The following is a 57671-nucleotide window of genomic DNA, read 5'->3' on the forward strand; positions in this document are numbered from 1 at the left end:
TAGGGATGCGACGAAGTCGCATCCCTACTTATTAAAACATCTCGATGAGGGTATAGAAGTTGTTCGATCCAAAGCGATTCAAAGACAACTATACACGCGGTGCCCAGTGTTGGATCAATTACTTAAGGCCACATTTTCATTCTCAGACGCAGAGATTTGTTTATACTCAACAACTTACTTGTATTTATCAGTCACTTCACGCCATGAAAAATAGCCTTCTTCAACAGAGCGAATCAGAAGCTCAGCTGTTGCGATATTTGTAGCGAGTGGAATTCCGTAAACGTCGCACAGACGCAACAATGCACTGACGTCTGGTTCATGAGGCTGTGCAAACAGGGGGTCGCGGAAAAATAAGATTAGATCCAGCTCGCCTGTCGCAACCATTGCGCCGATTTGCTGGTCTCCTCCTAAAGGTCCTGAGTTTAATCGTGTGACAACTAAATCGGTCTCTTCCATAATTCTTTTTCCAGTTGTCCCAGTTGCGAATAAAGTATGTTTCGAAAAGATATGTTCATAAGCAATCGTAAAATTCACCATTTCATTTTTCTTTTCATCATGTGCTATTAATGCGATTTCCATTTTACGCACCTCACTTTTATAGGTTTGAGCAATAAATATTTACTTCTATTATAGAATGACTTCGGCTTAAACCAAATATGATTGCTTCAATCATACGCACATCTAAGAAGTTAAAACTACTTAGAAGTGCTATTTGTCATGAATGGAATAATAGTAACTTACCTGCAGGAGATGCGAGGCGGTGTGTTTTTTCTAAAAGGCTTTTCTCTTCTAGTATTACTTGTCCTTTTTCTTTAGCTTCATCGTCTGTATCAGACATGAATGTTTCTTCAATAATTAATTCCCCTGTTGGTTCGAAAGCTGTCAATTTATATGTCCTCACCTAATTCATCCTTTCCATTCTAATTACCTTCATTATACTACTAAAAAATCGGAAAAGAAATTTGAATTGAACACTTCGTATAGTGAAACTGATTTTTAACAAAAGTAATTAAATTGAAACTTCGGCGTACTAGATACGTATAGTTAACAATAGGGAAGATGAAAGGAGCAATAAGATGTCATTATTACTTGAAAATGTAACAAAACGGTTTGGGGATTTCACTGCAGTAGATGATTTAACACTCTCCGTCGGCAAAGGAACGATGTACGGGTTTCTAGGGGCGAATGGAGCGGGCAAGACGACAACATTTCGGATGATTCTTGGTTTATTGAACGCCAATGAAGGACGGATAACCTGGAACGGGAAACCGATTTCCTATGCAACAAGTCCTGAGATCGGTTATTTGCCTGAAGAACGTGGGCTTTATCCTAAAATGAAAGTGGAAGAACAACTCATTTTTCTAGCCCAATTGCGCGGGATGAAAAAGTCGGATGCCAAAGCAGCAATGAATAAATGGCTGGAGCGAATGGAAATTACGCATTATACCAATAAAAAAGTTGAAGAGTTATCCAAGGGAAATCAGCAAAAGATACAAGTAGTGGCTTCTCTCATGCATAATCCTCAGCTGTTAATCCTTGATGAACCATTTTCAGGTTTGGATCCCGTTAACGTTGAAATGCTGAAAAAAGCAATAATAGAATTTAGAAACGAAGGCGCGACGATTGTTTTCTCGAGTCACCGAATGGATCACGTTGAAGAATTATGTGAGCAACTAAGTATTATTGATAAAGGGAAACAAATTGTAAGTGGCACTCTGCGTGATGTAAAACGATCATTTGGAAAGCAGAATGTACGTATAAATTCAGACAATGACTTATCGCTTTTGGACTCAATTGCAGGTGTAACATCCGTACATAAATCCATAGAAGGCGCGCTTTACCAAGTGGAATCCGAAATGGTTGCGGACAATCTCCTGACAGAGGCTTTGAAATCCGGACCAATTCGCCACTTTGCAATTGAAGAGCCGTCGCTGCAGGACATTTTCATCGAAAAGGTGGGAAAACAACATGCGTGAATTTATGATCATCTTTAAGCAGGCTTTCATGACGAAAGCGAAAACAAAATCATTCGTTATCACAACGACCATCATGATTGCTGCAGTATTTCTTTTTGCAAATATGGGAAAAATCATCGATAAGGTTAATAGCATGACTGGTGGAGACAGTGAATCAACGGAAGTGTTGCAAGTTGTCGATAACAGTGGGGTACTTGCGGATCGACTGAAACTGCAGTTCGATGCGAATGACTCAGATATTAAGATGGAAGTCTCCACAAAGTCGGAAGAGAGTCTGACAGCTCAGGTAAAAGAAGGGGAAATTGATTCTTTTTTGACGCTTGACCTGAACGATAGTAATACGATTCAAGCAAGTTATTCATCGATGAGTGCCATGGAATTTGACCTTCCGATGATGTTGCAAGATGCACTCCAATCAATTCAGACGGAGATGAAAGCGCAAGAGCTCTCATTGTCCGGTGAACAAGTTCAGACGTTGTTTGCCCCTATACAGTTTGAACAGCAATCGGTATCTCCTTCAGCGAAATCTGAAGAAGAGCTAAGCCAGGCGCGCGGTCTCGTCTATGTATTGATGTTTTTAATTTATTTTGCGGTCATTGTCTATGCGAGCATGATTGCTACTGAAGTGGCAACAGAAAAATCGTCACGTGTTATGGAAATACTAATCTCTAGTGTTTCACCGGTTAAACATATGTTTGCAAAAGTTGCAGGGATAGGGTCACTCGGTCTTTTGCAAATGGTGCTGCTTGGATTAGCAGGATTCATTGCTTTGAAAACAACAACTTCTGAAATGGCAGATGGGTTATTTTCTGTTTTCGGCTTTTCAAATATGAATATCGGTACGCTTGTTTATGCAGTTATCTTCTTCCTGTTAGGATACTTCCTCTATGCGACGTTAGCGGCTCTTCTAGGGTCTTTGGTAAGTCGTACGGAAGATGTCCAGCAAATCATCATGCCCATGACACTGTTAATTGTGGCAGGGTTCATGATTGCAGCAACGGGACTTGGGAATCCTGAGATGGCGTATATAAAATATGCTTCCTTCTTCCCATTCTTTGCTCCACTTGTTATGTTCTTACGCGTCGGTATGCTTGAATTACCAGTATGGGAACCGCTATTAGCAATTGGAATTATGCTTGTGACGATTTTCCTTCTTGGCTTCTTCGGCGCACGCGTTTACCGAGGCGGTGTTCTGATGTACGGTCCGTCACGTTCATTGAAGGATATTAAAAAAGCAATCCAACTCGGTAAGGAATAATAGGTTCAATGTAAGTTGTGGGTCATATTGATTTGACCTGCAACTTTTTTGTTAATGAGAGATTTAAGTAGACATGTAGACTTTCATTCACGGATTCTTTTTATATATGGTAAAATTAGAACAAGTATTCGTTGAATTAAGGAGGTGTTTCATTTGTCAACAATTCGATTTATCCACACGGCTGATTTGCATCTCGATAGCCCTTTTAAAGGTATGACAGGACTTGCGGAAAATCATTTGACTCAAGTACGCGAGAGTACTTTTTCCGCATTCAAAAAATTGATTGATCATGCGGTAGAAACGAAACCAGATTTTGTTTTAATCGTGGGTGATATTTATGATGGTGAAAATCGTAGTTTACGAGCACAGATGAAATTTCACGAAGGAATGAAGAAATTGGATGCGGTGGGTATTCCCGTATTTATATCGCACGGGAACCATGATCACCTTGGTGGAAGATGGACTCGATTTGACTTGCCGCCAAATACCCATGTTTTTACTGAGGAGGTTGAATCGGTTCAACTCACGGTGAAAGGACAAGACATTGTAATTCATGGTTTTAGCTATAAAGAAAGGCATATTCGTGATAAGGTGATTGACCGTTATCCCGTTGCTGAAAATCATGAACCATTTCATATCGGTATGCTGCATGGCAGTTTAGCGGGAGATGAAACACATGCAGTCTATGCGCCCTTTACAAAAAGTGATTTACTTGCCAAGCACTATGATTACTGGGCTCTTGGGCACATTCATCTACGGCAACAGTTACATAATGCCCCTCCTATCGTCTACCCTGGAAACTTGCAGGGGCGTCATCGCAACGAACAAGGTAAAAAAGGTTTTTATGAAGTCGAACTTTCGAAAACAGAATCCTCACTTCATTTTATCGAGGCGTCAGCGATTGTATTTGGCAGATTAGAAGTGTCGTGTGCCGGAATGAGTCATGCCAATGAATGGCTGTCAGCTTGTTCGAAAGCGCTTGAGTTATTCCGACAACAGAATGGAGCGGGCATTGTGGAACTATTGATGATTGATATCGATAGTGAGTCCGTAATTCTTTTCGACCAATCACCTGAAGAAGAATGGCTCGAAGTTCTACGCGATTTTGTCGGGGATAACGAACCGTACGTCTGGATACAGAAGATTTCATTTGCCAGACAGTTGAATCTCACAACGGCTTCAAGTGCGCTTGTACAGTCTGTTGTAGGATTAATGGACGACTGGACGGTTGATGACTGGAAGGATGTTTTAAAAGACGTCTATCAGCACGCACGGGGTGTCAAATATCTTGAAATTTTAACTGATGGTGAAATAGAGGAAGTAAAAGCTGGGGCCAATGCATTGCTTGCGGCAGAAATGTCAGAAATGGAATGAGGTGTTTATATGAAAATTGAAAGACTGAACATTTTTGGATTTGGCAAACACGAAAATGTCGTTGTAGATTTTGGTCCAGGCACTACTGTGTTTTATGGATTGAATGAAGCTGGAAAAACGACGATTCAGCAGTTTATCCTTCATATCTTATTTGGGTTCCCACTGAAAAACAATGTGCTCTTACGCTACGAACCGAAATCGGGCGGTAAGTACGGCGGTCAAGTGCATCTATTAGATGATATCTATGGAAAATGCATCGTCGAGCGTATCCGCGGGAAATCTGCTGGTGATGTCACTGTTTATTTTGAAGATGGAACGAAGGGCGGAGACGAGGAGTTGAAAATGCTCCTTCGGCAGTACGACCGAGCTTCATTTGAGTCTATCTTTTCGTTCTCTCTCTTACAGTTGCAGGGATTCGAGAAAATGGATGAAGACGAGTTAAGCCGAACTCTTCTTGCGTCGGGGACAACTGGAGTTGACTCCTTATTGCGGCTTGGTGGCCGAATGGACAAAGAGTTGGGGGAGTTATTTAAAAAGACAGGTAGAATTCCACAAATGAACGTTAAAATTGCGGAACTTCGAGACTTGGAAATCGAACTGAAGAAAGAACAGGAAAAAATAGGTGAGTATGCACCTTCGATTGAACGAATCCAGGAAATTGATGAACGTCTAGCTAAGTTACAAAGTCAGGAAAAAGTACTGTCACAAAATGCACAGAGGCTTGCTGTTATGCGTTTACTGCTCCCCCTCCTTCAAAGAAAACGAGCTATTGAAGCGCGACTTTCACAATTTGGTAACGCAACCTTTCCTTCAGAGGGTATAAGACGTTATGAAACACTGGTCGGAAAGCTGACAGAAGTCGAAGCGTCTATAGAACGATTGGAAGAAGAATTGGCAATCGTGGCGGCACGCATGCCTGAAAAACAGGAGTCTGAATCCATCACTGAACTTGAAGTTTTGCTGGCCAAAGAATCTGAGTGGCATAGATGGCAAACTACGGTTGCTGCTGCAGATGACGAAGTGAGTCAGTTAACCAGTTTAAAAAGACGTCTACTCGACAGACTAGGTGTCAGGGAAGTTGAAGCGGAGCAATCTCTATTCCAGGCAGATGTTTCAATTCAAAAGGAAGAACAGATGCACAAAATTATCCACGGCCTAGCTGATAGTGATCAGCAAATTGGGTATATAAATCGTCAGCTTGTGCAACTAGAAAATGAGTTGTCGGATAAAGAATCTGAAATTAGTGATAGTGAACGTCATGCGCCTTCTGAGGAGGAATTAGGACGTGTACAAAACTGGCCAAGAATACGCCAGCAACTTGCTGAAGCGAAAGCATACATCTTACTAGGAGGGAGACCTGTTGAACAGAAAGTGTTAGTAGTACCTATACTTCTGTTCTTACTTGCTTTCGTTTTCATCATCTTTGGTCTCGTCCAAAAAGAATGGATCATTAGTGTGGCTGGGGTTCTTGTTGCAGGACTAGGATTCTTTTTATATTCAAAAAAAGAAACTCAGACTTCAAACACTTCAAAGCAACAGGAGATGGAAAGTGTAATTGCTGCATATGATGGAAACGAGTGGCAGATGGAAGAACTCACAGAGCGTATCCTTATGTATAAGCGAAAGTCAGTAGAGTTGAAAGAAGCATTAATAGCGCTTAAAAAAAAGCATCATACACTGAAAATCGAACTAGACAATGCATATACCATTAGAAAGCAAATTGAGTTAGAACTTGCAGAATTTTTACAGCTATACGGTTTCAAGGAAATGCCATCAACCGGAATTGTCCCGGAATTATTCCGGATGATACGGGAAGTTCAAGAGGTTAACCGAGATTTGAATGATGCTGACTTACGGCGACAAATGACACGACAACATATGACGGAAAGAGTAGACGCAGTTGAAAGAGCATTGCAGAAAGCAGTACCCCAAGAAGCGATTTATGAGATTTTGAGAAGAGACCTTATTCAACTGAAGGAACGGGCGGAAACAATGAAGTCATTGAAGTCCAACCAGGAACGCAAAGGAACGGAGTTAAAAGATATGTCGGCTCTTGCAGGCTCATTGCAAGGAAAGGTGCAGGATTTGCTGGCTGAAGCAAAAACGGACACGGAAGAAGCGTTTTACAACGCATATGACATGCACCAGGAATCACTTCAGTTACAAGGACAGCTAGAAGATGTAAAGGCGCAATTGGCGACCCACGGACCTCTAGAACTTCCTAGCGAAGTAACTACTGTAGAGGACCTGACAACAAAAGCGGAGTCTAATACGGCAGCACAATCATCTATCGATGAGGAGTTGAGTGTTCTTGTTAATGAGAAGGCTACACTTATCAATAAAACGGAACAGCTTTTAACTGACGAAAACTACAGCCATAAACTGCAACTCTTTGAAATGAAAAAATCGGAACTTACGGACCTTTCTCGAAAGTGGTCTGAACGCAAAGCGATTTCGGAAGCCATCAAACGTACGATGTTCGATTTGAAAGAAAAAAAGCTGCCTAAAGTGCTTGAAGTAGCGGAGCAATTGTTCTGCGAGTTAACGGGAGGGAACTATGAATCGCTAACCGTAACGGAGTCTGGGCATTTTGAAGTTTTATCGAAGGATGGGATGCGCTACCCGATTGTGGAGCTTAGCCAAGCGACAAAAGAGCAGGCATACATATCTCTTCGATTAGCCCTGGCGGAATCAATGCTAGTTACTGCTCCTTTTCCAATAATGATGGACGATCCGTTCGTTCACTTTGACGGAGAGCGACTTTCGCGTATGATTAAACTATTGGACAATCTTCAAAACAAGCATCAGTTCATTTATTTCACATGCCACGAAGCGATGAAGGATAAATGGCGGGATGCAACAATATTAAACGTTTCCGATATCGGGAGCGCACAGGGAGTGAGCGTCTTATGAAGAAAATTGCAGAATATAAAACTGGAGAACCACTGGATCTTTTCTTGCTTATTAAACAATCTACAAAAGGAGTCACAACGCAAGGAAGTCCGTTCATGACACTCATTTTACAAGATAAGAGCGGTGATATCGAAGCAAAATTATGGGATACGACTGAAGAACATGCTAAAACGTATGCCGCAGCGTCAATTGTAAAAGTTGGCGGTGAAGTGCACGAATATCGTGGGAAAAACCAGCTGCGTATCAAAAGTATACGTCCTATTAAAGAAGATGAAGGCGTATCGATTGCAGACTTAGTCCCGTCATCAGAAACAAGTAAAGAAGTACTCTACGAAGAATTGATGCAGTATTTTTTTGAAATGCAAAACCCGCAAATTCAACGAATTACACGACATTTACTGAAAAAGCATCAGACTGCTTTCATGACATATCCTGCCGCAACTAGAAATCATCATGACTATGTTTCCGGTCTAATTGATCATGTCGTCTCCATGCTGAAACTTGGAAAAGCGATGGCAGATTTATATCCAACGCTTAATAAAGATTTATTGTATGCAGGAATTATATTGCATGACATAGGGAAAGTAATTGAACTTTCTGGGCCGATTGCAACACAATATACAATTGAAGGAAATCTTCTTGGCCATATAACAATCATGGTCACTGAAATTTCAAAAGCGGCGGACGAACTTGAAATAGCTGGGGAAGAAGTAATGTTGCTCCAACATATGGTTCTATCCCATCATGGTAAAGAAGAATGGGGAAGCCCGAAACGGCCAATGCTGAAAGAGGCAGAAATTCTTCATTATATTGATAACATTGACGCGAAGATGAATATGTTGAATCGTGCATTAGGCAAGACGGCTCCAGGTGAATTCACTGAAAGAATATTCCCACTCGACAACCGTTCGTTTTATAAACCAACGATTGACTAATGAGTATAGAAAAAAGCTGTCTCCCACATACGGAGACAGCTTTTTTCATTGGGTATGAAATTATGAAAAGTTGCGAATGCCTTTATTTGAAAGCCATCCGAGAGACTTTAACTAACGTATTATTTCTTGTCAGTTTTTGCTTCTTCTTCAGCTGGAAGGTAACCTTCAAGCGCATCTTTAAACTCTTCCGATTTAATATCGATTTCCGAGTCTTTTAACAGCTTGACAAGTTTCTCTTCGAATTTAACTTTCTTGAGACCGTCCGTGACTTCTGCCTTGAGTTCTTCATCTGTTTGCTCAAGTTTAGCTTCACGTGTGTCAACTAGTTCAATGATATGGAAACCGAAGCTTGATTTTACAGGCTCACTGATTTCGCCTTTTTTAAGTGCAAATGCGGCTTCTTCAAATTCAGGTACCATTTTACCAGGTCCGAACCAACCTAAATCGCCACCTGTTTCTTGTGCAACTTCTTCTGTGGAGTATTCTTTCGCAAGTTCCGCGAAATCACCGCCGTCTTTCAATTTAACAAGAACTTCGTCTGCCGTCTTTTTATCTTTTACTAAAATATGACGTGCATTGACTTCTTTTTTCTTGTTAGCAATACCTTCATTGATTTCTTCATCACTTACTTCAATGGATTCAATCATTTTTTGTTGAATCAATTGGGATTTAACATTTTTATCGAAGAACTCTTCTGTCATGCCATTTTGCAATAGGTACATTTCAAAGCTATCACCATATTGTTCTTTCTGTGATGCAATCGCTTCTTTTACTTCTTCATCTGAAACTTTATATTCACTTTCAATCGCTTGTTGGAGAATTAGGTTTTCAACAACTCGGATTCCAATTGCATCTTTCATTTCATCATATAAATCTGCTTTTGTAATATCGCCATTATTAGAAGTAGCAATGATTTCCTCATCAGTATTCTTGTCACTACATGCTGAAAGTACAAGAACGGATGCAGCCATTGTAAGTGCTAAAACAGTTTTTTTCATTTTGAAATCTCCCCTAACTTTTATGTGCAACAGTAGATATTATATCATAAAACGATTCTAAAACAAAAAGGTTCCCCTCGGATAATCTGCCTACAAAGGCTCAATGATTCCGCATAGGATACATAGAGAGAGAGGGGGTGCTCTTATGAGCGGATATAACCAGGGTTCTTCGGGCTTTGCGTTGATTGTTGTATTGTTCATCTTACTAATCATTGTCGGTGCAGCCTTCGTTTACTAAGATGAGAAAAGCGTTAAATCGCTAGTGTCAGAAGCTTCAAAATGAAAAAAGTCCATTCCCGTACAAAAGGGAGTGGACTTTTTTTATACTTGTAACAGAATTTCTAGGTAAAATGACACAATCAGTATTGTTACAAGAACGTTTACGGTCGTGTATATTTTCGGTTGCTTTTCCTCAGGAATCTCTTTGGACTCGCAAAGCGCATATGTCATTTTATTGATCTGAAACAGATAGAATAATGAGAACAGAATTGTGATAAATAGGATCAAATCTATTCCTCCCCTTTAACGTACCAAGGTAATCATAGCAGAAGTGAGTATAAAATGAAATTAATTTTCCTCTGAGGAAAATACTGGGCTTTTAGATTCTTCGGAATCCTTTGTTTGACTAACTGCAATCATTTCGCCTGTGGAATCATCATAAGCATCTTTAATATTTTCAAAACCGCGTTCAAAAATTTCCATGAAATCCTCACCATAAATATTTTTAACCACAGACATGACCTCCAGGAATTCCGGGAATTTGCCGTAAAGATTTTTTATCGGCAGAGAGCCCTCCAAAATACCATGGTTGGTGTTATAGTAGTTTTCGTTCATTTCGAGCATGAGTCTTTCACCTTCATCTGTCACTGCTACATATGTATTACGTCGGTCATCGTCTTTTTTATAAAAGCGTAAATAACCCCGTGTTTCTAACTTCTTCGAAAAGTTGAATGCGGTCGATACATGCATAACTCCAAATTTAGCTATATCGGAAATTGTAGCTCCTTGAAGATGGTAGGAAATCCATAAAATATGATGTTCATTAATATTCAAGTCATAAGGTTTTATCCACTGTTGCCAATCTTTTTCAACAGCTTTCCAAAGTGCTTTTGACATCTGCGCAACCCTTTGACTGAAAATCATTGCTTCTTTTGGTGAATATCTTTGATCTGCCATGGTAACACCTACTTCCTATTTTTTACGCTTCTTTTTATTATAGCAGGAAAGCAAAGAAGAAAAAAGTAAGAATTGCAAAAAAACTTTTAATTTGATAATAATTTAGGTGGGAAATAGAAGTAGAAAGAAAAAAACGCAGTCACAATCACACGAAAAAGACCTGCAAAGCGTAGTCTTCAAGTGAGAATCTGACTGCATTATTGGATTTGAATTTATTTTTGTTGTGCCGCGATAGTCTGTTCGAGTTCTTCAAGAGCGGTTTGGATTGCGGCAATTTCTTTCTCCATCCGTTCTCTATTTGGCTCAGTAGACTGTTGCCATTTTTCAACAGAATCATTTATCCCTTCAATTGCAGAGGGAACAGTTTCACGTGATTCTTTCTTCAAATGTGAAATGGATTCTTTTAAATCAGCAACTTTAACTTTTACGTCTTTAAACATCTCTTTCATGTCGCTGGAAGCGCTTTTTACAGATGTTCGTAGTTGTCTTCCTGATTGCGGTGTTGAATATAATACCGTAACCGCAGCCGCGACTGAACCTGCTGCTAGTCCGGTGAAAAATGTAGATGCTTTCATTCTAAAATGCACTCCTTCCTGTATATGAATAGTATTCCTTGCTATAGTTTAATTAAAACACTTATAAGGTTTCTGAGCAATCAAAAAAAGCTTTCCACTTGTAGACGGAAAGCTTGAGTAGTCATTTTAATTGGATAATGCAGTTTTGAACGAAGATCGTTTTACCAAGTTTGTAACGATTGGATAGATCAAGAAAAAGGCAACTGCGTTCATTGCAACAGCTGGAAGTACAACTGTGAGGAATAAAACTGAAAATGGAAGATTTATGTTGAATATGAAAATTGCGACTGAAAGGAAAATAGTTCCTGATAATAATGTACCGAGCCCTGCAACGACAGTAGCAGCTGCTAGGTTGCTAGCAATCTTTTTGAAGGCGATAATAACCAAATAGACTACAAATGCAGTTACTAATTTATCGATAACATTCGGGATTAGACTTCCTGGAAGGGATGAAAACATTCCAGATAGGATACCATTTGTCATTCCTAGTAAAAATACACTACGTACTTCCGGAAATAACAATATGCCAATAAACATCATTGTTAGCATGAAATCAGGCTTCATTCCACCGGCAATTGGGGGAATGATTAAATATAATGCAGTACCTACAGCAGTCAATAATGACATCAACACAAGATTTTTTGTTTTCATTTCTAATCTCTCCTCGGCTCATCTAGTATTTTAGTTTTTCTTGACGTATCCTCATGATCGGCAACGAAAAACTTATTACAAATATTACACTGTTTTCAGAAACTTTGCAAGCTTAACTTCTCAACTTTGTACGGATACTTTGTGCAATTTCCTGAATGCGTTCTTTGTCTGATTCTGCTTCATTTGTCTCAAATGTCGGTTGGAACCCATCCGTTTCATCGTAACGAGGGATAAGGTGCAAGTGAAAGTGAAACACGGCTTGACCGGCGGGGGCACCATTGTTTTGGAGTAAATTCATTCCTGAAGGTTTGAATTCATCTTTTAGTGCGTTGGCAATTTTCGGAACAACCGAAAACAGCTGGGCCGCTTCTTCCGAAGTTAAATCATAGATGTTTTCGCGATGTGTTTTAGGGATGATTAGGGTATGCCCTTTCGTTACAGGCATAATATCCATGAAAGCGATTACGTGCTCATCTTCATAGATTTTGACGCTAGGGATGGTGCCTTCAATGATTTTACAAAAAATACATGCAGTCATTTCGTCACTCCTTTTCATGAATGGGACAAGTGTAGCATATTTTTAACTAGCAGCTGCATGAAGTAGAAAGCTTTTTGCACAGTATTTTGCTAAAATGAATTGAAGAATGGAGGTTGGGTATGGAAATTCTTGAATTGAAAGACGTATCAGGAGGCTATACACGCAAGCCTGTCCTGCATGATTTATCCTTTAACATCGGACAAGGTGAGCTAGTAGGTCTAATTGGGCTCAATGGGGCGGGTAAAAGTACGACTATTAAACATATTATTGGATTGATGAATCCCCATAGCGGAGAAATCCGAGTGAATGGGGTGACGTTCAGCGAGGATTCCGAGAAGTATAGAAAGGCGTTCACTTATATTCCAGAAACGCCAATTCTTTATGAAGAGTTGACGCTCAAGGAGCATCTGGAGTTAACGGCAATGGCGTACGGTCTTGATAAAGAAGTGTTTGATGCTCGTTCGGGTGAGTTATTGAAAGAATTCCGTATGGAGAAGCGTTTAAACTGGTTTCCTGCACATTTTTCAAAAGGGATGCGCCAAAAAGTAATGATTATGTGTGCATTTCTCGTTAATCCTTCTTTATATATTATTGATGAGCCATTTGTAGGTCTTGATCCGATTGCTATCAAATCTCTGTTGGAACAGATGACGGAAAGAACAGAAAACGGGGCTTCCATCCTCATGTCGACCCATGTTTTGTCGACCGCGGAAAAACATTGCGACAGGATCATTTTGCTGCACGAAGGACGAGTGCGGGCGGAAGGGACGATGGATGACTTGAGAAAAGCATTCGGACGACCAGGAGCATCATTGGATGACTTGTATATTGCGATGACAGAGGATCATGACAATGAACAATTTGCGTGAAATATGGGGTTCTCGGTTCGTCCATTATATAACCGAACTTCAAAAGTATTTGAAGTATGTATTTACGGGACACTTGGCAATTGTTCTTGTTTTTACAATTGGAGCGGGGGGATACACGTATAGTGAGTGGCTAAAAGAAGTGCCAGCAGACTTTCCAGCGGCTCTACTGACGGCTGTCTTACTTGGTGCTGTCCTTGCTATATCGCCACCCGTGACACTCTTGAAACCGGCAGATACAGTATACTTTTTGCCGCTAGAAATTAAACTAGGTTCTTATATAAAACGATCTTTAAGTTGGAGCTTTTTCTCACAATTGCCATTGCCTTTTATTCTTTATATAGTGGCACTCCCGTTACTTTCTGCCACGGGGACTGGAACGAAAACAGAATTCATCGCCATCGCAATCTTCATAGTGCTTATTAAGTGGGCATTCGTTGAGTCGGAATATAATTTTAGACATGTTTTAGAAGGAGATAAGGTCTGGTTGGACAGGGCCGTGCGGTTTTTATTGGCGGGAATACTTATTTATGCTTTCCTTGTGGGAAGTTTCCTTTACATTCCAGTTATTGCAGTCCTTATCGGAATGTACAATTTCTACTGGCGGAAAAAGAGGATGGTAAAGCCTTTCCCATACGATCACTTTATTTCACTTGAACAGAATCGTATGATGCGGTTTTACCGGTTCGCTAACTACTTTACGGACGTTCCGCATCTGAAAGGATCCGTTAGTAGAAGAGGTTGGCTTGGATTTATAACAGGTTCTCCCACTTTCGGCAAGAGTGTTTCACAGACCTACCTGATTAAGCGTACATTTATTCGAACGGATGATATTTTTTGGTTATGGGTGAGGTTGACTGTAATTTCAGCACTTGGTGCAATATTCATTCCATTCCCAATCGTTGTATTCATTTTCTCTGGGGCGCTTGCATTTGCCTCGGCAGTTCAGCTTATTTATGCATTGCGTGCGGGGGATGATTTCCGAATGGATATGCTGTTTCCTGAGAAGGAAGACACGCGACCTGGCTCAATTAGGAAAATCGTTCGTTCGGTTCAATGGATTCAAGCAGCGGTTGTTATAGTTGCTTCCCTATACCTTTATGGAGTCTCGACAATACCATTTCTAGTAGGGGCTGTCATTCTCATTACTTCTGAAGCTACTATTAGATTGACTGGGGAAAAGAAGGAAGACGAATAAGGTCAATTCATCCCGTTTGTAAGTAATTGCAGACGGGATTAATCTTTTGTGAAAGAATAAAAATAGAATATTCAAAAAACCCTTGCAACTTCTCTCTGAAATTAGATATACTATATAAAAGGCATCAGGGGTGAGAGCGATGGAGAACAACTATTCATATGCCGAGTTTTTGAAGGCCGTCGGAAAAAACAGTTCTTCGCTTCAAGCGGAAAAGTTGTTGAATGAAATTTATTTGGATCTTTTCTTAAAACATTTACACAGGGAGCAGACGAAGTATCGACTCGCGGTTTTAATTGATGCAGCACTCGATTGTCGGGATGAAAGCGCCTTCTTATTGTATTCAGAAAGACTTGTTAAAATTGAAGAGAATGATTGAAAAGTGAGTTGACGCTACATGTTGAATAGACATGCAGCGTTTTTTTCGCTTTAATTAGAAAATAAATCCATTGAAAAAACGTATGTTCGCTTTTTGCTCGTCAAAAGATGGGTAAAGTGATAAGATAGAAGTAGTATATATGGGAGTGACTTCGATGAACCAAAAATTTAATTTGCAAGCCCCTTACACTCCGCAAGGCGATCAGCCGTATGCAATTGCGAAGCTTTTGGAGGGTCATGAACGGGGAGAGAAGCACCAGACTTTACTCGGTGCAACTGGAACCGGAAAAACATTCACAGTCTCGAACGTCTTAACAGAAATTAATAAACCAACACTTGTCATTGCCCACAACAAAACACTTGCTGGTCAATTATATAGTGAATTTAAAGAGTTTTTCCCTGATAACGCTGTTGAGTACTTTGTCAGTTTCTATGATTACTATCAGCCGGAAGCATACATCGCTCATACAGATACCTTCATTGAAAAAGACTCAAGTATAAACGATGAAATTGATAAGTTGCGACACTCAGCTACATCTTCCTTATTTGAACGGAATGATGTACTAATCGTCGCTTCCGTCTCATGCATTTATGGTCTCGGTTCCCCGACAGAATATAATGAACATGTAGTATCGCTGCGACCGGGAATGGAGATTGGACGCAATGAATTGCTCCGTAAATTTGTAGATATTCAATACGAACGGAATGATGTAAGTTTTACACGCGGTACATTCAGGGTGCGCGGCGATGTTGTCGAACTTTTGCCAGCTTCACAGGATGAACAATGCCTCCGCATCGAGTTTTTTGGCGATGAAATTGAACGCATTCGTGAAGTGGATTCACTTACTGGTGAAATCCTGGGTGAACGAGAACACGTTGCCATTTTTCCAGCATCCCATTTCGTTACGGGTGATGACAAAATGGTAAAGGCAATTGAAAACATTGAAATAGAACTAGAAGAACGTTTGAAAGAATTCCGTAGTCAAGATAAGCTTTTAGAAGCGCAGCGCCTTGAACAGAGGACGCGATATGACCTTGAAATGATGAGGGAAATGGGCTTCTGTTCTGGTATAGAGAACTATTCCCGCCATTTGACACTTCGTCCGCCGGGGGCAACACCCTACACGCTCCTTGACTATTTCCCAGATGATTTCCTAGTCATTGTAGATGAAAGTCATGTCTCACTTCCTCAAATACGTGGAATGTATAACGGTGACCAGGCAAGGAAGAAAGTACTTGTGGAACATGGTTTTCGTTTACCTTCAGCGCTTGACAACAGGCCGCTGACTTTCCAGGAATTTGAAGGTCATGTACATGAAGCTATTTATGTTTCTGCAACACCCGGTCCTTACGAAATTGAACATACACCCGAAATGATTCAACAAATTATTCGTCCAACAGGTCTACTGGATCCGACGATTGAAGTCCGTCCAATTAATGGACAAATAGATGACTTGATTGGTCAAATTAGAGAACGGACGAAAAATAACGAACGGGTACTAATTACGACATTGACGAAGAAAATGTCAGAGGATTTAACTGACTACCTAAAAGAAATTGGTATAAAAGTACAGTATCTTCATTCTGAGATCAAGACGCTTGAACGAATTGAAATCATTCGGGAACTGAGAATTGGAACATATGACGTGCTAATCGGCATTAACCTTTTGAGAGAAGGAATCGATATTCCGGAAGTATCACTTGTTGTGATTCTAGACGCGGATAAGGAAGGATTCCTTCGTTCCGAGCGTGCACTCATCCAGACGATGGGGCGTGCAGCACGTAATTCGAATGGTCACGTCATCCTGTATGCCGACCGAATGACGGATTCCATGACGAAAGCGATTGATGAAACCCGTCGACGCCGTGATATTCAAAGAGAATATAACGTGAAACATGGCATAACACCGACAACTATCAAGAAAGAAATTCGCGACGTCATCCGTGCAACGCTCGTATCTGAAGAAGCAATTACTTATCTAGAAAAGGTGACACAAGGCAAGAAACTGACGAAGGACGAAAAAATGACACTTTTAGTAACTCTGGAGAAAGAGATGAAAGAAGCTGCAAAAGCACTCGACTTCGAACGTGCTGCTGAAATAAGGGATACGATCTTGGAGTTGAAGTCTGAAAGGTAGGATTTTATGAAAAATAAAGAAATTGTCATACAGGGCGCACGTGCGCATAACTTGAAAAATATAGATGTGAAGATTCCTCGTGATCAACTGGTCGTTATGACCGGCCTTTCCGGTTCCGGGAAATCTTCACTTGCTTTCGATACAATTTACGCTGAAGGGCAAAGAAGGTACGTTGAATCCTTGTCCTCTTATGCCAGACAGTTTTTAGGACAAATGGACAAGCCTGACGTTGATGTTATTGAAGGGCTATCGCCCGCGATTTCAATAGATCAGAAAACGACAAGTCGTAATCCTCGTTCTACTGTCGGAACTGCAACTGAAATATATGATTATCTACGACTTCTCTATGCACGTGTAGGGAAACCAATCTGTCCAATTCATGGAACTGAAATCTCATCGCAGACAATTGAGCAAATGGTCGATCATCTGATGAAACTGCCAGATCGTGCACGAATTCAAGTGCTTGCACCGATTGTTTCGGGTCGAAAGGGAACGCATGTCAAACTGATTGAAGATATAAAGAAACAAGGTTACGTGCGTATACGTGTAAATGGTGAAATCATTGACTTGGATGACAATATCGAATTGAACAAAAACAAGAAGCATACAATAGAAGTCGTCATTGACCGGATTGTCATTAAGGAAGACATAGCACCGCGTCTGAGTGACTCTCTTGAATCGGCTCTTCGGCTCGCTGAAGGAACTGTAATGGTTGACGTTATGGATGGAGAAGAAATCCTGTTTAGTGAACACCATGCTTGTCCATTATGCGGGTTTTCAATTGGTGAATTGGAACCGAGAATGTTTTCGTTCAATAGTCCGTTTGGTGCTTGTCAGGAATGTGACGGGCTAGGGACAAAGCAAGAGGTAGATCCGGAGTTAGTGATACCAGATCTAACACTCACCTTAAAAGATAATGCAATTGTTCCATGGGCTCCGACAAGTTCTCAATACTATCCGGAACTTTTAAAAACTGTCGCAGATCATTTTGGCATAGCCATGAATGTGCCGGTTAGTGAATTAGCACAGGACGACCTTGATAAACTATTAAATGGTTCAGACGATGAAAAGATTCGATTCCGTTATACAAACGAATTCGGGGGAACGCGGGATAACAACATTTATTTTGAAGGTGTTTTAGCAAATGTGGAACGCCGTTTTAAGGAAACATCATCTGATTATATACGTGAACAAATGGAGAAGTACATGTCACAGCGACCATGCCCTACTTGTGCAGGTTATCGATTGAAAAAGGAATCACTCGCGGTCAAAGTAAACGATGTCCATATCGGGAAAGTGACGGAACTCTCCATTGTTGAAGCAGACCGGTTTTTCAAAAACCTTGTACTATCTGAAAAAGATACACAAATCGCGAAACTCATTTTACGAGAAATCGAAGAGCGGCTTGGATTCCTTATTAATGTAGGACTCGACTACTTGTCGCTTTCAAGAGCAGCGGGAACTCTTTCTGGAGGAGAAGCACAACGAATTCGATTGGCAACACAAATTGGGTCGAGACTAACAGGTGTCCTCTACATTTTGGATGAACCATCAATAGGACTTCACCAACGTGATAACGATAGGCTGATTAGTACCCTTAAAAATATGCGTGATATTGGCAACACACTAATCGTCGTTGAACATGATGAGGATACAATGATGGCGGCTGATTATTTGATAGATATAGGACCAGGTGCAGGTGTCGCGGGCGGAGAAATCGTTTCTGCGGGTACGCCTGAACACGTGATGAATGATCCGAAATCACTGACAGGTCAGTATCTAAGTGGCAAAAAATTCATACAGCTTCCTTTGGAACGACGTAAACCTGATGGCCGTGAAGTTGTTATTAAGGGCGCTTCTGAAAATAATTTAAAAAATGTAAATGTAGATATTCCGCTTGGGCAATTTATAGCGGTTACAGGCGTCTCAGGTTCAGGGAAAAGTTCACTAGTCAATGAAGTTCTCTATAAAGTACTTGCCCAGAAACTGAACAGATCAAAGCAGAAGCCGGGACAATATAAAACTGTAACTGGTCTTGAGGAACTTGAAAAAGTTATTGAAATTGATCAATCGCCAATCGGACGTACGCCTAGGTCCAATCCTGCGACCTACACGGGCATGTTCGATGATGTCCGGGATGTTTTTGCATCGACGAATGAGGCAAAAGTTCGTGGATATAAAAAAGGTCGTTTCAGCTTCAACGTTAAGGGTGGCCGCTGTGAAGCATGCCGCGGTGATGGGATTATTAAAATAGAAATGCACTTCTTACCAGACGTTTATGTACCATGTGAGGTTTGCCATGGAAAACGATATAATCGTGAAACACTGGAAGTAACATATAAAGGGAAAAATATTGCGGATGTTCTAGCGATGACGGTGGATGACGCATTATTGTACTTTGAAAACATTCCAAAGATAAACCGTAAACTTCAAACAATTGTAGATGTGGGGCTAGGTTATATAAAGCTTGGACAGCCTGCGACAACATTGTCAGGTGGTGAGGCACAACGTGTGAAACTGGCATCAGAATTGCATAAACGCTCAAACGGAAAGTCGTTCTACATCCTTGATGAGCCGACCACCGGTTTGCATGTCCATGATATTGCCAAATTACTAGTTGTGTTACAGAGACTTGTGGATACAGGCAATACTGTGTTGGTAATTGAACACAATCTTGATGTGATAAAAACCGTTGATTACATTATTGATATAGGTCCTGAGGGCGGTGACAAAGGCGGGAAAGTTATTGCGACAGGTACTCCTGAAAAAGTAGCTGAATCTAGCGTTTCCTATACAGGATACTATTTAAAGCCGATTCTTGAACGGGAAAGAAAAAGGATGGAGATTATGATTGAGGATGCTGAAAAAGTTGTGAAATGAAACTTTTTTCACATCTGTTCGTATATATACTTAGATGTAAATTTACGGAGAAATCCGAATCACCACCATACTAGGAGGAGTAATTATGCAAACTGAACGGAAACGGATTTTAACTATGTTGGAAAACGGTACAATCACGACTGACGAAGCATTGACACTTCTAGAAACATTGGGACAGACGAACCAACCAGCAACTGCACGACCAATAGAAAAGAAAACATATGAGTCTAACGAAGAACCTGTGAGCCAAAAACAGGATAAGGTTGATCCTTTCGAAAAAGTAGAACCAAACGCTGAGAATAAGGAACAGGGACATCCTTCAATGGATGAATTCCTTGAGGATTTACGAAAAGATTTCTCTAATGTCGGGGACAGGTTTATGCAATTCATGCAGACTGCCGTACAAAAAGTGAAAACATTTGAATTCGATTCACCGTTTGGAAATTCTCAAACATTCACCCATACGATGGCCAAGAATGCCAGCGGTATCGATAAAGTAGTGATTGATGTCGACAATGGTAAAGTAACAATTCACACTGGTGAAACGGAAGAAGTTCGCGCAGACTTTACGGTGAAAAGTTATAATAGTGAATCAGAAGAAAAAGCCAAAAAAGATTTTCTTGAAAAATTGTTGTTCGTTAACGATGAAGGGAAAATTAGACTTTCAAGTGATATGAAAATGGCACAAGTGAATGTTGAATTATATATCCCGAAAAAAGACTATGCAAAAATATCCGTCCAATTGATGAACGGTTCGTTTAAGATGAAAGACGTAACAGCGGATAAGGTGCGTGTAAAGACTGCGAATGGGAAAATTGAGATAGCAGAATTGACGTTTAAAAACGGTGAATTTGAAACGGTGAATGGTGCAATCGCATTAAACAGCGTTACGGGTAATACGATTGAAGCGGAAACGCTGAATGGCCGAGTGTATATCGACGGGGCTGTGAAAGATGTAGAAGCACAATCGCTAAACGGACATGTCGTTGTTACAACAACGGATCCTGCCGCAGAAAAAATTGAAGCAAAAACAATGAGCGGATCGGTTGAAATTTATATTCCCGCTGGCTCTGCCTTATCAGGTGAAATCGCGTCCAACATGGGTCGCCTTGACCTTCAGCTGGATGATGTCAATCGGACTGTTGAGCAAGAACAATTGTTGCAACGGACAATTCGCTTTAAGAAAGACGTGGAAGGAAATACATCACCCCTTCATATCTTTGGTGAAGCAAAAACCGGTTCTGTGCTTGTTTGTTATAATGCGAAAAAAGAATAGATCAATAAGAGTTACTAAAGGAACAGTTGTAGCACCGGTTTGTTGGTGCTACAGCTGTTCTTTTTTAGTCTAAAGAGTATTAATAAGTGACTTGAATTTATGGAGCGAATTAGAATTCCTGCTAATCCCGCTACTACCGCTTCGCCGCTTTGTGGATACCTCTCGCGATAAGCCGGAAAGAAGACCACTTTCCGTCTTATCGCTTCGGCTACCACTAAATCGCGCCTACACTGGATTGCCTATTTAGGAAAGCGTATATCGAATTTCATTATCTTTTATGAAAGTACCTGATCTTGTTCAATTAACGGCGGAGGTTAGTGCAAGAAGGATTCTCTGATAAAAGGAGTATTTTGTTTGTTATATTGGATCTAAGAGAGTATATAACGAAGTATTTACTCCATCCTAAATAGGAGCATTAAGCATAGGATGGTGGTAATTTTGAAGTTTTTTAAAAAAACTGCTTGTTTGTTAGTTGTTTTTTTAGTTTTTGCAAATTTGATTGGTCATGAAGGAATCGCTTCAGATGGTGAAATTACGCTAAAAGAAGCAATTGACATTGGATTGCAGCGAGCAAAAGAATGGAATGTAAACGCAACACTTACAAGTGTAAACAGCGTTGATGAAACGAAGGGAGGCTCGAGAGGAGTAAATGGTAAACGCTTTATTTGGACTATGATCTTTATCGTTCCAGGTACGGATGATTTTGTAATTATTGGTATCTCAGAAAAGAAAATTATCGATTTTAGACAGGGAAAGCAAACTCCGGGTCCAACAATACCCTACGATGAAATCAAGTTGGATAGCTCTGATGTTCTCCAACTAGCAAAGGATAAATACGGACTAAAACAAGGAAAAGATTGGGCAACAGGCTATCATTTCACACTTGATAATATCGATGGTGCGCCCATTCTGACGGTAGTTGGAAATGATCAAGATGGCCGTTTTACTCGAATTTCATTCAATGCCAAAAACGGAGATGTGGTCAGTGCCATTCATAAATTACCATACGGCGGAGGATTAATATCCAGACGTAATGGCACCGATAACCTAACAAAAAAAGGGATGGCGATTACAGGCGTTGTCGCTGGAAAGAACAATTTAGTGGTATGGGGCGACAAAAAGCCAACACAATTTAGTACAACCAAACAACCTTTTATTGAATGGAGCCATAACAATGGAGAAACATGGACAGAACTCCAAACTAATGATTATGTAACGCACGCGTGGTTTGATAGGAATGATCAATTATATGTAGCTACGGAAAAAGAATTATGGGCAGGTATTACATCAAAAAGTAAAGGAACGAAAATTCTTTCATTAGATCACACGATTGAAAACATCGATTATTCAATCAACAACCATATAGCTGTGCTATCAAATGGAAAGGTTTACTATACGACCAATAAAGGGGAGAGTTGGGAACAAGCTATTGTACCCAAACCAATTTATGATGTTCAAATTTCGGATAATGGTGATTTGGTGATATTCACAGAAGAAAGAAAAATTCTTCAAAAGACAAATGATGGGTGGAACGAAATAACCATGCCGAATCGTAATGACGTACCTGATGATATGAAAGTGATTAATAATAGGCTATTCATTGCCATAGAAAGTGGAATTTGGACCCGAAATCTTAAAGAGGAAAATTGGAGTAAAATTCAAGTTGATAAAATGGTAGTTAGACTTATAAAAAAAGGAGAGAAATTATTCGGAATCAAACATAGGGGTGAAGCTATCTATTCCATCAACACGAAAGATGAAAGTAAATCTGAAAAAGTGTTTGATGCGGGAGATTTCATCGTTGTTTATGATGTGGATATCAAGGGAGATACCTTATGGATTGCAACTGCACCGGATTATTCGTGGGAAGAAATGCCGATTCCGTAGAGACAATAAAAACTTGAAGTGTATATCCATGAAAAAATAGATTGTGAAACATTTCACTTCAACTGACGGGGCTGTGCGACAAGTTTTGTTATAAGTACAATCCCTAAACGGACATGTCGTTGTTACAACAACTGATTCTGCCGCAGAAAAAATTGAAACAAAAACAATGAGTGGATCGGTCGAAATTTATATTCCCGCTGGCTCTGCCTTGTCAGGTGAGATAGCATCCAACATGGGTCGCCTTGACCTTCAGCTGGATGATGTCAATCGGACTGTTGAGCAAGAACAATTGTTGCAACGGACAATCCGCTTTAAAAAGGATATAGAAGGGAATACATCACCCCTTCATATCTTTGGTGAAGCAAAAACAGGTTCTGTGCTTGTTTGTTATAATGCGAAAAAAGAATAGATCAATAAGAGTTACTAAAGGAACAGTTGTAGCACCGGTTTGTAGGTGCTACAACTGTTCCTTTTTAAATTAAAAGAGTATAAATGGAACGAATCAGAGATCCTGCTAATACCGCTTTGGCGCTTTATGGATGCCTACCGCGATAAGCCGGAAAGGAGACCAGGAAGGGATTGAACTGCATCCCTCCATAAGTCTTATCACTCCGGCTACCACGTAGACGCGCCTGCGCTGGATATTCTATGTATGAAGGCACATTTCGTTGTTGGGGATTAGATTTGCAATCTGTAGTCTGTCATTCTTCAATGTAATTAGAATCAAATAGTACTCACATTATAATTTCATTCCATACATCTCAAATTTACTATCAATAATGGAACAAGCCCAGAGCGCCAAGCGATCTACAATCCACATCTCTACTCACCCTTTATATAGGAAAAAAGTATCTGCTTGTGGACCGTTTTGACACATAATCATTTCATTTGAAAGTGGGCATGGTAAAATGAGGCTTAGACGTTTGGGATATATGAAAAAAGGGGGGCGCATCAATGGCTTATGTAACAGTGAAAGATGTTCAAGAAAGGCTCTTTCTAGAACTGAGAGCAGGCGAACAGGGAATCGAGCGGGAAATACATACAAGTGATATTTCAAGACCAGGTCTTGAAATGGCTGGCTATTTCAATTACTATCTGGCAGATCGCGTTCAACTTCTCGGTAAAACGGAACTATCGTTTTTCGCAAATTTGACGAAGTCCGAACGAATAGATCGAATGAAAAGACTCTGTACAAAAAAAACTCCAGCCATCATAGTGGCACATGATATGGATGTGCCGACTGAATTAATGGTGGCAGCGAACAACAGGGGAATCCCTATTTTGAGTACAGACATTCCGACTACACGATTTTCGGGTATGCTGACGAACTATCTTAGTGGCAGACTCGCACCAATGACTGCAGTTCATGGAGTGTTGGTAGATGTTTATGGAATTGGTATCCTCATTACCGGTAAAAGTGGTGTGGGTAAAAGTGAGACAGCTCTTGAACTCGTTAAAAGGGGACATCGTCTTGTAGCAGACGATCTCGTTGAAATTAGGCAAGTAGCCAAAAATGTTTTGATTGGAAATGCGCCAAAACTTCTAGAACATATGCTGGAAATCCGCGGAGTTGGAATTGTAGATATGATGACGTTATTTGGGGCAAGTGCTGTTAAAAGTGATAAACGGATTTTAATTGTAATCGATCTTGAGATTTGGGATCCTGAGAAGGTATACGAACGTCTGGGTCTCGATGACGAGAAGATGAAAATTGTAGATTCGGAATTGACGAAACTCACTGTACCGGTACGTCCTGGACGTAACTTATCCGTTATTATCGAAGTTGCAGCGATGGATTATCGGATGAAAAAGCTTGGCATCAATGCGGCAGAGGAGTTTTCGAGAAAACTGGATGCTCAAATCGATGGAAATCTAAACTAATGCTTCGTGAGAGAAAGGAATGGTTGATGGATGTTTGAATTACTGGCAATAAACCCGATTGCATTCTCGCTTGGACCATTGGAAGTTAGATGGTATGGCATTCTAATTGCACTGGGCATTATTCTCGCATTTTTTGTTGTTCAAAAAGAAATGGTGAAACGTGGGATGCACCCAGATTTTTTAACTGATTTGTTAATTTGGGCAGTTCCAATTGCGATTATAAGCGCAAGAATCTATTATGTACTATTCTCGTGGGATTACTATAAAGACCATCCCGGCCAAATTATTCAAATCTGGGAGGGAGGCATTGCAATCCATGGTGCATTGATTGGTGCCTTCATCACGACCTATTTTTATACGAAAAAAAGAGGTATTTCATTTTGGAAAACGGTTGATATTGCAGCAGCCGGCCTTTTAATCGGTCAAATTATCGGACGCTGGGGTAATTTCATGAATCAGGAAGCGCACGGAGGTCCTGTTTCGGAAAAGTTCCTCGAAACGACGATTATTCCGGATTGGATCATGAATCAGATGACCATTGAAGGCGTTACGTACCATCCGACATTTTTGTATGAATCCATGTGGAATATCGTAGGGCTAATCATCATTCTTTTATTGCGCAAAGTGAACTTGAAGCGTGGTGAAACGTTCCTCTTTTATCTAGTATGGTATTCAGCAGGACGTTTCTTCATAGAAGGAATGCGAACGGATAGCTTATATGTTATCGGTGAACTACGGGCCGCACAGCTTGTATCTGTTGTTACTATCATCTTAGCACTCATTGTTTTCATCGTAAGAAGGTATATTCAAAAAGTAAATGTAAATTATAAAGATTAGAAAAAGGGGAATGGGGAATGGGGACACTTCAAAATGGACTAAAGGCGGGGCTACGTACAACATGGTCACTTGGGAAAATCATTTTTCCAATAACAGTGCTTGTTGTCATTTTACAGCATACTCCTTTGTTGCCATGGCTAATTAAGTTAATCGCACCGTTTATGGGGATATTTGGCTTGAGTGGTGAAGCTGCAATTCCGTTAGTTCTTGGTAATGCACTCAATTTATATGCGGGAATCGCAGGTGTTTTATCGTTAGAATTGACAGTGAAGGAAGTATTCATCATTGCCGTGATGTTGTCTTTTTCACATAATATATTCATTGAAACAGGCGTGGCGGTAAAGGTTGGGGTAAAAGTATGGATCGTGCTCTTAGTGCGATTTGGACTTGCCTTTATGTCAGGTATTATCATAAACCTGATGTGGAAAGGCGGAGGAGAGACAGCACAGTACGGGATGGCTCCGAAAGTTTCGGAATTGCCGAGTGGGTGGCCTGAGATTATTTTGCTAGGTGTGCAAAAAGCATCATTCGGCGTACTGCAGCTTGCTCTGATTGTTATTCCTCTCATGATTCTCGTACAGTTTTTGAAAGACCGTAATTACTTACAAAAGTTTTCAGAGAAACTGGCACCCTTCACAAGAGTGATCGGTGTACAACCAAATGCTTCAATGACACTTGTTGCAGGTCTAGTCATCGGTCTAGCTTATGGTGCAGGCATAATGATTCAAGCAGTACAAGAGGATGGCGTGAGCAAAAAAGATGCGACACTGGCATTCATATTTCTTGTAGCTTGTCATGCGATCGTCGAAGACACCTTGATCTTTATTCCGCTAGGCATTCCTATTCTGCCATTACTGATAATTAGGGTTATAACAGCCTTTGTGCTGACAATTATTGTCGCATTTGTCTGGAGGCGTGCTGAACAAAAGAAAGAGAAGGGAGTTCCGATTTCAGATGGCTAAACCAATTACAACACTTTTATTCGACTTTGATGGAACGTTACTTGATACAAATGAATTGATTATCCAAACATTCCAGTACGTCCTAGGTAATCATTATCCTGGGAAGTATGAGCGAATTGACATACTGCCGTTTCTTGGGCCGACTTTGAATGAAACATTTGACTCGGTTGACCCTGAAAAAACAGAATTACTGATAGAAGAGTATAGAGCGTGGAATAGGTCAATGCATGATGAGCTGTCAAGCGAATTTGACGGTGTATCAGAAACATTGAGGTTATTGAAAACCGCGGGCATGAAAATGGCGATTGTCTCCACTAAGAAAAAAGATATGGTTATCAGAGGTTTGGGGCTTCTTGACGTGGAAGGTGTATTTGACGAAGTCATCGCAATGGATGATGTCGTGAAAACTAAACCTGATCCAGAACCCATTCTGTTGGCTCTCAATCGCTTGGGTGCCACAGCGGATGAAGCGCTGATGATTGGGGATAACTATCATGATATAGTGGGTGGGCAAAATGCTGGAGTACGTACCGCTGGAGTAGCGTGGTCTGCAAAAGGCGAAGAATTTCTACAGTCATTTAACCCGGACTTTATGCTGCAACATATTTCAGACCTGTTGCACATGGTTAAAGGTATAGAGGCGTGAGACGTACTGAAAGGTACCCCGCAAAAGATGGCGCAAATTCGCTCTGGCATATATATAAGACAGTTCCATTTTTCAAAGTGGCAAAAAACTTTATTGTCATTCAAATTTCAAGGTATACACCGTTCATGCCCATGAAAAACTTTCTGTATCGCAATTTTTTAAAAATGGAAGTTGGACATAAGACGTCATTTGCACTCATGGTGATGCCAGATGTTATGTTCCCTGAACGGATAAAGGTCGGTGATAATTCAATTATCGGTTTTAATACGACGATTCTTGCCCATGAATACTTAATTGATGAGTACCGTATTGGTGACGTTGTCATCGGAAAGAATGTCTTAATCGGAGCGAATACACTGATCCTACCTGGAATCGAAATCGGCGACGGAGCGGTTATATCTGCGGCATCCCTTGTTAACCGTGATATTCCGGCAGGCGTGTTCGCAGGTGGAAATCCGGTAAAAATTATCTTCACTGAAGAGCAGATGAAAGTTCGACAACAAAACTCAATCGTAGAGGAAAATAGTTGAAAGTAGCTAGTGTCCGCGTTAATTATGATATAATGGGGGACAATACGGGAAGGAACGTACTTTGCGTTCCTTCTTATTTTTGTGGGGGAATATGATTGGAAAAACTTAGTAAGAATCATGAAAAAAATGTCATTTCGTTCAATCCGGACGGTGAATTTTATTATAATAAAGCAGTTCAAGCAATGCAGCGCGATCGTTTTGATGATGCACAAAGATATTTAAAAAGAGCGACTGAACTCAGTCCTGAAGATCCAAAGATTCTTATGGAATACGGTGTGCTTGTTATGGAAGAGGGACGTTTTGAAGAAGCTCACGAGCTGCTTATGACGGCGAATACTCTTGACCCGTCTGAAGAGGAAATTATCTTCTACTTGGCAGAAGTACATGCACATTTGGGTATGTTACGTGATGCAAAAATGTATGCCGAAAAGTATATTTCACTTAATCCGGATGGTACTTTTGCTGATGATTCAATGGAGATTATTGATTTTGCAGAACAAGAAGAATCATTTAATGATGATGAAATGCCGGATGGTGAAGTATATTTTCTCCAGGAAAAAGCTCGTCGATTGATGGAATCAGGGGATTTTACGGCAGCTGTAGAATTGCTTGAGCAAATTATAGTCGACTATCCCGAGTTTTGGGCGGCGTATAACAATTTAGCACTTGCCTACTTTTACATTGGGCAAAATGAGCGAGCCAGCGAATTACTCCATGTCGTTTTAGAGGGCAATAAAGGAAATATCCATGCACTCTGTAATCTTGCGGTCTTTTATTATTATGAAAAAAAGGAAGAGGACTTAGAGTCTTTACTTGCTTTACTCGTGAAGATAAAACCGTATCAAATTGAAAATCGCTATAAACTAGGTGCTACGTTTGCGCTGATTGGCCGACATAAAGAAGCATATAACTGGCTCAGAAGTTTACAGAAAAGAGGGTTTGAAGGAGATACGGGCTACTATTTCTGGCTTTCCCATTCTGCTTATTTTTCTGGACACGAAACAGTTGCAAGAGATGCATATGCAAAGTTAGTCGACTTAGATCCAACGAAGGTTGGATATGAGCCTTGGAAAGATGTCCAAGAGATCATAAAATCGGATTCACTTGAACAGGATAGGGGATTTCTTTTAAGTAAAATTACAAATCCCTATAGAAGTGAAAGGATGTTTGGGTTTTATCTTCTTGGAAAGTCAGGACATAAGCAGGAAATTATCTCACATCCGTCATATATCGAAATTGAAAAACTAAGTAATTTTGAACGGCTTTTCCTGGCAAGTGGGCTCGACTATGAGTTCATGCCGGAAAGTAAGTTCGATAAGTCATTTATGAGGGCGCTAGAAACGACGGACTTGCTCTATGCCAAATACTGTCCGTTGGATAAACAAGCGACACATCTTTTCCAAATGTGGTTTACTTTGTGTGAAACGGGGCTTAGCCAATCGTATTCTTTCCGAAATCCAAGAGCGCTTGCAGCAGCGGCAGATTATATGTTTCAATCATCCCGTTATCCGGGTGTGACCAAGACAGCAATTGCAAAGGGATTTGGTATCTCAGTGCCCACCTTGACGAAATACGTTGGTGAGTTGATAGAATATCTTCCGCAATTCGATGTTTAATGTTGTGACGCCGCTTCCCATACACTGTCATTCATAAGCAATAAAGTTGAATAGAAGGCCAAAATCCTATACGATTTATGTTGTAAATGTTGTGGAGGAGGAAGTTCACATGACAACTGAGAAGATTTATGATGTCATCATTATTGGTGCCGGCCCTGCGGGGATGACGGCTGCTGTTTATACATCACGCGGGAACCTTTCAACGCTAATGCTTGAACGTGGAATACCGGGTGGTCAAATGGCAAACACGGAAGAAATTGAGAATTATCCTGGATTCGAACATATACTCGGTCCCGATCTTTCTACAAAAATGTTTGAACATGCCAAAAAGTTTGGCGCGGAATATGCTTATGGTGATGTTACAGATGTTATTGACGGACACAGTTATAAGACGATTGTCGTTGGGGACAAAGAATATAAAGCGCGTGCAATTATAATTACGACTGGTGCCGAATACAAAAAGATGGGTATTCCAGGCGAAACAGAACTCACCGGACGAGGCGTAAGCTATTGTGCGGTTTGTGACGGTGCTTTCTTCCGTAAGAAAGAGCTAGTTGTTGTAGGCGGCGGAGACTCTGCTGTGGAAGAAGGAGCCTATTTGACACGGTTTGCGGATAAAGTGACGATTGTTCACCGACGCGGCGAATTACGAGCACAAAAAATTCTTCAAGATCGTGCATTTGCAAATGATAAGATTGAATTTATCTGGAATTCTTCTGTCAAAGAAGTTAACAGTAATGGAGGAAAAGTCGGTTCCGTAACACTTGTTTCAACGATCGATGGTTCTGAAAAGGAATTTGAAACGGATGGCATGTTTGTCTATATCGGAATGGATCCGTTAACAGCTCCTTTTGCTAAACTTGGAATTCTAGACGAAAATGGTTATATCGCTACGAACGAAATCATGGAGACATCTGTACCAGGCATTTATGCTGCAGGTGATGTCCGTGAGAAGTTATTGAGGCAGGTTGTAACGGCTACAGGAGACGGCAGTATCGCTGCACAGGCTGTACAGAAATATGTCGAGGAATTAATGGAAAAGTTAGGCGCAGAAGCATAACTTTTTAATGAAACCTTAACCTGACTGTAACAGTAATGCAACATCAAAGGGGTATAGTAAAAGTATCAATTGACCCCCCTTTTGATATAGCAAGCTTAAGTTAGGCTGTCTGCCGGTTCAATCCGGTAGTTAGCCTTCTTTTTTTGTCGTTTTCCAATGGTACGTTGTATAATAGTATTATGCAGATTAAAAAAGTGGGGATAGTCAAATGCAGAGAATAGTAAACTTACTTGTCATTAAAGACAATCGTGTATTATTGTTGAAAAAACCGCGCCGTGGCTGGTACGTGGCCCCAGGAGGAAAGATGGATCCCGGTGAGTCGATTTACGAAACGGCAGTCAGGGAATTCACCGAGGAGACGGGTGCAAAGCCGGTTAACCCATACTTAAAAGGCGTTTATACGATGGTGATTACTGATGATACAGGGGAACACGTGAAAAATGAATGGATGCTTCATACATTCATTGCAACTGATTTCAGTGGTCAACCTTTTGAAACAACCACTGAAGGCGTGCTTGAGTGGCATTCTGTTGAAAGCCTTCAGACGCTTCCCATGGCGGAAGGAGACCGCACAAATTTGCTATATGCGGTTTCCAAGCAGGGTATACAATACGGGACGTTCTTTTACACCGAAGAATTTAAACTATTAAAAGAAGTAATCCAGAATTCTGTGGAAGGTGATGGGAAATGACCGAAATTGGGAAGCCAAACAGCGATGTTGAAATAGTTATCATAACGGGAATGTCAGGTGCCGGTAAAACAGTAGCCGTGCAGAGTTTCGAAGATCTGGGGTTCTATTGTATCGATAATTTACCGCCAGAGCTGCTTGTTATGTTTCTGGATTTGATGATGAAATCGGAGAATCGTATGAAACGGATAGCCGCTGTTATGGATACGCGGGGAGGCGATCTCTTTGATTCCCTCATCGGTGCACTGGATAATTTATTGAAGATGAAAGGCGTATCTTCCCGAATCTTATTCCTCGATGCCAACGACGAAACGTTAGTCCGACGTTATAAAGAGTCAAGACGCTCGCATCCGCTATCGGAAGGTGGATTACCACTAACCGGTATTAAAAAGGAACGGCTACTATTGACTGAGATGAAAGGACGTGCTCGTTCAATATTCAATACGACAGGATTAAAGCCTAGAGAATTACGGGGGAAAATCATGTCTGAATTCTCCTCTAAGGAAGACTTAGGTTTTACATTGAATTTCCTGTCATTCGGCTTTAAGCACGGAATGCCGATTGATGCAGATGTCGTGTTTGATGTGCGTTTCCTACCAAATCCCTTTTATATCGAAGACTTAAAACCGAAAACCGGTCTAGAGAAAGAAGTCTACGACTATGTACTGAAGTGGAACGATACACAGATGCTAATTGAAAAATTGACAGATTTATTTAAGTTTCTGATCCCACAATATAAAAATGAAGGAAAATCACAAGTTGTCATTGCGTTCGGTTGTACCGGGGGGCAGCACCGTTCTGTTACACTCGCCGAGTTTTTCGGAACACGGTTCAAAGAGGAGTATCGGACACTCATTACGCATAGGGATATTGAAAAAAGAAAGGGTTGACGCTATGCCGAAATCGAAGCATATAAAAAAAGTGGTGGTCTTCGGTGGCGGAACCGGATTGTCAACGTTATTACGCGGATTGAAATATCATCCTGTCGACTTAACGGCGGTCGTCACTGTGGCTGATGATGGCGGGAGTTCGGGCAGGCTTTTGGATGAATACGATATCCCACCTCCAGGCGATATCCGGAAAGTAATGGCAGCGCTTTCAGATGTTGAACCACTTATTGAGAAGATGTTCGAGTATCGCTTCTCAATATCAGAAGATTTAAAAGGCCATTCCCTTGGGAATCTAATGTTGGCCGCAATGACGGATATCACTGGAGACTTCGCCCGTGCTGTTGAGCAAATGAGTCGGGTACTTAACATAAAAGGGAAAGTATTGCCTGCTGCAAATCAGCGAATCACATTGCATGCAGAACTTGAAGACGGTACAATCGTGACAGGCGAATCGAAAATACCTGTATACGAACGGAAAATTCGAAGGGTATATCTATCACCTCAAGAAGTTGAACCGTTACCTGAAACAATTGAGGCAATTAAAGCGGCTGATCTTATCATTATTGGTCCGGGCAGCTTATATACGAGTATCTTACCGACATTACTTGTTCAGGCGATACGTAAAGCAGTATTGGGGTGTAAAGCGAAAAAGGTATACATTAGTAACTTGGCAACGCAAGCAGGTGAGACCTATCGCTATACAGCCTCAGAGCATGTCCAGGCACTTTATGATCATGCAGGCGAAGCATTTATTGATACAGTATTATTAAATGGCACAGAACTTCCATCGTTGCAACAAGGCAAGAAATTGACTGGACCACCTTGGCCTGTCGAAAATGACATTGAATCGTTGCAACGACTTGTCCCGAATATTGTAGTAAAAGACATCGGCCTACTCTATGAGGGTAATATAATACATGACTCTGAAAAAGTTGCTAAATGGCTTATCGATTATATGGAAAATGGGATAAAAACGGAACAGACCTGATTGTCGCCGAGAAAGGGGAAGAATCATGTCTTTTGCATCAGAAACAAAGAAAGAAATGACACAGATAGAAGCAGATGATTGTTGTACAAAAGCAGAAGTCGCAGCATTCATCAGGATGAATGGGGCACTATCCTTTTCCAATAAGCAGTTGAGTCTAGATGTGCAAACTGAAAATGCCGCTATAGCCAGACGGCTTTATTCAAATTTGAAAAGGTTGTATCCATATAAAGTGGAACTGCTTGTCCGAAAAAAAATGCGTTTGAAAAAGAATAATGTTTATATTTGTCGAATTCGAAACGGTGCGAAAGATCTTCTTGAAGATCTTTACATCTTGACGGGTACGTTTCAATTCAAAAATGAGGTTGCAAAGGAATTGGTGAAAAAGAGATGCTGTCAACGCGCTTATTTACGAGGTGCTTTTCTAGCAGGTGGTTCCGTTAATAATCCGGAAACGTCTTCCTATCATCTTGAAATCTTTTCAATCTATAAAGAACACAGTGAAGACCTAGTCGATCTGATGAACAAATACCATTTGAATGCAAAATCCATTGAACGTAAAAAAGGATATATCGCGTATTTAAAGGAAGCCGAAAAAATATCGGATTTTCTAAGTATTGTCGGTGCGCATGTTTCCTTAATGAAGTTTGAAGATGTACGGATTATACGGGATATGCGGAACAGTGTGAATCGTCTTGTGAATTGTGAAACAGCGAATATGAACAAAACGATAGGAGCTGCACAGCGCCAAGTTGAAAATATAAAGTTCATCGAAAGAACAATCGGCCTTGCGGAACTACCTGAAAGACTACAAGAAATCGCAAGACTTCGGGTGGACAATCAGGACATCACTTTAAAAGAGCTCGGAGAATTAGTTACGGGCGGAATGGTAAGTAAGTCAGGTGTAAACCATCGTTTAAGAAAAATAGAAGAAATTGCGGAAAACCTTCGCAGTGGTGGACTCGGCAGTCGGTGAATCCGATGTCGGACCAAGAGAGGAGTAGATACTGTCATGGCAGAAAGAACAGTTGAAGTGAAGATGAAAACGGGGTTACAAGCACGGCAAGCAGCCCTTTTTGTTCAAGAGGCAAATCGATTTATGGCGGATATATTTTTGAAAAAAGACGAACGCCAAGTGAATGCGAAAAGTATAATGGGGATTATGAGTCTTGCCATTGCACGAGGAACAAGCGTAACACTGATTGCAGAAGGAAATGACGAAGAACAAGCTTTAGAATCACTTGTCAATCTGGTTGGAAACGAAAATTGATATAACTCGCCGTTACTGCTGTCTGAAGACATGTAGAAGCGGTTTTTTTCTTTTCAGAAAAAAGCTTTGGTATCGGGAAGAAGATTCGTGTCTCACCGTGAAATCACCAGTTAAGTAAATAAAAAAGCCGATTCTCCAAAAATGGAAAATCGGCTTTCTAACTAATTATTTTGTTTTAGGTGCGTCTTTCATATCACTGCGTGTGATGATATGGTCAATTAAGCCATATTCTTTTGCACGTTCAGCTGTCATGAAGTTGTCGCGATCCGTATCCTTCGCGATAACTTCGACCGGTTGCCCAGTACGCTCTGAAAGAATCAAGTTCAGTTTTTCGCGAATGAATAAGATATGCTTAGCAGCAATTTCAATTTCTGTTGCTTGTCCTTGTGCTCCTCCAAGTGGTTGGTGGATCATAACTTCAGCATTAGGAAGCGCATAGCGTTTACCTTTAGTACCGGCAGCGAGTAGGAACGAGCCCATTGATGCAGCCATTCCTATGCAGATTGTTTGAATGTCAGGTTTGATGAATTGCATCGTATCAAAGATTGCCATTCCAGCTGTAACGCTTCCTCCAGGACTGTTGATATAAATGGAAATGTCCTTATCTGGATCTTCAGCTTCTAGGAATAGAAGTTGAGCAACGATAGAGTTCGCAACGTTGTCATCGATTCCACTTCCGAGCATGATAATACGGTCTTTCAATAGACGGGAATAGATGTCGTAAGCACGTTCACCACGGCTAGTCTGTTCAATTACTGTAGGTATTAGATTCATTCCATTTCCTCCTTCAAGGTGGATAGATTGTAGGTCTATTGAAACTAGATATCGTTTCAACTGTAACTTTATCATACATAGTATGGTCAACGAAGGTCAAATATAACGCTTTAAAATAAGCATTGCAATCGTGTTGCCGCACTAGTATACTTAGTCTTGTCTGTTACAACAGAACATTATATAATAAGGCAACGCCCTCGTGGTGCAACGGATAGCACGTGAGCCTCCGAAGCTTAAGATGTGAGTTCGATTCTCGCCGAGGGCATTTAAAGTGACGTTGCAACAACGTTATTGGTCGCGAGCACTACGCGACCTCCGATAACCTCCTTTCATTTACGTAGAAAATACGTATTTTGAATGGGGGTTTTTTCGTTGTCTGAAAACAGTGAATGCATCGCTATTAGCGGAAGTCAATAAAGCGATTGGGCGAGCAGTCGAAAACCCGAAAACCCGGCCGCCCAAATCCCCTATAAATACAGTTTTTTCGCTATAGCGGAAGTATTTGGGAGTGTGTATAATCAGAATAGTGCCAAAATAAAATTTCATTGGGGGTTATTTTATTGAAAATGTGGTACAAGCGTTGGGTAGTGGTATGGGGTGGCACGTTTGGCGTATTATTTGTCATATGGCTATTTACACCGGAAGTAGAGCCGGAAGTCGAAGTGGATGTGGTGGTAGAGTATTACGACACGCACGCAAAAAAGTTAGCGAAAGAATAAGGTACGACATTAAATGGATTCATATATAAGGAGCGGAAAGCCTAGTGCAATCAAGTACAGGCTTTTTTCGTTTAGTCATGCGGATATCGCACGACATAAAAAGAGCCGCGCCATCAAGCGTAGCTCTTTTCGGTTTTCCTTATTATTCAATCGTCAGAATATCGTTTATTCCGTACAGCTTACCGTTGCGTTCGAGCGTCTTCATGGCGTTTACAATCCGTTCTAGTGTTTCGAAGTTTAAGGACTTGCTGCCACCTTTGCAATGTAAAGTACCTAATAAAGGAAACGTAATCAGTTGTGAAATTAAAAGCCCAGACGGTGTGCGATCACTTGGAACACGAAGAAATAGATCGTACGAGAAAAGTTTATCGTTAAAAGTTAAATTATGATAAAAGCAAATTCATCAGCTATCGCTGATTTTGCAAATACAGATGGTCATGGAGTTTTTAATCTTTTCGACTATTTCCATTCTGAGTACTTTCAGCAATTGTGGAAGTTGCTTTCTTAAAATCATTATTAATAGTAGGTGAAGAGGCCTTTACAGGATCTCCATAGGCTGTAAAAGTAGTTGGATCTTTCTTTTTCTTGTCAGCACTTGCATTCATGTTCATATTTTGATTAGTCATTATTTTAGAACCTCCTATTGTAATTTCAAATGTCGTCAAGCGTGAAGTGAAACCATTTAGTCATTAATTAACTTTAGAATCTCCAATAACGCGCTTACTATGCATCTCAAATAGAGTTCTTATCTTTTTGGAGCGAAGAACAAGCGGCGCATATTTGAAATAGAAAAAGGAAGGCGATTTTTGCCTAACTTTTTTGTTTTGATCAAAGTTTTAGATTCTCATAGTTACTTCAATTCCTTTTTAACAATATTCGTTTACCTACATATACTAAGTGTCACTGGGCGTATTTCCTGAAGACAAAGGAGTGTTTATTTGGATTGGCTAATAATCACTTTGTTCGGAGTTATTTTCTGCTTACTTATTTTAATCATTACATTAGCATTACCTTTAGCTAAACAAAAGCAATGGTAGCAAAATAACGTTCCCGTCATACAATATTTCGAGGAGTGATGAAATTGGAACGTCCTATGTTCCGGGGAAGTTTTAAACCGTTCGTTTCCCCGCTAGATCCATGTCCGCCTATACTGGAAAAGACATTTGTTTTACCTCCGCAGATTTTTACGAATTTTCAGCAGCCTGGCCTTCCACAGTATTCACCTGCAGAAGCACTGCGCCGCGGAACGCTTTGGCCAGCGTTTGATGATGGGTACTCACGGGAAGAGGGGATTTCATGAACGCGTTTGAAGAAGAACGCCATATGATGTTGAAGGTGCAACAGGCAGACTTTGTAGTTGTCGAGCTAACGTTGTACACTAATACCCATCCCGATGACGCTGAAGCGCTAGATCAGTGGCGGGAAGCAATTAAAGAAGCTGCTAATGTACGGCGCCAATATGAAAATAAATACGGGCCCTTATCTCTGACATCTATACCATCAAAACAGGCCATTGAAATCGGCTGGCGCTGGAATCAAGAACCATGGCCATGGCAACGATGAGAAGGGAGATTAGCTATGTGGGTCTATGAGAAAAAACTGTTGTATCCGGTTGAGGTAAGTACATGTAATCCAACGCTTGCGAAATACCTGAGGGAACAATACGGAGGTGCAGACGGGGAACTTGCGGCTGCGCTCCGTTATATGAACCAACGTTATACGGTTCCGGGTAAGGTGATTGGGCTATTGAATGACATCGCAACGGAAGAGTTTTCACATCTAGAAATGCTTGCGACAATGATTTATAAATTAACGAAAGATGCGACACCTGAACAACTTGTCGAAGCTGGACTAGGCGATCATTTTGTCAACCACGGACATGATCTCTTCTACGAAAATGCGGCTGGAGTACCGTTTACTGCGACGTATATCCAAGCGAAAGGCGATCCGATTGCCGATTTGTATGAAGATATTGCAGCGGAAGAAAAAGCCCGAGCAACCTATCAATGGCTGATTGACGTTTCAGATGATCCACTCATCAATGATTCATTGGCCTTTTTAAGGGAGAGAGAAAACATTCACTCCTTACGATTCAGAGAAGCTGTTGAAATGTTAAAAGATGAACGCGATCGTAAAAAGGTTTTTTAAAACGGAGAAATGCGTGTAAGTTTATCACTTATTGATTAACAAATAACTAGAAAATAATTTGATCAAACACTAGGTGCTACTTGTATAGTTGCTTTTAGATCGCATTAATTAACTTATATACGCTTATCGGGAGGTCTAAGTAAGTAGGGATACGACTTTTTCGCATCCCTACTTACTCATTTCGGGACGATAGAATAAGTCGCTACTTATAGGAGAGAGGCGGTAAAAGATACAATTTTGACCGCTCAAGCCTTCTACTATCGTGTCTCTATTTATTATAAGGAAGTCTTACTTTCTTATAAAGCGTCACATATTCTTTGCTAAATGTAAGCAGAGAATACAATGTACGATGTGCTAGAGTGCCCGAAATTGCATCTTCGGGCACTTACAATCTTCATAGAAGCTCATCTACTCCTTTTTTTCAAAGCAACTGCATTTTTCACTTAAATATTGTAGGTACGCGACAGGCATTTATTTACAAAAGGATCTCCGAAAAGAGGATGTCTAGAAGTGACGAAGTCACTTCTAGACATCCTTGCCCCTCGGTAAACCTGTCGTAATTAATTCGCCGAAAGCGGACCGGAAATAACCCAGTGAAAAGGGCGGTTTTTAAGCCCTTCTCACCAGACGTATAAATGTATAACAAAAAGGCAATGGTCCAATGACCATCGCCTTTTTGAATATGGAAATCATTTATTCAGCTTTACTTTTATGAAGGGGTGGATAGACAAGCCAACCCTTCTCCTTATTGAGACGCAGCATCTTTGCACCGAAAAAAGCTCTTTCTGTATGGTATTTACCAAACATTACTGCGATATCCTCTCGAAGGCATTGCCCCATAACTTCACTGCATGATACAAGTCCTTGTCCAACATTAATGGAAACGGCCGCACTGATTTCTAAATCCGAAAACTTTGCGCCCACTGGAATTTCCTCAGCACTTGCATTAGGACGTTCAGGTAACGAAGGGGGTGGCGTGACTCCATTGACTTTCAATAACTTTAACAGATCATCGTTTTCATTTTTCATCATTTTGATAGCCTCATGTAGAAGCTTAATGAGATCCTTATCACCTGCGTGATTAATAAATAATTCATAACCACTAATTAATCCATTATTTGCGCCGAGATAGGCCCACGTTCCAACTACTTCTCCATAATGCATCGGCTCATTTTTCGGGTTTCCATCCATTATTCCCACAAAAGCACTCCCTTTATTTTTATTTCCTACTTTTATTATGTGTTACTAAAGAAAAATTATTCAAAATGACAAGGTTCTTTTGAGTTATCTCAAGAGCGATATGGTGAATTGGAATTAGTTTTGTGGTTTTCATAATAAAACCTACTGCCTCATACAAATGAAAGTAGAGATAAATGGAGGGGATTTTTTGCCGAGAACAATTGAAGAAGAAGCAGTGTTTGAACTTCACTTTTGGCTTCAAATATTGGGAGATCACGCTCGTTTCATTCACGATTCATTGGCACCAACTGAAATTGAGAAAATTAAGACAGCCAGTCACTTTATTACACAATTTGACGAACTGCTTAACAATTCAAGACAGTCTTTAGATGTACGATTACTACAAGCAGTCTTAATACAATCAAAGATAGCCAGTGAAGAGATTCGTACATTTAAGTTGTTTTTGATTCAAGAACATTTAATTGGGAATATAAAAATTTCATTATCTCCATCCTTTATCAACCATATGGTCAATGAAGTAGAGGAAGCCATTCGATTGTTTTCATGTCTTGAAAAAGGACAGATGCCACCAGCTGTTCACCCGCTCCATCACGATCTCTTATGGTTACTGGATGCTGCGGGTCACGCAGGGGCGCTAGACTCAAATTTGGACACGGTTGAGGCGCAGCTCAAAAATAAAAGTCGTAATTTCAAAAAAGACTGGGATGCCTTTTATTTGAAAGCAATTGAAATGGCTGGTTTCTTGCGCGCAAATGTGATGAAGTTCCCTGCGTTAGAAAAGTTTCACAATGACGTTAACTTAGAAATGAAGATATTTAAAAACTTCCTTAAAGAATTAGAAGAGATGGAGCTTAAAAAGGAAACGCTCGGAACGCTCACGCCTTTAATGGCCGATCATATGGCGCGTGAAGAAACGTATTATTTACTGAAATTAGCTGAGTTAACCAGTGTTCCACCGCCGAAAGAAGATCCCACGAAACCGCGGCCAGAATCGTAATGTAGATTTAACTTTTTTTAAAAATGAGAGATGGCTTCAACCTCATTGAGAGGTCTTGTTAATCTCTCTTTTATGCAATGAGAGATGCAGAAGTTTCCTTTACATAGTTGATAAAAACTGTACACAATTATAATATCCAAAAAAAGTATACGTATGCTTGGTAAAAGCGAACGTATATTTTTTTGCGGCCTTACAAAGTTAGATGAATCTTTTCGTAGGGAGATGGAGTATATAGGAGTGTAGGAAAAAGTTTCAATACGTTATGGAACAGGGTAAATAAGAGTAAATAACGAATAGGAGTGAAAAAATGAAGAAGATTTTAGGTCCGATTGTGGTAATTGGAATTATACTTGCAATACTCGCTATGATACTGGTTCCAAGTTACAACAAATTCGTCAATCTTGAAGAAGATGTGGACTCGGCATATGCACAAGTCGATAACCAATTACAACGGAGACTTGATTTGATTCCGAACTTGGTCAATACGGTTAAAGGATTCGCAAGCCATGAAAAAGAAATTATCAGTGATATAGCCGAATCTCGTGAAAAACTTGCAGGTGCACGAGGGCCGGAAGACCAGGCAGCAGCCGACACAGAATTATCCGGTGCCATCAGCCGTCTTCTAGTAGTCGTGGAAAACTATCCTGACTTGAAAGCCAATGAAAACTTCAGACAACTGATGGATGAACTAGCTGGAACTGAAAACAGACTTGGCGTGGCACGTAAAGATTACAATGATGTAGTATCCAATTACAATAGACAGGTAAAAAGGTTCCCCGGAAAAATTGTCGCATCCATCTTTGGATATGATGAAAAAGAATACTTTAAAGCCGATGCAGCTGCAAATGAAGCACCTGAAGTCGATTTTGGAGATGACTCGGAATGATTCATAAAGCTGTCCGCTTACTGGCGACGGCATGTCTAATTGTATTCACATCGCTAAACTTTGCGGCATTATCGGCTGATGCCGCTGTTCCCGTCATACAAGATTCAGCGAATGTGCTATCTGCTGATCAGGCAGCGGAGCTTGAGCAATTAGGCATCCAATTATATAATGCGACAACAGCGGAACTCGCAGTATTAATCCTCCCGAGCATTGGGGATGAACCTGTCGAAGAGTATGCAGTAGAGAAGCTAAGAGAATTTCAATTAGGCGATAGTGAAAAAGATAATGGGGCTTTGCTCGTTGTTACAACTGAAAAAAATTCAGACGGTAAACGCCATTTTTACCTATCAGTGGGATATGGATTGGAAGGCGCGCTTCCAGATGGGAAAGTTGGACGTATCATGGACGAAGTGGCGGTTCCCTATTTGAATGAACAGCAACCCGACTTAGCAATCATGGAGGCTTATAAATCCTATTATAATGAAATAGCAGCTGAGTATGGATGGGACGGGGCAGTTGCACCAGTTTCAACTCTAAGTGCAGGTTCGGGTGATTCAGGTTTTGGTGTCCCGTTTCCCATATTGCTTTTCATAGTGATTTATATCATTTTCCGTATCATGAGGAATAAGGGAGGTCGCGGTGGAGGTGGCTCAGGCGGTCGTCGAGGTGGAGGACCAATCTTCTTCCCTGGTTCATTTGGGGGAGGCGGCGGAGGCGGTTCGGGCGGCGGTTTTGGAGGCTTCGGCGGCGGTGGTTCCGGCGGTGGCGGAGGAGCAGGTCGAAGTTGGTAATAGGAGTGAAGGGTTTCAAGCGCAGACAACAATTTGTGCATGAAGCCCTTTTTCACTTATACTGTATAGACTATAGAAGTAATGAGGTGTTTTGGATGCATGTGAAGTTTTATACCAAACCAGGGTGTCATCTTTGCGATGAGACGGAAATGATGATGAGGCTTGTCAGTGAGGATTATCCATTAACATGGACGACCATCGATATTGAACAAGACGATGAAAGCCATGAATTGTATATGTTAATGATTCCGGTCATTGAAATAGATGGCGTACCCGTTCTACACGGTTCAATTGGATATGTAGATATCATAAATCTATTCTAAAATAATGTGAAATATTTGATGTAGCGAAGTAAAAAAGCTATAATACAGACAGAAGTATTTTTTTGCCCATTGTGGGACGTTTTATGACTACGTGGGACAAATAATGACCAACACTGTTGGAAGGAGTTTGATCATTGGATTTATTTACGGAAGCGCAAAGAAAGCTCGTCCCAGAAATGATGGAGCTAATGCAGGAAAGATACCGCATATTAAAATTTGTGAAGATGGCCGGTCCAATTGGCAGACGAGCTCTCGGACAAGTGGTTGGTTTATCAGAACGGGAAATACGAACAATGCTGGATATTCTTAGAGGACAAAATCTAATTGTAATTGCGAAAGACGGCGCGGCAATCACAACAGAAGGTGTAGATATTCTACAAGCACTTGAATTGTCTATGGAAGACTGGTCGGGATCTGCTTTGCTTGCGAAAAAGTTAGTAGAAGCATTAGGCATCCAATCAGTCAAAGTTGTTTCGGGTAATTCTGATATAGATACTTCATCGAAAAATTTACTCGGTATGGAAGCGGCGAAGCTATTTTCCACAAAGATTGGTAAGGGCAAAATAGTTGCTGTTACTGGAGGAAGTACGATTGCGTCGATCCCTCCTTATATAGAAAAGCTCGACAATGCCGCTGATTTGTTGTTTATAGCTGCTCGGGGCGGCGTGGGGGATGACATTGGCATGCAGGCAAATGTCATTGCGGCATCTTTCGCCTCAGCATCTGGGGGTACATACAGTACATTTTATTACCCCGAGTCGTTAAGTGAGGAAGCGCATGAAGTGTTCAGAAAAGAACCTTCTGTTTTGAAAATGCTTGAACTTTATGAAACAACAGACTGTGTAATGCATGGAATCGGTGACGCGCAAACAATGGCAACTATGCGAAAATCGCCAGAGGAAGAACAACAAACAATGCTGAACCTTGGCGCTAAAGGAGAAGCATTCGGTTATTATTTCGACAAGGATGGGAACGCTGTTCATAGACTAAGGACTGTTGGTATTCAGACTAAACATCTAACGAAGGTTCCACTTCTTATTTCGGTTGCAGGCGGTAGCAGTAAAGCAGAAGCTATCCTAGCTTATATGGCCAGTGCTCCGAAGCAGACAAATTTAGTTACAGATGAAGGCGCAGCAACTGAAATGCTGAAGATACTTGCTGATAAATAAAACGGTACATGACTAAGTTGGTTCTATTCAGGGAACAGGTTTAAACAGGGTTTTTGTAGTTAAAGTTAACAGTTAAATACATTAAATATACTGGAGGAATATCCTATGACATTGAAAATTGCAATTAATGGATTTGGAAGAATTGGACGGGTTGTATTTCGTGAGGCCATGAAACAAAAAGATATTGAAATCGTAGCAGTAAACGATTTGACTGACGCAGCAATGCTAGCACATCTATTGAAATATGACTCCGTGCATGGCATTTTCGACGCTGAAGTCAGTTCAGAAGAGAATACGCTTGTTGTAAACGGTAAAAAAGTTAGAGTCTACGAAGAGAGAGACCCAGCACTACTGCCATGGGGAGAGCTTGGAGTCGATGTTGTTATTGATGCGACTGGCGTCTTCCGCGACAAGGAAAAATTGAGCAAACACTTAGAAGCAGGAGCGAAAAAAGTCATTCTTTCTGCCCCAGCTAAAGGTGAACTAACAACACTCGTTATGGGTGTTAACCATGAAACATACAATCCAGAATTAGACGATATCGTATCAAATGCATCTTGTACGACAAATTGTCTAGCTCCAGTCGTGAAAGTTCTAAATGATCAATTCGTCGTAAAACGCGGTTTGATGACTACAATTCATTCTTATACGAATGATCAGCGCATTCTAGACCTACCACATGAGGATTTCAGACGTGCTCGTGCAGCTGCCGAATCAATGATTCCGACAACAACTGGTGCAGCATCTGCAGTGACAATCGTAATTCCAGAGTTAAAAGGAAAACTTGATGGCATGGCTGTGCGTGTACCAACGCCGAACGTTTCACTTGTCGATTTCGTTGCAGAACTCGGGACAGATGTGACAGTGGAAGATGTGAACAATGCCTTCAAACATGCAGCTGAGAATGAATTGAAAGGTTTCTTAGTCTACAATGAACTGCCATTAGTTTCAAAAGACTATAATGGAAATCCTTCCTCTTCGACTGTAGATGGTCTCTCAACAATGGTGCTCGAGAAAAACATGATTAAAGTAATTTCTTGGTACGACAACGAAACAGCTTACTCTGCACGTTGTATTGATTTGGCACTCTACATGTACCAAAAAGGCTTGTAAAAGGTTAAATATAGCCATACATCAGTAGACGGCTTATAATATAGTTGGGTAAGAGGAACGGGGTTACCCCGTTCCTCCTTTTTAAATTTAACTTGAAGGTGGCGTTTTTCATGGTGTCGAAAAAGACGATGAAGGATATGCAGTTTGAAGGGAAACGGGTTTTTTGCCGGGTAGATTTCAATGTGCCTATGGAGGATGGGAAGATTACGGATGATACTAGAATCCGTGCAGCAATCCCAACGATTGAATATTTGGTCGGACAAGGCGCGAAAGTCATTCTTGCAAGTCATTTAGGACGTCCAAAAGGCGAAGTGAATGAAGACATGCGGCTTACCGCTGCAGGAGTCCAACTTGCTGAACTGATGAGTAAGCCGGTTACAAAACTCGATTCGTCCATTGGAAGCGAAGTGGAGAAAGCCATTTCAACAATGAAAAACGGCGATATCGTTCTGCTTGAAAATGTCAGGTTCCATGCGGGAGAAGAGAAAAATGATGCAAAACTTGCAAAGGAATTTGCAGGATTAGCTGATTTCTTCGTCAACGACGCTTTCGGTGCTGCACATCGTGCTCATGCATCTACGGCGGGTATCGCAGCGTATATTCCAGCTGTTTCTGGACTATTACTTGAAAAAGAACTGGATATTCTCGGCAAAGCTTTGTCGGAGCCTGAGCGTCCGTTTACAGCGATTATCGGTGGAGCTAAAGTGAAGGACAAAATTGACGTCATCGATCATCTTTTAGATATAGTGGATAACTTGTTAATTGGCGGGGGACTGTCGTATACATTTTCGAAAGCACAAGGCTATGAAACAGGAAATTCATTGCTTGAAGAGGATAAAGTCGACTTGGCGAAATCATTTATTCAAAAGGCTAAAGAAAAAGGCGTTAACTTATATTTACCGATTGACGCTGTAATCGCTGATGCTTTTTCGAAAGATGCGAATACGAAAACGGTGAAAATTGACGCCATACCAGAAGGATGGATGGGACTCGATATCGGATCGGAAACAGCGGCATTGTATTCGGATGTTATTAAAGATTCAAGTCTAATTATCTGGAACGGACCGATGGGTGTGTTTGAAATGGAGCCATTCGCTGGGGGAACCAAACAAGTTGCTGAAGCGATGGCTGAAACAAAAGCCTACACGGTCATTGGTGGAGGCGATTCTGCTGCCGCTGTCGAAAAGTTTGGCGTTGCAGAAAAAATGGATCATATTTCCACTGGCGGGGGTGCATCTCTTGAATTTATGGAAGGGAAAGACTTGCCAGGGGTCACTGCACTGAACGATTACTAAACGGAGGGAAACATTTTGCGAAAACGAATTATTGCAGGGAACTGGAAAATGTATAAGAATGCAGACGAAGCGAGAGACTTCGTTGAAGTAGTGAAAGGAAAGATACCCGTTTCAGAAAGAGTGGAAGCAGTTATCTGTCCACCTGCTTTATATCTCTCTGAACTTGCACAGATTACAAAAGAATCGGTGCTCGGTATAGGCGCACAAACAATGCACGATACGAAAGAAGGAGCATACACGGGAGAAGTAAGCCCTGCGATGCTTTCGGCGATTGGCGTAAATTATGCCATCCTCGGCCATTCTGAACGTCGTCAGTACTTCAACGAAACAAATGACACTGTAAACAAAAAAGTTCATGCTGCATTCGAGTACAAGCTAACGCCAATCGTCTGCGTAGGAGAATCACTTGAAGAACGTGAAAGTGGCAAAACCAACGATATTGTTGCTTTACAAGTGCAGAAAGCTTTCGAAGGAATCAGTTCTGATTTAGCTGCAACAGCGGTTATTGCCTATGAACCAATCTGGGCTATCGGAACCGGAAAAACGGCTACTGCATTAGATGCGAATGAGGTGTGCGGCGTAATTCGCTCGACAATCGCAGACTTGTTTACGAAACAAGTTGCAGATCAAATACGTATTCAGTACGGCGGCAGTGTTAAACCTGACAACATAGAAGAACTTTTAGCAATGGAACATATTGATGGCGCTCTTGTCGGCGGTGCTAGTTTGGATCCTAATTCATTCTTAAAACTGTTAGAGGCTGGGGCAAATGCGTAAAAGTCCGGTAGCTTTAATCATAATGGATGGCTTTGGTCTTAGAGACGACAAGATAGGCAATGCCGTTGCACTGGCTAATAAGCCGAATTACGATATTCTCTGGAACAACTTCCCACATGAAACGCTGACAGCTAGTGGAGAAGCGGTAGGTCTACCTGAAGGGCAGATGGGCAATTCTGAAGTAGGCCATCTAAATATTGGTGCCGGCCGAGTTGTTTATCAAAATCTAACACGTATCAATAAATCAATAAGAGAAGCAAACTTTTTCGACAATGAGACACTTTTACGGGCAGTAGAACATGCTAAGAAACATGGCTCTGCACTTCACTTGATGGGATTATTATCAGACGGCGGAGTCCATAGTCATTATGAGCATTTGTTTTCACTCCTCCGACTTGCAAAGATGAATGGAATTGAAAAAGTCTTCGTCCATGCTTTCCTTGACGGTCGAGATGTGAGTCCACAATCTGCCCTTTCTTACATTGAGAAAACTGAAACAGTTATGCAAGAACTCGGCATAGGTAAATTTGCGAGCATTTCAGGGCGCTACTACGCAATGGATCGTGATAAGCGCTGGGAGCGATTGGAAAAGGTCTACCAGGCGATTGTAGAAGGTACTGCCTTGACAGCAGTTACGCCAACTGCCGGCGTACTGGCATCATATGAACGGGGCGTTCATGATGAATTCGTAGTCCCTTTCATTATTGAAGAACTTGGCCAGCCAGTTGCGACGATAGAAGATGGAGATGCAGTTGTATTCTTTAACTTCCGACCAGATCGTGCCATTCAATTATCACGTGCGTTAACGGATCCTACATTCGGAGAATTTGAAACAGGAGTTAAAATGTATAAAGATTTGAAGTTTGTCACATTTACACATTATAGTGACGACATCACAGCAGATGTCGTCTATAATAGTGAAAACTTAGAAAATACGCTTGGCGAAGTTATTTCTCGAAACAGCTTAACTCAACTTCGGATTGCAGAAACAGAAAAGTATCCACATGTTACCTTTTTCATGAGCGGCGGTCGGGAAGATAAGTTCGAAGGAGAGGAACGAATTTTGATAGCCTCGCCGAAAGTTGCAACGTATGACTTGCAACCTGAAATGAGTGCTTTTCAAGTGACTGAATCCTTGATTGAAGGAATTGAAGCAGATCGTTTCGATGCGATAATTCTTAATTTCGCAAATCCGGATATGGTAGGGCATAGTGGAATGTTGGAACCTACCATCAAGGCGATTGAAACAGTCGACTACTGCCTTGGTAAAGTTATCGACGCAATTCACGCAAAAGGCGGTTCTGCTATCATCACGGCTGACCATGGCAACGCCGATGAAGTGACTACGCAGGACGGAGCACCGATGACGGCGCACACGACGAATCCTGTTCCAGTTATTATTACAAAACCAGGAGTCTCTTTGCGGGAAGGTGGAATACTCGCAGACCTGGCTCCAACAATGCTAAAATTGTTACAAATAGAACAACCGGCAGAAATGACCGGTACACCATTATTTTAAAAGGGGAGAAATATATGCCAATCATTACACTTATCCAAGCTAGAGAAGTACTTGATTCACGTGGGAATCCAACAGTAGAAGTTGAAGTATTTACACAAAGCGGTGCATTCGGTCGTGCCATCGTTCCATCTGGCGCTTCTACAGGCGAGTATGAAGCGGTGGAATTACGTGATGGTGATGAGGGGCGTTACTTAGGTAAAGGTGTCCTGCAAGCAGTTGACCATGTGAATGAAGTCATTTCAGAGGAATTGGAAGATGCATACTCGGTACTTGATCAAGTAACGATAGATCATGCACTTATTGAACTAGATGGAACTGAAAATAAAGGGAAGTTAGGCGCGAATGCCATTCTAGGTGTATCCATTGCTGTTGCGCATGCAGCTGCAGATTATCTAGACATTCCACTTTACCAGTACCTAGGCGGCATCAATGCTAAACAATTACCGGTACCGATGATGAATATTCTTAACGGTGGTGAGCATGCCGATAATAACATCGATATTCAAGAATTCATGGTTATGCCAGTAGGTGCAGAATCTTTCCACGAAGGCCTTCGCATGGGTACTGAAATATTCCATAGCTTGAAAGCTGTATTGAAAGGTAAAGGGTTAAATACATCTGTTGGTGATGAAGGCGGCTTTGCTCCGAACTTATCATCCAACGAAGAAGCACTGTCAATCATCCTTGAAGCAATCGAAAAAGCTGGCTACACGCCGGGTGAAGATGTACTTCTTGCGATGGACGTAGCTGCTTCTGAATTCTTCAACAAAGACGATGGCACATATAATCTCGCTGGAGAAGGCGTCGTTAGAACGTCTGCAGAAATGGTGGACTGGTACGAAGAGCTTTGCAGTAAATATCCGATTATCTCTATCGAAGACGGTTTGGATGAAAACGACTGGGCGGGTCATAAACTATTGACTGAACGCTTAGGTAAAGAAGTTCAACTTGTCGGAGATGACTTATTCGTAACGAATACAGAAAAGCTTGAACGAGGCATTCAAGAAGGTATTGGTAACTCAATCCTTATTAAAGTGAACCAAATCGGTACATTGACTGAAACGTTCGATGCAATTGAAATGGCGAAGCGTGCAGGCTATACGGCAATCATTTCTCACCGTTCGGGTGAATCAGAAGATACGACAATCGCTGATATCGCAGTTGCGACAAACGCAGGTCAAATTAAGACTGGCGCACCTTCACGTACGGACCGTGTTGCAAAATACAACCAATTATTACGTATTGAAGATCAGCTAGATGATACTGCTGTTTATCTTGGGGCTAAGACGTTTTATAACTTGAGAAAATAAAAGGTTTTAACAGAACCCCGCCTCGTGCGGGGTTTTGTGTCGAAGTAAATGAATTGGGACTATAAAGCAATGAGTTGATTGTGATTATATGGCGAACGAAGCCTTAGGTTATATAGACTTCAGTCGGAAAAGTAGTGCAATAGGTTGTAACCGCTGTCCGTCTTTGGTAAAATAAAACTGTTGTGAAGTTCGAATCGGGAGGTGGAACAAAATGCATGCTTTGCTGATGACACTGCTCGTAATCGTAGCACTATCATTGATCGTAGTCGTATTATTGCAATCTGGGAAAAGCGCAGGTCTATCAGGAGCCATCTCTGGTGGAGCGGAACAGCTATTCGGAAAACAAAAAGCGCGTGGACTTGACCTTGTACTTCAAAGGGTTACTGTTGTACTTGCCGTTTTGTTTATCGTATTGGCAATCGTCATTATGAAAGTATAATCTTTTGCATGTTAAACTATAAATAGACCACTATCGCCTGACCTTCCGACTGGTCAGGCATTTTTTATAAAAAATAAGAAAGTATAAGCTTCGCTACTGAGGTCGTGTCTAGACCTCAGGCGCCAAAGCGGTACCTTAGGCTTTTCTTCGAAAGGATGATTGAATTGAGAATTGCACAACCTAAGCCATTTTTTTTCGAGAGAGGGAAACGTGCAGTCTTACTTCTTCACGGATTTACAGGTACATCTGCAGATGTCCGAATGCTAGGACGATTTCTTGAGAAAAAAGGATATACAACACTTGCGCCTCATTATAAAGGCCATGGCGTACCGCCAGAAGAGTTAATACATACTGGTCCAGAAGAATGGTGGGACGATGTTCTTTCAGGCTACCGTCAATTGCAAGAAGCGGGTTACGATGAAATCGCAGTAGCTGGATTATCCCTAGGTGGCGTATTTTCACTGAAATTAGGGTATAAAAAACCAGTGAAAGGCATTATTACGATGTGCGCGCCAATGTCGATGAGAACGACGGATGTAATGTATGAAGGTGTTATTAAATATGCACGTGAATATAAGAAATATGAAGGGAAAAGCGAAGAAGAAATTGAACTTGATATTGAGGACTTACGTAGCGAAACAATGCCTTCACTCAAAGATCTTCGCGAGCTTGTCTACGAGGTGCGGGACAATATCGATCACATCTATTCCCCGCTATTCGTCGTCCAAGGAACACTCGATGAGGTGATTGATCCTGATTCCGCAAATGTCATTTATAAGACTACAGAATCAAATGAAAAACAAATCAATTGGTATGAAAAATCGGGGCATGTTATTACACTAGGACCGGAAAAAATGAAACTTCATGAAGATATTTTTGAATTTCTGGAATCATTAAACTGGAATGTGTGAACAATAAGACTTATGACCATGCTATAGACTTAGAAGGAGTGACGCAATTGGATAGTTTAGAAAAAGACATGCAAGAAAAATTGCTGTCTCTAATGAAAGAAGAAACTTATAAGCCACTAACTGTGCAGGAAATACAAGAAGTAATGGGATTTGAACAAGCTGCGGAATTCAAAGAACTTGTAAAAATGCTCGTGCATCTTGAACAAAAAGGGCTAATCATTCGCTCGAGATCGAATCGTTATGGTGTGCCAGAAGGCATGAACCTATTACGTGGTAAATTCATCGGACATGCAAAAGGCTTCGGTTTTTTTGCGCCGGAAACTGAAGGAATGGACGATGTTTTCATCCCGCCACATGAAGTGAATGGCGCTATGAACGGGGATACTGTTCTCGTACGTGTCACTAATGCCACATCAGACGGAAGACGTGAAGGGGCAATTACGCGCGTCGTGGAACGTAAAACAACAAAAGTTGTAGGCATGTACCAGGACAACAAAGGCTTCGGTTTCGTTGTTCCCGATGATAAAAAGTTACCTATGGACGTTTTCATTGGTAAAGGCGATTCGCTTGATGCAGTTGACGGCCACAAAGTCGTTGTTGAAATAACTGACTGGCCTGTTGACGGGAAATCAGCAACAGGTATGGTGACACAAATCCTTGGACACAGAAATGATCCTGGCGTGGACATCTTGTCCATTATCCATAAGCATGGAATTGAAATTGATTTTCCACAAGCAGTACTAGACCAGGCAAATAAAATCCCTGATGAAGTTCAGGAAGAAGATTTGTTTAAACGTCGTGATCTTCGTGAAGAACTCGCGATTACAATTGATGGTGCGGATGCGAAAGACCTTGATGATGCCATTTCAGTTGTGAAAAATGACAATGGTAACTATATATTATCTGTTCATATTTCGGATGTCAGTTATTATGTGACGGAAAACTCTCCAATGGGCGATGATGCTTACGACCGTGGAACAAGCGTTTACTTGACGGATAGAGTTATTCCGATGTTGCCGCATAGATTATCGAACGGAATTTGTTCATTGAACCCGGGCGTTGACAGGCTTACTTTGTCTTGCGCAATGACGATAGATCGCAATGGGAAAGTCGTTGAACACGAAATATTTGAGAGTGTGATTCGCTCCAAAGAACGCATGACCTATCAAGAAGTCTATAAAATCATCGAAGAAAAAGATGAAGAGCTTTCAGTTCAGTATGCACATGTCGTTCCTATGATTAATCATATGGCTGACCTCGCGGGTATTTTGAAACAGAAAAGAGAAGATCGTGGAGCCATTGATTTCAATTTCAAGGAATCGAAAATCCTTGTTGATGAAAAAGGATGGCCAACTGATGTTGTCATTATGGAGCGTACCGTATCAGAACGCCTTATTGAAGAATTCATGCTTGCTGCGAACGAAACGATCGCGGAACATTTCCACTGGCTTAAAGTACCATTCATCTACCGGATTCACGAAGATCCAAAGGCTGAGAAATTACAACGCTTTTTCGAATTTCTAACTAACTTCGGCGTTGTTGTAAAAGGAACGGGGAATAAGGTCCATCCAAAAGCGTTGCAGGAAATCGTTGAATCGATTGAGGGTCTTCCAGAAGAAACGGTTATTTCTACAATGCTTCTTCGTTCAATGCAACAGGCGAAGTATTTAGATCAAAGTCTGGGACACTTTGGATTATCCACAGAATTTTATACCCATTTCACGGCACCCATCCGTCGCTTCCCAGATTTGATTGTTCATCGCTTGATCAGGACATATCTAATCGAAAAAGATGTTTCGGCACAGACGCTTGCGCATTGGAGCGCGATATTATCAGATATAGCTGAGCATACATCTGAACGGGAACGTCGTGCGGTCGAAGCAGAACGTGATACGGAGTCATTGAAAAAAGCACAGTTCATGCTCGATAAAATTGGCGAAGAATTTGAAGGAGTTATCTCGTCGGTGACAAACTTCGGTTTGTTTGTTGAACTAGAGAACACAATCGAAGGACTTGTCCATGTCAGTCATATGACGGATGATTATTACCGATTTGACGATAGACAAATGATGATGATCGGGGAACACTCTGGTAAGCAATTTAGGCTTGGCGATGAAGTGACTGTGAAAGTGATTTCCGTGAAACCGGAGGAATCGGCAATTGATTTTGAAATCGTTGGGATGAAACAAAACGTCCGTCGTACACGTAAGGAATCGCCGAAAGTCATCCATGCAAAGAAAAGAGACGGTGACGGTAAACCCGGTGATAAGTCAAAAGATAAAAAGAAAACCGGAACATACAGCAAAAAGAAAAAGTTTTATGAAGGCGCAGCTAAAAAAGCGGGAAGTAAACCTAAACCTAGAAAGAAAAAATAAAGTCGGGGCGGTCTAGGCCGCTCCCAAGTTAAGCCTCCGGCGGGATGTCACAAATTTTGAAAGGTTACATACCTGCGTCCTGCAGGCACAAGCGCAATTCGAAATTGGGACGCAATTACGCCGGGGCGTAATGGATTAAGGGGTGAAAGAAATGGCGAAAGGCCAGGGGAAAGTAGTCGCTGTTAATAAAAAGGCGAATCATGATTTTGCAATAGAAGAAACGATTGAGGCAGGTATTGTCCTTCTAGGTACTGAAATCAAAGCAATTCGCAATAGTAAAGTCCAACTGAGGGACGCTTTTGTAAGAATCCGCAATAACGAAGCATGGATTACCAATATGCATATTAGTCCATATGACCACGGGAATCAGTTTAATCATGATCCGGTTAGGTCGAGGAAACTGTTGCTCCATAAAAAACAGATTAGCAAATTGATTGGACAAACAAAAGAACAGGGAACTTCAATTGTTCCGATTAAGATGTATTTAAAAGACGGTTTTGCAAAAGTATTAATAGGCGTAGGTAAAGGGAAAAAAGATTACGATAAACGCCAGGATCTCAAGAAAAAAGATGCAAAACGTGAAATAGATCGTGCTCTTAGAGATAAACAAAAGTATTGAAGTTTATGTAAAAATGAGGTATACTGATTAATGTTCAAGTAGTTCAGAAGCCTTGAAAAAGGCCATCCTGACATCCCTTTGGGGGCGTTACGGATTCGACAGGGGTCGTCTGAGCTTGAGTTGCGCGTCGGAGGGCCCGGCTCCGTCAGAAACGGCACCTTATAATAACAGGCAAAACTAACAACAACCTAGCATTCGCAGCGTAAGCTGTTGAATCTGCCTTACACTTCCATCGCCCATGTGGCATTTGTAGGGCTCAACCTTTAGTGGGATACGACGGCTGTTGCCTCTTGAGGCAGCCGGAAGAGACTTCCAAGATAGCGTACATGACGCCCTGATTGCCGGCATAATGCCACGCGAATCCAAATAGACAATCTACACGCGTAGATGCTTAAGTGTTAGAGCCTCTGGACGTGGGTTCGACTCCCACCGTCTCCATATTTGTTGTCACAGCAACGTTTAAGCGATGTGTGGCATCATTATGGCAACAATATATATAACAAAGACGATTTCATCTTTTGATGAGATCGTTTTTTGTTTAGTGAGTGCTGCCTGTGCACGGTGCAATTCAGACACGATTCAGAATTAATTCGAATTGTGTTATGAACAGGCAGACAAAACTATAATTCGCTACTCTTTTCCCACCAAACAATAAAAGAACATTTCATATAAAAATGAGAGGATGAGTAAAAATGGATAATTCACAAGAGAGAATCTGTAAGTTTCTAACTCAAAACAAGTTAAAATTCATCAGTGAAGATCAAGTAGCTAAAAAGTTCGCATACAAGAACATACTGACTTTTTACATTGGGAAAGATGGATGGTCAGCCTATGGTATTGATGGAAGAGACTTTAAAGGTAGAAACCATCAAACATCTAAAGTTGGATTTCTTATTACTGAGTATAAAGAATCTGAAAATGATCTATATTAAAAAGCTGAATTTATGGGGAGCGGAAAGAGTTATCTAATAGAAAATAAAAGCAACATTTTATGATTAAGCCAAGAAAACAATAAGGGGCTTTTTAAGTGGAAACTATATTTAGCGATTTTATTAAACATGAAACTGTTGATGAAGATGTTATTTTGAAGTATAAGGATAAACTTCCTGAAGAGTTAATAGAAACATGGGGAAAATATGGTTTTGGTAGTTTCGTAAATAATTATTTAAAAGTTATTAATCCAGACGATTATTTAGATATTTTAGAGAGAAGTTACCTAAGGTATGAGCAGGCGATTCCTATTTTTACAACTGCAATGGGTGATATTATAGTATGGGAAAAAGATAAGTATGTAAATTTATTAAACTTTAGGAAAGGATATGTTAATGTTGTTTCATCCGGATTTGAATTCTTTTTTGATGATTTAAAAGATAATGACTTTATGAACGATGAATTAATGTGGCAGCCTTATCCTGAAGCGACTAGTAAATATAGTGCCCCTAACTATGACGAGTGTTTTGGATACACCCCTTTATTAGGATTAGGTGGAACAGAAAAAGCTGAAAATCTAAAAAAAGTGAAACTAATAGAGCATATATTAATTGTCACTGAATTCATGGGTCCTATTGAATAACAAGAAACTCAGTTTTAGATAAGACGAGTCGAGTGAACAATGATTAACTCATAAACTAAGCTGGAAGATGTATTTTCTTCCAGTTTTTTTTATATCTTTCATCCCTTTTTTATATTGTAATTATTAACTTTTAAACATAAGTCGTTACAGAAGTTGATGAAGTTACCAACACTCCAAGATAACAATATAATATTAAGAAGGTATAGGAATGTTATGGCTGGAGGATTATCTTGCATGAAATAAATTCAATAAAAAGAATCCAAGTTGTTGGTAGCAACAAGGATACGTTAGATAAATAATTTAATCATCGCGACGGTAATTCAACAAAAGAAACGATTTAAATCAAGTAAGGAATGTGGTAAGTACAGAGAAGATGGCGTCCATCTATTCCCCAATTTACCAAGATGTCGTCAACAGTTCACTAGGCAAAACTCAAAATAAACTAGATCTTTTATCTAACACTCATTACCAATTGGGTACGCCAAATGCCCTTACATTCAATATGCCATCCGAAAAAAAAGATATTCCTACGAGAATAAAATGTGGAGATGTCGATGTTAAGGTTGAAGTAAAGAATGTGGATGTTGGGGCTAATAAATTGAATTTTGTTGGGAATGCAAAAAATCATCTAAAATATGTTGAAAATGTTAATACTAAAAAAGGTATTGTTGGTGGTCACAATATGGATGAATTTAATAAAGCAGTGAAAAGTCAAGGTTTCATCAATCCAGATGATTTAATTGTGTCTAAAAAACCACATCAATCAATTGAAGGAATTTATGAAGTAGAGTATAAAATACCTAGAAAAGATATGGCTGGTAATGTTGCCGAACCAGTATCATATAAAAATATCAAGGAACCTAAAACAGTTTACGACCCATCTAAGATTAGTGATGACAAAATTTATCAATGGGGACAGGAAGCATTGCAGAACGGAAAAGTAAATGGGAGGCTTGTTGAAGGAACTGCTTCAAACGGTTTAAAATATAGAGGGTATCTGAATGAGGCTGGTGAAATAACAAACTTATTCCCTATTATGATTAACTAAAAATATGATGTGATTGGAGGACGAAAATGAGTGGAGAATATCAAGTAAAGGAAAGTAAAGTAGATATTGATAAATTAATGCTAACTTATTTTAATTTCATAAATGGAAAATATCTAGAAAAAGCATTAAAAAGCTTTGCCGAAAGAGAAGGTTATGGACAAGAGATAGTATTTGCCTTTTTTCAGTCTGATTTAGATGAATATGATATGGCACAATTACCAAGACCTTTAGATGAAAAACATGTTTTGATAGAACTAGGTTACCCAGCGGTTGAAATTGAACAAATAGCTTTTTTGGATTTTAAAACATTTTATAATTATTTGGACAGAAATGTAAAAAAAATAGTGAAGAAAAATCCAGAGAAAACTGAGCTAACAGAGTTATTGGCAGAAGTGAAACGTAGTTTATATATATAATGTTTTATAATTAAATAATAAAGTATTTAATTGAAGAACGTGGAACTGATGATATGAAAAAAGTCATGGAGGTGATTAGTTGAAAAAGAGTAGTGGATTAGGTGGTAGCGTTGTATCTAATAATATTTTACAAAATAAAGGGAAATTGAAATGGTGTATGAAAGAAAAACCAGTAAATGCTCTTGATAATGGGTGGAGATTTTTGTCGGATATAGATACAGACGAATATCTTGCTGATGCATCAAATATGTCAATTTGTGATTGGGGAACTATTATTGAGATAGAACCAGCAATAATGAATATATTTGATATGCCAATAGGGACAGATATCACCTTACTTAATGAAAATAATACAAAGTATTTTGTATATACTGAGTCAGGAGAAAAGGTAATATTTAAGTAGATATATATTTGTTAGTAGCCAGTAGATTTTATATCTACTGCTATTTATTGTAGAAATGAAAACCATAGGCTAGACCTTTGGTTCCGGATAGAGCAATTTAAATGAATCTATGACAACCATAGAGCCGAGTAATTTAGCTTCCTAATTCAGTCAAGTAGCAGAACAGACGGCACGACAGGAAATGGAAACTGTATTAAATGAACAGCAGGACAGTTCATGCAAAGTCACAGCACGGCAGGCAGACGCTACTTATATGCAAGGAAAGGCGGCACACATATGAACAAGCTAGTTATGCAAATTACAAAGCTACTGGAACCAGGTAAGTCAGAGTTAATCGACTTCGATATCTTAATTGGAGCGTACAGCAAGAAGAAAGTAGATGCAGTGGCCATCCAATTATATGAATTACAACATGCGACACTACTAAGCTATACCTGAGAGGAATTCGGCTTTCTTATCAATCTGTACGACATAGACAAATTAAAAA

Annotated in this window: 60 protein-coding genes, 1 tRNA gene, 1 other RNA gene and 1 pseudogene; 52 read left to right on the forward strand and 11 right to left on the reverse strand. The window is 40.6% G+C overall.

The genetic code is table 11. From position 1 onward, the window contains the following. Positions 1-174: 174 nt before the first annotated feature. Together mgsA and AC25Y6_RS05865 are read right to left on the reverse strand one after the other, a co-directional pair. Positions 175-579, reverse strand: coding sequence for a methylglyoxal synthase (gene mgsA / locus AC25Y6_RS05860; protein ID WP_482103269.1), 405 nt, complete (start codon positions 577-579; stop codon positions 175-177). A gap of 136 nt (positions 580-715) precedes the next feature. Further along, positions 716-901: a YhzD family protein gene (locus AC25Y6_RS05865; RefSeq protein ID WP_482103270.1), complete on the reverse strand. Its 186-nt coding sequence runs from the start codon at positions 899-901 to the stop codon at positions 716-718. 175 nt (positions 902-1076) lie between these two features. Between AC25Y6_RS05865 and AC25Y6_RS05870 the strand changes: the two genes are divergently transcribed. From AC25Y6_RS05870 to yhaM, 5 genes are all read left to right on the forward strand, one after another. Then, complete coding sequence (locus AC25Y6_RS05870) at positions 1077-1976, forward strand: ABC transporter ATP-binding protein (protein WP_482106258.1); 900 nt, start codon at positions 1077-1079, stop codon at positions 1974-1976. After that, complete coding sequence (locus AC25Y6_RS05875) at positions 1969-3234, forward strand: ABC transporter permease (protein WP_482103272.1); 1266 nt, start codon at positions 1969-1971, stop codon at positions 3232-3234. Before AC25Y6_RS05870 ends, AC25Y6_RS05875 begins: the two co-directional genes overlap by 8 nt. Before the next feature lie 153 nt (positions 3235-3387). Then, the gene (locus AC25Y6_RS05880; RefSeq protein WP_488142332.1) at positions 3388-4608 is read left to right on the forward strand and encodes a metallophosphoesterase family protein; all 1221 of its coding nucleotides are present in this window, start codon (positions 3388-3390) and stop codon (positions 4606-4608) included. A gap of 9 nt (positions 4609-4617) precedes the next feature. Next, complete coding sequence (locus AC25Y6_RS05885) at positions 4618-7521, forward strand: ATP-binding protein (protein WP_488142333.1); 2904 nt, start codon at positions 4618-4620, stop codon at positions 7519-7521. Next, positions 7518-8456 (forward strand): 3'-5' exoribonuclease YhaM, encoded by a 939-nt coding sequence (gene yhaM, locus AC25Y6_RS05890; protein ID WP_482103275.1) that lies wholly within the window; start codon positions 7518-7520, stop codon positions 8454-8456. Before AC25Y6_RS05885 ends, yhaM begins: the two co-directional genes overlap by 4 nt. Before the next feature lie 119 nt (positions 8457-8575). Here yhaM and AC25Y6_RS05895 read toward each other — a convergent pair whose 3' ends face one another. Next, positions 8576-9454, reverse strand: a complete 879-nt coding sequence (locus tag AC25Y6_RS05895; RefSeq protein WP_482106254.1) for a peptidylprolyl isomerase — start codon at positions 9452-9454, stop codon at positions 8576-8578. A 145-nt stretch (positions 9455-9599) separates the two neighbouring features. Between AC25Y6_RS05895 and AC25Y6_RS05900 the strand changes: the two genes are divergently transcribed. Beyond that, positions 9600-9692, forward strand: coding sequence for a YjcZ family sporulation protein (locus AC25Y6_RS05900; RefSeq protein ID WP_179393195.1), 93 nt, complete (start codon positions 9600-9602; stop codon positions 9690-9692). 83 nt (positions 9693-9775) lie between these two features. Here the strand turns inward: AC25Y6_RS05900 and AC25Y6_RS05905 are convergent, their stop codons facing one another. The 5 genes and pseudogenes from AC25Y6_RS05905 to AC25Y6_RS05925 form a co-directional block, all read right to left on the reverse strand. Further along, entirely contained in the window at positions 9776-9961 is a 186-nt protein-coding gene (locus AC25Y6_RS05905; protein ID WP_482103277.1) for a hypothetical protein, read from the reverse strand. A 161-nt stretch (positions 9962-10122) separates the two neighbouring features. Then, positions 10123-10630 (reverse strand): annotated as a pseudogene (locus tag AC25Y6_RS05910) (HTH-type transcriptional regulator Hpr); the annotation flags it as partial. Positions 10631-10842: 212 nt separating this feature from the next. Continuing rightward, complete coding sequence (locus AC25Y6_RS05915) at positions 10843-11205, reverse strand: YtxH domain-containing protein (protein WP_482103278.1); 363 nt, start codon at positions 11203-11205, stop codon at positions 10843-10845. 126 nt (positions 11206-11331) lie between these two features. Beyond that, a complete protein-coding gene (locus tag AC25Y6_RS05920) occupies positions 11332-11856 on the reverse strand; it encodes a tryptophan transporter (RefSeq protein WP_482103279.1) in 525 nt (174 codons plus the stop codon). A 112-nt stretch (positions 11857-11968) separates the two neighbouring features. After that, positions 11969-12394: an HIT family protein gene (locus tag AC25Y6_RS05925; protein ID WP_482103280.1), complete on the reverse strand. Its 426-nt coding sequence runs from the start codon at positions 12392-12394 to the stop codon at positions 11969-11971. Between the two features lie 119 nt (positions 12395-12513). On the opposite strand from AC25Y6_RS05925, the gene AC25Y6_RS05930 reads away from it, so the two are divergent. The 20 genes from AC25Y6_RS05930 to AC25Y6_RS06025 all read left to right on the forward strand — a co-directional run bounded on the left by AC25Y6_RS05930 (position 12514) and on the right by AC25Y6_RS06025 (position 34379). Further along, the gene (locus AC25Y6_RS05930) at positions 12514-13263 is read left to right on the forward strand and encodes an ABC transporter ATP-binding protein (protein ID WP_482106252.1); all 750 of its coding nucleotides are present in this window, start codon (positions 12514-12516) and stop codon (positions 13261-13263) included. Beyond that, a complete protein-coding gene (locus tag AC25Y6_RS05935) occupies positions 13247-14458 on the forward strand; it encodes an ABC transporter permease (protein ID WP_488142334.1) in 1212 nt (403 codons plus the stop codon). Before AC25Y6_RS05930 ends, AC25Y6_RS05935 begins: the two co-directional genes overlap by 17 nt. A 139-nt stretch (positions 14459-14597) precedes the next feature. Next, complete coding sequence (locus tag AC25Y6_RS05940) at positions 14598-14834, forward strand: IDEAL domain-containing protein (RefSeq protein ID WP_482103283.1); 237 nt, start codon at positions 14598-14600, stop codon at positions 14832-14834. A gap of 154 nt (positions 14835-14988) precedes the next feature. After that, positions 14989-16971 carry an excinuclease ABC subunit UvrB gene (uvrB, locus tag AC25Y6_RS05945; protein WP_482106250.1) on the forward strand — a complete coding sequence of 661 codons (1983 nt, stop codon included), beginning with the start codon at positions 14989-14991 and terminating at the stop codon, positions 16969-16971. A 6-nt stretch (positions 16972-16977) separates the two neighbouring features. Beyond that, positions 16978-19851 carry an excinuclease ABC subunit UvrA gene (gene uvrA / locus AC25Y6_RS05950; RefSeq protein WP_488142335.1) on the forward strand — a complete coding sequence of 958 codons (2874 nt, stop codon included), beginning with the start codon at positions 16978-16980 and terminating at the stop codon, positions 19849-19851. 85 nt (positions 19852-19936) lie between these two features. Continuing rightward, positions 19937-21127 carry a DUF4097 family beta strand repeat-containing protein gene (locus tag AC25Y6_RS05955; RefSeq protein WP_488142336.1) on the forward strand — a complete coding sequence of 397 codons (1191 nt, stop codon included), beginning with the start codon at positions 19937-19939 and terminating at the stop codon, positions 21125-21127. 495 nt (positions 21128-21622) lie between these two features. Continuing rightward, a complete protein-coding gene (locus AC25Y6_RS05960; RefSeq protein WP_488142337.1) occupies positions 21623-23014 on the forward strand; it encodes a WD40/YVTN/BNR-like repeat-containing protein in 1392 nt (463 codons plus the stop codon). A gap of 166 nt (positions 23015-23180) precedes the next feature. After that, complete coding sequence (locus tag AC25Y6_RS05965) at positions 23181-23423, forward strand: hypothetical protein (RefSeq protein ID WP_488142338.1); 243 nt, start codon at positions 23181-23183, stop codon at positions 23421-23423. Between the two features lie 545 nt (positions 23424-23968). Next, entirely contained in the window at positions 23969-24895 is a 927-nt protein-coding gene (hprK, locus tag AC25Y6_RS05970) for an HPr(Ser) kinase/phosphatase (protein WP_482102352.1), read from the forward strand. Between the two features lie 30 nt (positions 24896-24925). After that, positions 24926-25732, forward strand: a complete 807-nt coding sequence (gene lgt, locus AC25Y6_RS05975; RefSeq protein WP_482106201.1) for a prolipoprotein diacylglyceryl transferase — start codon at positions 24926-24928, stop codon at positions 25730-25732. 17 nt (positions 25733-25749) lie between these two features. Then, positions 25750-26694 carry a nucleoside recognition domain-containing protein gene (locus AC25Y6_RS05980; protein WP_482106202.1) on the forward strand — a complete coding sequence of 315 codons (945 nt, stop codon included), beginning with the start codon at positions 25750-25752 and terminating at the stop codon, positions 26692-26694. Further along, positions 26687-27340 carry a pyrophosphatase PpaX gene (ppaX, locus tag AC25Y6_RS05985; protein WP_482102349.1) on the forward strand — a complete coding sequence of 218 codons (654 nt, stop codon included), beginning with the start codon at positions 26687-26689 and terminating at the stop codon, positions 27338-27340. Before AC25Y6_RS05980 ends, ppaX begins: the two co-directional genes overlap by 8 nt. Further along, positions 27337-27870: an acyltransferase gene (locus AC25Y6_RS05990; RefSeq protein WP_482102348.1), complete on the forward strand. Its 534-nt coding sequence runs from the start codon at positions 27337-27339 to the stop codon at positions 27868-27870. The genes ppaX and AC25Y6_RS05990 overlap by 4 nt, the downstream gene beginning before the upstream one ends. A 95-nt stretch (positions 27871-27965) precedes the next feature. Continuing rightward, positions 27966-29486, forward strand: a complete 1521-nt coding sequence (locus tag AC25Y6_RS05995) for a tetratricopeptide repeat protein (protein ID WP_488142339.1) — start codon at positions 27966-27968, stop codon at positions 29484-29486. A gap of 109 nt (positions 29487-29595) precedes the next feature. Further along, complete coding sequence (gene trxB / locus AC25Y6_RS06000; RefSeq protein ID WP_488142340.1) at positions 29596-30546, forward strand: thioredoxin-disulfide reductase; 951 nt, start codon at positions 29596-29598, stop codon at positions 30544-30546. A gap of 208 nt (positions 30547-30754) precedes the next feature. After that, positions 30755-31237 carry an NUDIX hydrolase gene (locus tag AC25Y6_RS06005; RefSeq protein WP_488142341.1) on the forward strand — a complete coding sequence of 161 codons (483 nt, stop codon included), beginning with the start codon at positions 30755-30757 and terminating at the stop codon, positions 31235-31237. Next, positions 31234-32124 carry an RNase adapter RapZ gene (gene rapZ, locus AC25Y6_RS06010; RefSeq protein ID WP_488142342.1) on the forward strand — a complete coding sequence of 297 codons (891 nt, stop codon included), beginning with the start codon at positions 31234-31236 and terminating at the stop codon, positions 32122-32124. The genes AC25Y6_RS06005 and rapZ overlap by 4 nt, the downstream gene beginning before the upstream one ends. Before the next feature lie 4 nt (positions 32125-32128). After that, positions 32129-33112 carry a gluconeogenesis factor YvcK family protein gene (locus tag AC25Y6_RS06015; protein WP_488142343.1) on the forward strand — a complete coding sequence of 328 codons (984 nt, stop codon included), beginning with the start codon at positions 32129-32131 and terminating at the stop codon, positions 33110-33112. A gap of 25 nt (positions 33113-33137) precedes the next feature. Then, the gene (gene whiA / locus AC25Y6_RS06020; RefSeq protein WP_482102342.1) at positions 33138-34085 is read left to right on the forward strand and encodes a DNA-binding protein WhiA; all 948 of its coding nucleotides are present in this window, start codon (positions 33138-33140) and stop codon (positions 34083-34085) included. Positions 34086-34121: 36 nt separating this feature from the next. Beyond that, entirely contained in the window at positions 34122-34379 is a 258-nt protein-coding gene (locus AC25Y6_RS06025; protein WP_482102341.1) for an HPr family phosphocarrier protein, read from the forward strand. 165 nt (positions 34380-34544) lie between these two features. Here the strand turns inward: AC25Y6_RS06025 and clpP are convergent, their stop codons facing one another. Beyond that, complete coding sequence (gene clpP / locus AC25Y6_RS06030; protein ID WP_482102340.1) at positions 34545-35153, reverse strand: ATP-dependent Clp endopeptidase proteolytic subunit ClpP; 609 nt, start codon at positions 35151-35153, stop codon at positions 34545-34547. A 193-nt stretch (positions 35154-35346) separates the two neighbouring features. On the opposite strand from clpP, the gene AC25Y6_RS06035 reads away from it, so the two are divergent. Both AC25Y6_RS06035 and AC25Y6_RS06040 read left to right on the forward strand, forming a co-directional pair. Continuing rightward, positions 35347-35418: transfer RNA gene (locus AC25Y6_RS06035), tRNA-Arg, on the forward strand. 295 nt (positions 35419-35713) lie between these two features. After that, positions 35714-35872 carry a hypothetical protein gene (locus AC25Y6_RS06040; protein WP_482102339.1) on the forward strand — a complete coding sequence of 53 codons (159 nt, stop codon included), beginning with the start codon at positions 35714-35716 and terminating at the stop codon, positions 35870-35872. A 446-nt stretch (positions 35873-36318) separates the two neighbouring features. Here AC25Y6_RS06040 and AC25Y6_RS06045 read toward each other — a convergent pair whose 3' ends face one another. Further along, a complete protein-coding gene (locus AC25Y6_RS06045; RefSeq protein ID WP_488142344.1) occupies positions 36319-36498 on the reverse strand; it encodes a hypothetical protein in 180 nt (59 codons plus the stop codon). Positions 36499-36965: 467 nt separating this feature from the next. Here AC25Y6_RS06045 and AC25Y6_RS06050 point away from each other — a divergent pair, with 467 nt between their 5' ends. The 3 genes from AC25Y6_RS06050 to AC25Y6_RS06060 are packed head-to-tail and all read left to right on the forward strand — an operon-like array spanning position 36966 to position 38020. Beyond that, positions 36966-37172: a spore coat associated protein CotJA gene (locus AC25Y6_RS06050; protein ID WP_488142445.1), complete on the forward strand. Its 207-nt coding sequence runs from the start codon at positions 36966-36968 to the stop codon at positions 37170-37172. Continuing rightward, a complete protein-coding gene (locus AC25Y6_RS06055) occupies positions 37169-37435 on the forward strand; it encodes a spore coat protein CotJB (protein ID WP_488142345.1) in 267 nt (88 codons plus the stop codon). The genes AC25Y6_RS06050 and AC25Y6_RS06055 overlap by 4 nt, the downstream gene beginning before the upstream one ends. Positions 37436-37450: 15 nt before the next feature. Beyond that, positions 37451-38020: a manganese catalase family protein gene (locus AC25Y6_RS06060; RefSeq protein ID WP_488142346.1), complete on the forward strand. Its 570-nt coding sequence runs from the start codon at positions 37451-37453 to the stop codon at positions 38018-38020. 693 nt (positions 38021-38713) lie between these two features. On the opposite strand, the gene AC25Y6_RS06065 is transcribed toward AC25Y6_RS06060, so the two are convergent. Beyond that, entirely contained in the window at positions 38714-39220 is a 507-nt protein-coding gene (locus AC25Y6_RS06065; RefSeq protein WP_482102335.1) for a DUF3231 family protein, read from the reverse strand. A 187-nt stretch (positions 39221-39407) separates the two neighbouring features. Between AC25Y6_RS06065 and AC25Y6_RS06070 the strand changes: the two genes are divergently transcribed. From AC25Y6_RS06070 to AC25Y6_RS06170, 21 genes are all read left to right on the forward strand, one after another. After that, positions 39408-40217 (forward strand): DUF2935 domain-containing protein, encoded by an 810-nt coding sequence (locus tag AC25Y6_RS06070; protein WP_488142347.1) that lies wholly within the window; start codon positions 39408-39410, stop codon positions 40215-40217. A 307-nt stretch (positions 40218-40524) separates the two neighbouring features. Next, the gene (locus AC25Y6_RS06075; protein WP_482102333.1) at positions 40525-41103 is read left to right on the forward strand and encodes a LemA family protein; all 579 of its coding nucleotides are present in this window, start codon (positions 40525-40527) and stop codon (positions 41101-41103) included. Continuing rightward, complete coding sequence (locus AC25Y6_RS06080) at positions 41100-41894, forward strand: TPM domain-containing protein (RefSeq protein WP_488142348.1); 795 nt, start codon at positions 41100-41102, stop codon at positions 41892-41894. Before AC25Y6_RS06075 ends, AC25Y6_RS06080 begins: the two co-directional genes overlap by 4 nt. A 95-nt stretch (positions 41895-41989) precedes the next feature. Continuing rightward, a complete protein-coding gene (locus tag AC25Y6_RS06085) occupies positions 41990-42217 on the forward strand; it encodes a glutaredoxin family protein (protein ID WP_488142349.1) in 228 nt (75 codons plus the stop codon). 134 nt (positions 42218-42351) lie between these two features. Further along, a complete protein-coding gene (locus AC25Y6_RS06090; RefSeq protein WP_488142350.1) occupies positions 42352-43386 on the forward strand; it encodes a sugar-binding transcriptional regulator in 1035 nt (344 codons plus the stop codon). Between the two features lie 105 nt (positions 43387-43491). Next, a complete protein-coding gene (gene gap, locus AC25Y6_RS06095) occupies positions 43492-44499 on the forward strand; it encodes a type I glyceraldehyde-3-phosphate dehydrogenase (RefSeq protein WP_488142351.1) in 1008 nt (335 codons plus the stop codon). Positions 44500-44612: 113 nt separating this feature from the next. After that, positions 44613-45794, forward strand: coding sequence for a phosphoglycerate kinase (locus AC25Y6_RS06100; RefSeq protein WP_488142446.1), 1182 nt, complete (start codon positions 44613-44615; stop codon positions 45792-45794). A gap of 15 nt (positions 45795-45809) precedes the next feature. Then, positions 45810-46571, forward strand: coding sequence for a triose-phosphate isomerase (gene tpiA / locus AC25Y6_RS06105; protein WP_488142352.1), 762 nt, complete (start codon positions 45810-45812; stop codon positions 46569-46571). Continuing rightward, on the forward strand, positions 46564-48090 hold the full coding sequence (gene gpmI / locus AC25Y6_RS06110) for a 2,3-bisphosphoglycerate-independent phosphoglycerate mutase (protein WP_488142353.1): 1527 nt from the start codon (positions 46564-46566) through the stop codon (positions 48088-48090). The genes tpiA and gpmI overlap by 8 nt, the downstream gene beginning before the upstream one ends. A 14-nt stretch (positions 48091-48104) precedes the next feature. Further along, positions 48105-49400, forward strand: coding sequence for a phosphopyruvate hydratase (gene eno, locus AC25Y6_RS06115; RefSeq protein WP_488142354.1), 1296 nt, complete (start codon positions 48105-48107; stop codon positions 49398-49400). A gap of 211 nt (positions 49401-49611) precedes the next feature. Further along, positions 49612-49839, forward strand: a complete 228-nt coding sequence (secG, locus tag AC25Y6_RS06120; protein WP_482102324.1) for a preprotein translocase subunit SecG — start codon at positions 49612-49614, stop codon at positions 49837-49839. Between the two features lie 155 nt (positions 49840-49994). Then, positions 49995-50750 (forward strand): alpha/beta hydrolase, encoded by a 756-nt coding sequence (locus AC25Y6_RS06125; RefSeq protein ID WP_488142355.1) that lies wholly within the window; start codon positions 49995-49997, stop codon positions 50748-50750. Positions 50751-50818: 68 nt separating this feature from the next. Further along, the gene (rnr, locus tag AC25Y6_RS06130) at positions 50819-53125 is read left to right on the forward strand and encodes a ribonuclease R (protein ID WP_488142447.1); all 2307 of its coding nucleotides are present in this window, start codon (positions 50819-50821) and stop codon (positions 53123-53125) included. A gap of 151 nt (positions 53126-53276) precedes the next feature. Beyond that, positions 53277-53744, forward strand: a complete 468-nt coding sequence (gene smpB / locus AC25Y6_RS06135; protein WP_482102322.1) for an SsrA-binding protein SmpB — start codon at positions 53277-53279, stop codon at positions 53742-53744. A gap of 80 nt (positions 53745-53824) precedes the next feature. Further along, positions 53825-54185, forward strand: a transfer-messenger RNA (tmRNA) gene (ssrA, locus tag AC25Y6_RS06140). Positions 54186-54436: 251 nt separating this feature from the next. Then, positions 54437-54676, forward strand: a complete 240-nt coding sequence (locus AC25Y6_RS06145; protein WP_488142356.1) for a hypothetical protein — start codon at positions 54437-54439, stop codon at positions 54674-54676. 95 nt (positions 54677-54771) lie between these two features. Continuing rightward, positions 54772-55317, forward strand: coding sequence for a T6SS immunity protein Tdi1 domain-containing protein (locus tag AC25Y6_RS06150; RefSeq protein WP_488142357.1), 546 nt, complete (start codon positions 54772-54774; stop codon positions 55315-55317). A 472-nt stretch (positions 55318-55789) separates the two neighbouring features. Beyond that, positions 55790-56365, forward strand: a complete 576-nt coding sequence (locus AC25Y6_RS06155; RefSeq protein ID WP_488142358.1) for a CdiA family toxin C-terminal domain-containing protein — start codon at positions 55790-55792, stop codon at positions 56363-56365. A 26-nt stretch (positions 56366-56391) separates the two neighbouring features. Next, positions 56392-56781, forward strand: coding sequence for a ribonuclease toxin immunity protein CdiI (cdiI, locus tag AC25Y6_RS06160; protein WP_488142359.1), 390 nt, complete (start codon positions 56392-56394; stop codon positions 56779-56781). A 79-nt stretch (positions 56782-56860) separates the two neighbouring features. Next, positions 56861-57184, forward strand: coding sequence for an immunity protein Imm33 domain-containing protein (locus AC25Y6_RS06165; protein WP_482103383.1), 324 nt, complete (start codon positions 56861-56863; stop codon positions 57182-57184). A 216-nt stretch (positions 57185-57400) separates the two neighbouring features. Next, positions 57401-57622 (forward strand): hypothetical protein, encoded by a 222-nt coding sequence (locus tag AC25Y6_RS06170; protein WP_488142360.1) that lies wholly within the window; start codon positions 57401-57403, stop codon positions 57620-57622. Positions 57623-57671 lie beyond the last annotated feature (49 nt).

Source organism: Sporosarcina sp. Y1004 (assembly GCF_057669665.1).

What these genes read in the sequence shown, in the direction of transcription:
- AC25Y6_RS05930 (WP_482106252.1), top strand. Translation starts at nt 12,514, where the DNA reads ATGGAAATTCTTGAATTGAAAGACGTATCAGGAGGCTATACACGCAAG.
- AC25Y6_RS05900 (WP_179393195.1), top strand. Translation starts at nt 9,600, where the DNA reads ATGAGCGGATATAACCAGGGTTCTTCGGGCTTTGCGTTGATTGTTGTA.
- AC25Y6_RS05955 (WP_488142336.1), top strand. Translation starts at nt 19,937, where the DNA reads ATGCAAACTGAACGGAAACGGATTTTAACTATGTTGGAAAACGGTACA.
- rnr (WP_488142447.1), top strand. Translation starts at nt 50,819, where the DNA reads ATGCAAGAAAAATTGCTGTCTCTAATGAAAGAAGAAACTTATAAGCCA.
- eno (WP_488142354.1), top strand. Translation starts at nt 48,105, where the DNA reads ATGCCAATCATTACACTTATCCAAGCTAGAGAAGTACTTGATTCACGT.
- AC25Y6_RS06145 (WP_488142356.1), top strand. Translation starts at nt 54,437, where the DNA reads ATGGATAATTCACAAGAGAGAATCTGTAAGTTTCTAACTCAAAACAAG.
- gap (WP_488142351.1), top strand. Translation starts at nt 43,492, where the DNA reads ATGACATTGAAAATTGCAATTAATGGATTTGGAAGAATTGGACGGGTT.
- AC25Y6_RS05965 (WP_488142338.1), top strand. Translation starts at nt 23,181, where the DNA reads ATGAGTGGATCGGTCGAAATTTATATTCCCGCTGGCTCTGCCTTGTCA.
- AC25Y6_RS06075 (WP_482102333.1), top strand. Translation starts at nt 40,525, where the DNA reads ATGAAGAAGATTTTAGGTCCGATTGTGGTAATTGGAATTATACTTGCA.
- rapZ (WP_488142342.1), top strand. Translation starts at nt 31,234, where the DNA reads ATGACCGAAATTGGGAAGCCAAACAGCGATGTTGAAATAGTTATCATA.
- AC25Y6_RS05875 (WP_482103272.1), top strand. Translation starts at nt 1,969, where the DNA reads ATGCGTGAATTTATGATCATCTTTAAGCAGGCTTTCATGACGAAAGCG.
- mgsA (WP_482103269.1), bottom strand. Translation starts at nt 579, where the DNA reads ATGGAAATCGCATTAATAGCACATGATGAAAAGAAAAATGAAATGGTG.
- lgt (WP_482106201.1), top strand. Translation starts at nt 24,926, where the DNA reads ATGTTTGAATTACTGGCAATAAACCCGATTGCATTCTCGCTTGGACCA.
- AC25Y6_RS06025 (WP_482102341.1), top strand. Translation starts at nt 34,122, where the DNA reads ATGGCAGAAAGAACAGTTGAAGTGAAGATGAAAACGGGGTTACAAGCA.
- AC25Y6_RS05895 (WP_482106254.1), bottom strand. Translation starts at nt 9,454, where the DNA reads ATGAAAAAAACTGTTTTAGCACTTACAATGGCTGCATCCGTTCTTGTA.
- AC25Y6_RS06055 (WP_488142345.1), top strand. Translation starts at nt 37,169, where the DNA reads ATGAACGCGTTTGAAGAAGAACGCCATATGATGTTGAAGGTGCAACAG.
- uvrB (WP_482106250.1), top strand. Translation starts at nt 14,989, where the DNA reads ATGAACCAAAAATTTAATTTGCAAGCCCCTTACACTCCGCAAGGCGAT.
- AC25Y6_RS05925 (WP_482103280.1), bottom strand. Translation starts at nt 12,394, where the DNA reads ATGACTGCATGTATTTTTTGTAAAATCATTGAAGGCACCATCCCTAGC.
- AC25Y6_RS05980 (WP_482106202.1), top strand. Translation starts at nt 25,750, where the DNA reads ATGGGGACACTTCAAAATGGACTAAAGGCGGGGCTACGTACAACATGG.
- AC25Y6_RS06060 (WP_488142346.1), top strand. Translation starts at nt 37,451, where the DNA reads ATGTGGGTCTATGAGAAAAAACTGTTGTATCCGGTTGAGGTAAGTACA.
- AC25Y6_RS06050 (WP_488142445.1), top strand. Translation starts at nt 36,966, where the DNA reads ATGTTCCGGGGAAGTTTTAAACCGTTCGTTTCCCCGCTAGATCCATGT.
- whiA (WP_482102342.1), top strand. Translation starts at nt 33,138, where the DNA reads ATGTCTTTTGCATCAGAAACAAAGAAAGAAATGACACAGATAGAAGCA.
- AC25Y6_RS06005 (WP_488142341.1), top strand. Translation starts at nt 30,755, where the DNA reads ATGCAGAGAATAGTAAACTTACTTGTCATTAAAGACAATCGTGTATTA.
- secG (WP_482102324.1), top strand. Translation starts at nt 49,612, where the DNA reads ATGCATGCTTTGCTGATGACACTGCTCGTAATCGTAGCACTATCATTG.
- AC25Y6_RS06045 (WP_488142344.1), bottom strand. Translation starts at nt 36,498, where the DNA reads ATGACTAATCAAAATATGAACATGAATGCAAGTGCTGACAAGAAAAAG.
- AC25Y6_RS06015 (WP_488142343.1), top strand. Translation starts at nt 32,129, where the DNA reads ATGCCGAAATCGAAGCATATAAAAAAAGTGGTGGTCTTCGGTGGCGGA.
- hprK (WP_482102352.1), top strand. Translation starts at nt 23,969, where the DNA reads ATGGCTTATGTAACAGTGAAAGATGTTCAAGAAAGGCTCTTTCTAGAA.
- yhaM (WP_482103275.1), top strand. Translation starts at nt 7,518, where the DNA reads ATGAAGAAAATTGCAGAATATAAAACTGGAGAACCACTGGATCTTTTC.
- AC25Y6_RS06170 (WP_488142360.1), top strand. Translation starts at nt 57,401, where the DNA reads ATGCAAAGTCACAGCACGGCAGGCAGACGCTACTTATATGCAAGGAAA.
- gpmI (WP_488142353.1), top strand. Translation starts at nt 46,564, where the DNA reads ATGCGTAAAAGTCCGGTAGCTTTAATCATAATGGATGGCTTTGGTCTT.
- AC25Y6_RS05940 (WP_482103283.1), top strand. Translation starts at nt 14,598, where the DNA reads ATGGAGAACAACTATTCATATGCCGAGTTTTTGAAGGCCGTCGGAAAA.
- AC25Y6_RS05935 (WP_488142334.1), top strand. Translation starts at nt 13,247, where the DNA reads ATGAACAATTTGCGTGAAATATGGGGTTCTCGGTTCGTCCATTATATA.
- AC25Y6_RS06125 (WP_488142355.1), top strand. Translation starts at nt 49,995, where the DNA reads ATGATTGAATTGAGAATTGCACAACCTAAGCCATTTTTTTTCGAGAGA.
- AC25Y6_RS05885 (WP_488142333.1), top strand. Translation starts at nt 4,618, where the DNA reads ATGAAAATTGAAAGACTGAACATTTTTGGATTTGGCAAACACGAAAAT.
- AC25Y6_RS06085 (WP_488142349.1), top strand. Translation starts at nt 41,990, where the DNA reads ATGCATGTGAAGTTTTATACCAAACCAGGGTGTCATCTTTGCGATGAG.
- uvrA (WP_488142335.1), top strand. Translation starts at nt 16,978, where the DNA reads ATGAAAAATAAAGAAATTGTCATACAGGGCGCACGTGCGCATAACTTG.
- AC25Y6_RS05920 (WP_482103279.1), bottom strand. Translation starts at nt 11,856, where the DNA reads ATGAAAACAAAAAATCTTGTGTTGATGTCATTATTGACTGCTGTAGGT.
- smpB (WP_482102322.1), top strand. Translation starts at nt 53,277, where the DNA reads ATGGCGAAAGGCCAGGGGAAAGTAGTCGCTGTTAATAAAAAGGCGAAT.
- AC25Y6_RS05915 (WP_482103278.1), bottom strand. Translation starts at nt 11,205, where the DNA reads ATGAAAGCATCTACATTTTTCACCGGACTAGCAGCAGGTTCAGTCGCG.
- AC25Y6_RS06080 (WP_488142348.1), top strand. Translation starts at nt 41,100, where the DNA reads ATGATTCATAAAGCTGTCCGCTTACTGGCGACGGCATGTCTAATTGTA.
- ppaX (WP_482102349.1), top strand. Translation starts at nt 26,687, where the DNA reads ATGGCTAAACCAATTACAACACTTTTATTCGACTTTGATGGAACGTTA.
- cdiI (WP_488142359.1), top strand. Translation starts at nt 56,392, where the DNA reads ATGAGTGGAGAATATCAAGTAAAGGAAAGTAAAGTAGATATTGATAAA.
- AC25Y6_RS05870 (WP_482106258.1), top strand. Translation starts at nt 1,077, where the DNA reads ATGTCATTATTACTTGAAAATGTAACAAAACGGTTTGGGGATTTCACT.
- trxB (WP_488142340.1), top strand. Translation starts at nt 29,596, where the DNA reads ATGACAACTGAGAAGATTTATGATGTCATCATTATTGGTGCCGGCCCT.
- clpP (WP_482102340.1), bottom strand. Translation starts at nt 35,153, where the DNA reads ATGAATCTAATACCTACAGTAATTGAACAGACTAGCCGTGGTGAACGT.